46 protein-coding genes, 3 pseudogenes and 1 riboswitch (1 of these 50 running past the window's edge) are annotated in these 57,671 nt (G+C 70.3%); of the genes and pseudogenes, 24 read left to right on the forward strand and 25 right to left on the reverse strand.

The features are described from left to right. The first annotated feature begins 14 nt into the window (after positions 1-14). On the forward strand, positions 15-1,763 hold the full coding sequence (locus tag ACJ512_RS05510) for a GMC oxidoreductase (RefSeq protein ID WP_407686608.1): 1,749 nt from the start codon (positions 15-17) through the stop codon (positions 1,761-1,763). 23 nt (positions 1,764-1,786) lie between these two features. Here the strand turns inward: ACJ512_RS05510 and ACJ512_RS05515 are convergent, their stop codons facing one another. The 3 genes from ACJ512_RS05515 to ACJ512_RS05525 form a co-directional block, all read right to left on the reverse strand. Further along, on the reverse strand, positions 1,787-2,698 hold the full coding sequence (locus ACJ512_RS05515; RefSeq protein WP_407686609.1) for a TauD/TfdA dioxygenase family protein: 912 nt from the start codon (positions 2,696-2,698) through the stop codon (positions 1,787-1,789). A gap of 103 nt (positions 2,699-2,801) precedes the next feature. Continuing rightward, positions 2,802-5,168: a glycoside hydrolase family 65 protein gene (locus ACJ512_RS05520; RefSeq protein WP_407686610.1), complete on the reverse strand. Its 2,367-nt coding sequence runs from the start codon at positions 5,166-5,168 to the stop codon at positions 2,802-2,804. Next, complete coding sequence (locus ACJ512_RS05525) at positions 5,165-5,914, reverse strand: beta-phosphoglucomutase family hydrolase (protein ID WP_407686611.1); 750 nt, start codon at positions 5,912-5,914, stop codon at positions 5,165-5,167. The genes ACJ512_RS05520 and ACJ512_RS05525 overlap by 4 nt, the downstream gene beginning before the upstream one ends. A 154-nt stretch (positions 5,915-6,068) precedes the next feature. On the opposite strand from ACJ512_RS05525, the gene guaA reads away from it, so the two are divergent. Continuing rightward, positions 6,069-7,646 carry a glutamine-hydrolyzing GMP synthase gene (guaA, locus tag ACJ512_RS05530; protein WP_407686612.1) on the forward strand — a complete coding sequence of 526 codons (1,578 nt, stop codon included), beginning with the start codon at positions 6,069-6,071 and terminating at the stop codon, positions 7,644-7,646. Here the strand turns inward: guaA and ACJ512_RS05535 are convergent, their stop codons facing one another. Beyond that, positions 7,647-8,855 carry a cytochrome P450 gene (locus ACJ512_RS05535; RefSeq protein ID WP_407686613.1) on the reverse strand — a complete coding sequence of 403 codons (1,209 nt, stop codon included), beginning with the start codon at positions 8,853-8,855 and terminating at the stop codon, positions 7,647-7,649. A 130-nt stretch (positions 8,856-8,985) separates the two neighbouring features. Between ACJ512_RS05535 and ACJ512_RS05540 the strand changes: the two genes are divergently transcribed. The 4 genes from ACJ512_RS05540 (at position 8,986) to ACJ512_RS05555 (ending at position 12,961) form a co-directional block, all read left to right on the forward strand. Then, positions 8,986-9,582 carry a TetR family transcriptional regulator gene (locus ACJ512_RS05540; protein WP_461479988.1) on the forward strand — a complete coding sequence of 199 codons (597 nt, stop codon included), beginning with the start codon at positions 8,986-8,988 and terminating at the stop codon, positions 9,580-9,582. A gap of 15 nt (positions 9,583-9,597) precedes the next feature. Beyond that, a complete protein-coding gene (locus ACJ512_RS05545; protein WP_407686615.1) occupies positions 9,598-10,530 on the forward strand; it encodes an LLM class flavin-dependent oxidoreductase in 933 nt (310 codons plus the stop codon). Between the two features lie 171 nt (positions 10,531-10,701). Then, positions 10,702-11,373, forward strand: a complete 672-nt coding sequence (locus tag ACJ512_RS05550) for a hypothetical protein (RefSeq protein WP_407686616.1) — start codon at positions 10,702-10,704, stop codon at positions 11,371-11,373. A 37-nt stretch (positions 11,374-11,410) separates the two neighbouring features. Next, positions 11,411-12,961 (forward strand): DNA polymerase Y family protein, encoded by a 1,551-nt coding sequence (locus ACJ512_RS05555; protein ID WP_407686636.1) that lies wholly within the window; start codon positions 11,411-11,413, stop codon positions 12,959-12,961. Positions 12,962-12,964: 3 nt separating this feature from the next. Here ACJ512_RS05555 and ACJ512_RS05560 read toward each other — a convergent pair whose 3' ends face one another. From ACJ512_RS05560 to ACJ512_RS05585, 6 genes are all read right to left on the reverse strand, one after another. Further along, positions 12,965-14,143, reverse strand: a complete 1,179-nt coding sequence (locus ACJ512_RS05560) for an alpha-hydroxy-acid oxidizing protein (RefSeq protein ID WP_407686617.1) — start codon at positions 14,141-14,143, stop codon at positions 12,965-12,967. Between the two features lie 91 nt (positions 14,144-14,234). Beyond that, entirely contained in the window at positions 14,235-14,693 is a 459-nt protein-coding gene (locus ACJ512_RS05565) for a hypothetical protein (protein ID WP_407686618.1), read from the reverse strand. A 6-nt stretch (positions 14,694-14,699) separates the two neighbouring features. Continuing rightward, complete coding sequence (locus ACJ512_RS05570; protein ID WP_407686619.1) at positions 14,700-15,713, reverse strand: nucleoside hydrolase; 1,014 nt, start codon at positions 15,711-15,713, stop codon at positions 14,700-14,702. Positions 15,714-15,735: 22 nt separating this feature from the next. Continuing rightward, entirely contained in the window at positions 15,736-16,479 is a 744-nt protein-coding gene (locus tag ACJ512_RS05575; RefSeq protein WP_407686620.1) for a 2OG-Fe dioxygenase family protein, read from the reverse strand. Positions 16,480-16,523: 44 nt separating this feature from the next. After that, positions 16,524-18,536, reverse strand: coding sequence for an SDR family oxidoreductase (locus ACJ512_RS05580; protein ID WP_407686621.1), 2,013 nt, complete (start codon positions 18,534-18,536; stop codon positions 16,524-16,526). 51 nt (positions 18,537-18,587) lie between these two features. Further along, entirely contained in the window at positions 18,588-19,292 is a 705-nt protein-coding gene (locus tag ACJ512_RS05585; protein WP_407686622.1) for a histidine phosphatase family protein, read from the reverse strand. Positions 19,293-19,395: 103 nt separating this feature from the next. On the opposite strand from ACJ512_RS05585, the gene ACJ512_RS05590 reads away from it, so the two are divergent. Further along, positions 19,396-20,265: a MaoC/PaaZ C-terminal domain-containing protein gene (locus ACJ512_RS05590; RefSeq protein ID WP_407686623.1), complete on the forward strand. Its 870-nt coding sequence runs from the start codon at positions 19,396-19,398 to the stop codon at positions 20,263-20,265. Between the two features lie 84 nt (positions 20,266-20,349). Here the strand turns inward: ACJ512_RS05590 and otsB are convergent, their stop codons facing one another. Then, positions 20,350-21,582, reverse strand: coding sequence for a trehalose-phosphatase (gene otsB / locus ACJ512_RS05595; protein WP_407686624.1), 1,233 nt, complete (start codon positions 21,580-21,582; stop codon positions 20,350-20,352). Further along, positions 21,539-22,915: a wax ester/triacylglycerol synthase domain-containing protein gene (locus tag ACJ512_RS05600; RefSeq protein WP_407686625.1), complete on the reverse strand. Its 1,377-nt coding sequence runs from the start codon at positions 22,913-22,915 to the stop codon at positions 21,539-21,541. The genes otsB and ACJ512_RS05600 overlap by 44 nt, the downstream gene beginning before the upstream one ends. Before the next feature lie 162 nt (positions 22,916-23,077). Here ACJ512_RS05600 and ACJ512_RS05605 point away from each other — a divergent pair, with 162 nt between their 5' ends. Both ACJ512_RS05605 and ACJ512_RS05610 read left to right on the forward strand, forming a co-directional pair. Beyond that, on the forward strand, positions 23,078-26,359 hold the full coding sequence (locus tag ACJ512_RS05605) for an error-prone DNA polymerase (protein WP_407686626.1): 3,282 nt from the start codon (positions 23,078-23,080) through the stop codon (positions 26,357-26,359). A 123-nt stretch (positions 26,360-26,482) separates the two neighbouring features. Further along, a complete protein-coding gene (locus ACJ512_RS05610; RefSeq protein WP_407686627.1) occupies positions 26,483-27,130 on the forward strand; it encodes a nitroreductase family protein in 648 nt (215 codons plus the stop codon). Positions 27,131-27,189: 59 nt separating this feature from the next. On the opposite strand, the gene ACJ512_RS05615 is transcribed toward ACJ512_RS05610, so the two are convergent. Beyond that, positions 27,190-27,654: a tRNA (cytidine(34)-2'-O)-methyltransferase gene (locus tag ACJ512_RS05615; protein ID WP_407686628.1), complete on the reverse strand. Its 465-nt coding sequence runs from the start codon at positions 27,652-27,654 to the stop codon at positions 27,190-27,192. A 1,150-nt stretch (positions 27,655-28,804) separates the two neighbouring features. Between ACJ512_RS05615 and ACJ512_RS05620 the strand changes: the two genes are divergently transcribed. The 6 genes and pseudogenes from ACJ512_RS05620 to ACJ512_RS05645 form a co-directional block, all read left to right on the forward strand. Next, positions 28,805-29,119, forward strand: coding sequence for a hypothetical protein (locus ACJ512_RS05620; RefSeq protein WP_407686629.1), 315 nt, complete (start codon positions 28,805-28,807; stop codon positions 29,117-29,119). Between the two features lie 761 nt (positions 29,120-29,880). After that, positions 29,881-32,616 carry an ATP-binding protein gene (locus tag ACJ512_RS05625; protein WP_407686630.1) on the forward strand — a complete coding sequence of 912 codons (2,736 nt, stop codon included), beginning with the start codon at positions 29,881-29,883 and terminating at the stop codon, positions 32,614-32,616. Then, positions 32,613-33,011 carry a serine protease inhibitor gene (locus tag ACJ512_RS05630; protein ID WP_407686631.1) on the forward strand — a complete coding sequence of 133 codons (399 nt, stop codon included), beginning with the start codon at positions 32,613-32,615 and terminating at the stop codon, positions 33,009-33,011. Before ACJ512_RS05625 ends, ACJ512_RS05630 begins: the two co-directional genes overlap by 4 nt. Positions 33,012-33,017: 6 nt before the next feature. Then, complete coding sequence (locus tag ACJ512_RS05635) at positions 33,018-33,389, forward strand: DUF742 domain-containing protein (protein ID WP_407686632.1); 372 nt, start codon at positions 33,018-33,020, stop codon at positions 33,387-33,389. Then, on the forward strand, positions 33,370-33,957 hold the full coding sequence (locus tag ACJ512_RS05640; protein WP_369740282.1) for a GTP-binding protein: 588 nt from the start codon (positions 33,370-33,372) through the stop codon (positions 33,955-33,957). The genes ACJ512_RS05635 and ACJ512_RS05640 overlap by 20 nt, the downstream gene beginning before the upstream one ends. Next, a pseudogene (locus tag ACJ512_RS05645) lies at positions 33,954-34,312 on the forward strand (pentapeptide repeat-containing protein); the annotation flags it as partial. The gene ACJ512_RS05640 and the pseudogene ACJ512_RS05645, both read left to right, overlap by 4 nt. 65 nt (positions 34,313-34,377) lie before the next feature. Here the strand turns inward: ACJ512_RS05645 and ACJ512_RS05650 are convergent. From ACJ512_RS05650 to ACJ512_RS05660, 3 genes are all read right to left on the reverse strand, one after another. Continuing rightward, a complete protein-coding gene (locus tag ACJ512_RS05650) occupies positions 34,378-36,837 on the reverse strand; it encodes an ATP-binding cassette domain-containing protein (RefSeq protein ID WP_407686633.1) in 2,460 nt (819 codons plus the stop codon). A gap of 37 nt (positions 36,838-36,874) precedes the next feature. Continuing rightward, positions 36,875-39,547 (reverse strand): ATP-binding cassette domain-containing protein, encoded by a 2,673-nt coding sequence (locus ACJ512_RS05655; protein WP_461479989.1) that lies wholly within the window; start codon positions 39,545-39,547, stop codon positions 36,875-36,877. An 84-nt stretch (positions 39,548-39,631) separates the two neighbouring features. After that, positions 39,632-40,840: an NADH:flavin oxidoreductase gene (locus tag ACJ512_RS05660; RefSeq protein ID WP_407689620.1), complete on the reverse strand. Its 1,209-nt coding sequence runs from the start codon at positions 40,838-40,840 to the stop codon at positions 39,632-39,634. Between the two features lie 39 nt (positions 40,841-40,879). Between ACJ512_RS05660 and ACJ512_RS05665 the strand changes: the two genes are divergently transcribed. Further along, positions 40,880-41,725, forward strand: coding sequence for a bifunctional methylenetetrahydrofolate dehydrogenase/methenyltetrahydrofolate cyclohydrolase (locus ACJ512_RS05665; RefSeq protein WP_407689621.1), 846 nt, complete (start codon positions 40,880-40,882; stop codon positions 41,723-41,725). Beyond that, on the forward strand, positions 41,722-42,003 hold the full coding sequence (locus ACJ512_RS05670) for a DUF3017 domain-containing protein (RefSeq protein ID WP_407689622.1): 282 nt from the start codon (positions 41,722-41,724) through the stop codon (positions 42,001-42,003). The genes ACJ512_RS05665 and ACJ512_RS05670 overlap by 4 nt, the downstream gene beginning before the upstream one ends. Here ACJ512_RS05670 and ACJ512_RS05675 read toward each other — a convergent pair. Next, a complete protein-coding gene (locus ACJ512_RS05675; protein ID WP_407689623.1) occupies positions 42,000-42,440 on the reverse strand; it encodes a DUF732 domain-containing protein in 441 nt (146 codons plus the stop codon). The genes ACJ512_RS05670 and ACJ512_RS05675 overlap by 4 nt on opposite strands. Before the next feature lie 292 nt (positions 42,441-42,732). On the opposite strand from ACJ512_RS05675, the gene ACJ512_RS05680 reads away from it, so the two are divergent. Both ACJ512_RS05680 and ACJ512_RS05685 read left to right on the forward strand, forming a co-directional pair. Then, the gene (locus ACJ512_RS05680; protein ID WP_407689624.1) at positions 42,733-44,166 is read left to right on the forward strand and encodes an FAD-dependent oxidoreductase; all 1,434 of its coding nucleotides are present in this window, start codon (positions 42,733-42,735) and stop codon (positions 44,164-44,166) included. Between the two features lie 80 nt (positions 44,167-44,246). Beyond that, positions 44,247-45,533, forward strand: coding sequence for an HNH endonuclease signature motif containing protein (locus tag ACJ512_RS05685; protein WP_461479990.1), 1,287 nt, complete (start codon positions 44,247-44,249; stop codon positions 45,531-45,533). Positions 45,534-45,624: 91 nt separating this feature from the next. Here ACJ512_RS05685 and ACJ512_RS05690 read toward each other — a convergent pair whose 3' ends face one another. Next, positions 45,625-47,064, reverse strand: a complete 1,440-nt coding sequence (locus ACJ512_RS05690) for an ISNCY family transposase (RefSeq protein WP_407685852.1) — start codon at positions 47,062-47,064, stop codon at positions 45,625-45,627. Between the two features lie 204 nt (positions 47,065-47,268). On the opposite strand from ACJ512_RS05690, the gene ACJ512_RS05695 reads away from it, so the two are divergent. The 3 genes from ACJ512_RS05695 (at position 47,269) to ACJ512_RS05705 (ending at position 50,738) form a co-directional block, all read left to right on the forward strand. Then, positions 47,269-48,663 (forward strand): recombinase family protein, encoded by a 1,395-nt coding sequence (locus tag ACJ512_RS05695; RefSeq protein ID WP_407685856.1) that lies wholly within the window; start codon positions 47,269-47,271, stop codon positions 48,661-48,663. A 37-nt stretch (positions 48,664-48,700) separates the two neighbouring features. Next, the gene (locus ACJ512_RS05700; RefSeq protein ID WP_407685851.1) at positions 48,701-49,672 is read left to right on the forward strand and encodes a homing endonuclease associated repeat-containing protein; all 972 of its coding nucleotides are present in this window, start codon (positions 48,701-48,703) and stop codon (positions 49,670-49,672) included. Positions 49,673-49,913: 241 nt separating this feature from the next. Next, on the forward strand, positions 49,914-50,738 hold the full coding sequence (locus ACJ512_RS05705) for a hypothetical protein (RefSeq protein WP_407685850.1): 825 nt from the start codon (positions 49,914-49,916) through the stop codon (positions 50,736-50,738). Here ACJ512_RS05705 and ACJ512_RS05710 read toward each other — a convergent pair. From ACJ512_RS05710 to ACJ512_RS05725, 4 genes and pseudogenes are all read right to left on the reverse strand, one after another. Continuing rightward, positions 50,704-50,943, reverse strand: a complete 240-nt coding sequence (locus ACJ512_RS05710; protein ID WP_407685849.1) for a hypothetical protein — start codon at positions 50,941-50,943, stop codon at positions 50,704-50,706. The genes ACJ512_RS05705 and ACJ512_RS05710 overlap by 35 nt on opposite strands. A 38-nt stretch (positions 50,944-50,981) precedes the next feature. Continuing rightward, positions 50,982-51,416: a LexA family transcriptional regulator gene (locus ACJ512_RS05715; RefSeq protein WP_407685848.1), complete on the reverse strand. Its 435-nt coding sequence runs from the start codon at positions 51,414-51,416 to the stop codon at positions 50,982-50,984. Between the two features lie 63 nt (positions 51,417-51,479). Further along, positions 51,480-52,103: pseudogene (locus ACJ512_RS05720) on the reverse strand (phage terminase large subunit family protein); the annotation flags it as partial. Beyond that, positions 52,070-52,414 carry a hypothetical protein gene (locus ACJ512_RS05725; RefSeq protein WP_407685857.1) on the reverse strand — a complete coding sequence of 115 codons (345 nt, stop codon included), beginning with the start codon at positions 52,412-52,414 and terminating at the stop codon, positions 52,070-52,072. The gene ACJ512_RS05725 and the pseudogene ACJ512_RS05720, both read right to left, overlap by 34 nt. Positions 52,415-52,762: 348 nt before the next feature. Between ACJ512_RS05725 and ACJ512_RS05730 the strand changes: the two are divergent. Continuing rightward, positions 52,763-52,870, forward strand: a pseudogene (locus tag ACJ512_RS05730) (HNH endonuclease signature motif containing protein); the annotation flags it as partial. 8 nt (positions 52,871-52,878) lie between these two features. Here the strand turns inward: ACJ512_RS05730 and ACJ512_RS05735 are convergent. The 3 genes from ACJ512_RS05735 to ACJ512_RS05745 are packed head-to-tail and all read right to left on the reverse strand — an operon-like array spanning position 52,879 to position 56,159. Then, complete coding sequence (locus ACJ512_RS05735; RefSeq protein WP_407685847.1) at positions 52,879-53,613, reverse strand: class I SAM-dependent methyltransferase; 735 nt, start codon at positions 53,611-53,613, stop codon at positions 52,879-52,881. Next, positions 53,610-54,761: a homoserine O-acetyltransferase MetX gene (gene metX / locus ACJ512_RS05740; protein WP_407685846.1), complete on the reverse strand. Its 1,152-nt coding sequence runs from the start codon at positions 54,759-54,761 to the stop codon at positions 53,610-53,612. The genes ACJ512_RS05735 and metX overlap by 4 nt, the downstream gene beginning before the upstream one ends. A 12-nt stretch (positions 54,762-54,773) precedes the next feature. Then, on the reverse strand, positions 54,774-56,159 hold the full coding sequence (locus ACJ512_RS05745; RefSeq protein WP_407685845.1) for a bifunctional o-acetylhomoserine/o-acetylserine sulfhydrylase: 1,386 nt from the start codon (positions 56,157-56,159) through the stop codon (positions 54,774-54,776). Between the two features lie 193 nt (positions 56,160-56,352). Then, positions 56,353-56,470: riboswitch (SAM riboswitch) on the reverse strand. Positions 56,471-56,635: 165 nt separating this feature from the next. On the opposite strand from ACJ512_RS05745, the gene ACJ512_RS05750 reads away from it, so the two are divergent. Then, positions 56,636-57,671, forward strand: the 5' portion of a protein-coding gene (locus tag ACJ512_RS05750) for an NADP-dependent isocitrate dehydrogenase (RefSeq protein ID WP_407685844.1). It continues 203 nt past the right edge of the window; the window shows 1,036 of its 1,239 coding nt (coding positions 1-1,036); the start codon lies at positions 56,636-56,638; its stop codon lies off the right edge, out of view.

The raw sequence follows: 57,671 nt of genomic DNA on the forward strand, positions 1-57,671 counted from the left end.
GCAATACTGGTGCGATGAAGCCGGATTACGACGTCCTGATCATCGGCTCGGGTTTCGGCGGCAGCGTCAGCGCGCTGCGGCTGACCGAAAAGGGCTACCGGGTGGGGGTGTTGGAGGCCGGGCGCCGCTTCACCGACGAGGAGTTCGCCGAAACGTCCTGGAATCTGCGCAAGTTCCTGTGGGCGCCGAGGCTGGGCTGCTACGGCATTCAGCGCATCCACCCACTGCGCAACGTGCTGATCCTGGCCGGTGCCGGGGTGGGCGGCGGCTCGCTGAACTACGCCAACACCCTCTACGTGCCGCCGGAGCCGTTCTTCGCCGACCGGCAGTGGTCGCACATCACCGACTGGCGCGACGAGCTGATGCCGCACTACGACCAGGCGCAGCGGATGCTGGGCGTGGTGCAAAACCCCACCTTCACCGACGCCGACCGGGTGCTCAAAGAGGTGGCCGACGACATGGGCTGCGGCGACACGTTCGTGTCCACCCCGGTCGGGGTTTTCTTCGGTCCCGACGGCACCAAGGCGCCCGGAAAGACCGTCCCGGACCCGTATTTCGGTGGTGCCGGCCCGGAGCGCACCGGCTGCCTGGAGTGCGGCTCGTGCATGACCGGTTGCCGCTTCGGCGCCAAGAACACGCTGGTGAAGAACTACCTCGGCCTCGCGGAATCCGCCGGCGCGCGGGTGCATCCGATGACGACGGTCAAGGGCTTCGAGCAGCGTCCCGACGGCCTGTGGGAGGTCCGCACCGTGCGCACCGGCAGCTGGCTGCGCCGGGACAGGCGCACCTTCACCGCCTCGTACCTGATCCTGGCCGCCGGGACGTGGGGCACCCAGCATCTGCTGTTCAAGATGCGGGACAAGGGCAGGCTGCCCCGCCTGTCCGAGCGGCTCGGCGTGCTCACCCGGACCAACTCCGAGTCGATCGTCGGCGCCGGCAAGCTCGAGGTCGACCCCGCCCTCGACCTGACCCACGGGGTGGCGATCACGTCGTCGATCCACCCGACGCCGGACACCCACGTCGAGCCCTGCCGCTACGGCAAGGGCTCCAACGCCATGGGGTTGCTGCAGACCCTGATGACCGACGGCGCCGGACCCGGCGGCACCGACGTGCCGCGCTGGCGGCAGCTGCTGGACCAGGCCGTCGAGGACCCGCGTCGCATGCTGCGCATGCTCAACGTCCACCAGTGGAGCGAGCGCACGCTGATCGCCCTGGTGATGCAGCACCTGGACAACTCGATCACCACCTACACCAAGCGCGGCAAGCTGGGCATCCGCTGGTACACCAGCAAGCAGGGCCACGGCGATCCCAACCCCACCTGGAACCCGGTCGGCAACGAGGTGACGCGCCGCATCGCCGCCAAGGTCGACGGCGTGGCCGGCGGCACCTGGGGTGAGCTGTTCAACATCCCGCTGACCGCGCACTTCCTGGGCGGTGCCGCGATCAGCGACAGTCCCGCACAGGGCGTCATCGACCCCTACCACCGGGTGCACGGCTACCCGACGCTGTATGTGGTCGACGGCGCAGCGATCTCGGCGAACCTGGGCGTCAACCCGTCGCTGTCCATCACCGCACAAGCCGAGCGGGCCGCCTCGCTGTGGCCGAACAAGGGGGAGAGCGACCAGCGCCCGCTGCAGGGCGACACCTACCGCCGGCTGGACCCGATCCCGCCCCAGCACCCGGTGGTGCCGGCCGAGGCGCCCGGCGCGCTGCGCTGGGACCGCCCCGGCCATGTGGAACCCGGCTCGGTCAGCGCCGGCTGAGGCCGGTCAGCCCGGAATCGCCCCTAGCTCGCGATCGCCTCGAGCGGCGCTCCGGTGAGGACCCGGCTGCGTTCCCCGTGCACGTTGACGGGGACGTCGCCCATCAGGGTGACCCGGTGCATCAGTCGCGGCTGGTTGTCGTAGTCGTCGATCGCCCGGTGCTGGGTGGCCCGGTTGTCCCAGATCGCGACGTCGCCCGCCTCCCAGTTCCAGCGAATCGTGTTCTCGGGCACGGTGATTCGCCGCTGGATCAGGTCGAACAGCGCGGCGGACTCGTGGCTGTCCAGCCCCACGAAGCCGCGCACGAAGTCCCCTGCCAGCAGCGTGCGCTCCCCGGTTTCCGGGTGCACGCGCACCACGGGGTGCTCGGTCTGGAACTCCCGCTTCTCGAACGCCTGCCGGAACGCCCGCTGCGCGTCGGTCATCGCCTTCTGGGCCGCCTGGGCCTCGGCGGTGACGTAGTCGTAGCGGTTGGTGTGCAGCGCCCACAGGTTTTCCACGAGGCACTTGAGCGGCTCGGGCAGCCGCTCGTAGGCGGCCGCGGTGGAGGCCCACAGCGTCGAGCCGCCGTAGGTGGGCAGGGTGACCGCCCGCAGGATCGAGGCCGCGGGGTAGTTGGCGGCGAAGGTGACGTCGGTGTGCCAGCGGTTGGCCTTGCCGTACTCGGAGTTGATCGGGGTGATGACCGGTGCATCCGTGGCGGCCAGCACCGACGCGGCGGGGTGGCCGATCGGCGTGCCCAGCAGGCCCGCGAACGCGAGCTGCTGCGCGTCGTCGAGGTGGTGCTGGCCCCGGAAGAAGATCACCTTGTGGGCCAGCAGGGCGCGGTGGATCTCATCGACCGCGCCGTGATCGAGGTCGCCGCCGAGGCGCACCCCGTCGACCCGCGCTCCGATGCGGCTGCCCAGTTTCGTGACGGTTACCTGGTCTGTCATTGCTGTCGTCCTTGGCCGAAGTCGAATGTAGTCAGGTGACTACATTCATGAAGCTTAGTGTAGCTACCGAATGGGGGTTCGGCAACCGCCCGCCGGAAGGTGCTTACTTGCTGCGTGACAGCGCGCGCCGGTGCATGGGCTCGCGGCCCGGCGGTTGCGGCGGCGGGGGCAGCAGGGGTTTACGGGTCCGCACCGCGATCGTCTTGGGCGCGTCGGTGCTCAGGGTGACCTCCTCGCCGGCGTGCCGGATCGTCAGCTCACCGCCGGGGCCGTCGTGGACCGTGTAGGTGACCTCGGCGTGGTTGACGTCGACGGTCAGCCGGAAGTCGCGCCAGCGCAGCCGGAACCGCAGCCGGGTGATGCCGTCGGGCAGCTGCGGGTCCAGCGACACGATCCCCTCGTCGTCGCGCAGGCCGCCGAAGCCCACCACCAGCGCCGTCCAGGCGCCGGCCAGCGAGGCCATGTGCAACCCGTCGCGCGTGTTGTGGTGCAGGTCGCGCAGGTCGATCAGCGCGGCCTCGTAGGCGTAGTCGTGGGCGAGTTCCATGTGCCCCACCTCGGCGCACATCACCGCCTGGGTGCACGCCGACAGCGACGAGTCGCGCACCGTGCGCCGCTCGTAGTAGTCGACGTTGCGGGCCTTCTGTTCGGGGGTGAACGCGTGGCTGCGGAACTGCATGGCCAGCACCAGGTCGGCCTGCTTGATGACCTGGGCCGGGTAGAGCCGCACGTAGGGGTCGTGCATGAGCAGCGGGTAGGTCGCGTTGGCCTCGAAGTCCCACTCGGCGAACGTGGTGAACCCCTCGCACTGCGGGTGCACGCCCAGCTCCTCGTCGTAGGGGATGTTGATCGCGTCGGCGGCGTCGCGCCAGGCGGCCGTCTCCTCGGTCGTCACCCCCAGCGCGTCGGCGGCATCGGGGTGGCGGTTGCAGGCCTCGGCGGCGGTGACCAGGTTGTGCGCCGCCATCAGGTTGGTGAACACGTTGTCGCGGACGATCGCGGTGTACTCGTCGGGGCCGGTCACCCCGTCGAGGTGCCAGACGCCGTGCCGGTCGTGGTGGCCCAGGGAGAGCCACAGCCGGGCGGTCTCGACGAGGACCTTCAGGCCGCACTCCTTTTCCAGCGAGTCGTCGCCGGTCACGATGCGGTAGCGCTCGAAGGCCATGGCGATGTCGGCGTTGATGTGCCAGGCCGCCGTGCCGGCCGGCCAGTACCCCGAACACTCCTGGCCGCGGATGGTCCGCCAGGGAAAGCTCGCGCCTTCCAGGCCCAGCTCGCTGGCCCGCTCCTGGGCGTAGTGCAGTGTCGACGCCCGCCAGCGCAGCGCGTCGGCGACGGTGTGCGGGGCGGTGTAGGTGAGCACCGGCAGCACGTAACTCTCGGTGTCCCAGAAGGCGTGGCCGTCATAGCCCGTCCCGGTGAGCCCCTTGGCCGGGAGCGCGCGCCGTTCGGCGCGGGCGCTGGTCTGCAGCAGGTGGAACAGGCCGAACCGGACCGCCTGCTGGGCCTCGGGGTCGCCCTCGACCTCGACGTCGGCGTTCTCCCAGAACTCGTCGAGGTAGGCCCGTTGCGAATCCAGCAGCCCCTGCCACCCGGCGTAGCGGGCGCTGTGCAACGCGGCGGCGACCTGGTCGCGCAGCGCCGGCCGCGACCGCATGCTCGACCACCCGTAGGCGAGGTACTTGACGATCCGCAGCTTCTGGCCCGGGCGCAGCCCGCAGATCACGGTGGTCCGGGCCAGGTCGGGGCGTGCGTCGGTGCTGATCTCGACCCGCCCGGGCACGTCGACCACGTGATCCATCCCGGCGGCCATCATCAGGGCGCTGGCGCGGGTCCGGTGCATGAGAAGCGCACCGCACTCGGTGTTCTCGTGCTCGACGGCCTCGAGCGGCTTGTCCAGGATCGCCGAGACCCGCGGGTCGCCCGAGGTCTCCGGCTGGTCCTCGTTGGTCACCAGCTCCGACTGGACCGTCACGCGGACGAACTCCTCGACGGCCTCGACGGTGTACTCGATGGCCGCGACGCCGCGCTGGGCCAGCGACACCAGCCGGGTGGACACCAGCCTGATCTGCTTGCCCGCCGGGGAGCGCCAGTGCGCGGTTCGGCACAGCGTCCCGGCGCGCAGGTCGAGGGTCCGCTCGTGGGAGATCAGGTTGCCGTAGCGGACGTCGAACGGCTCGTCCTCGACCAGCAGCCGGAAGATCTTGCCGTTGGTGACGTCGACGATCGTCTGGCCGGCCTCCGGGTATCCGTAGCCCGCCTCGGCATAGGGCAGGGGCCGGATCTCGAAGAAGGAGTTGAGATAGGTGCCCGGCAGGCCGTAGGGCTCGCCCTCGTCGAGGTTGCCGCGCAGCCCGATGTGCCCGTTGGCCAGCGTCAGCAACGACTCCGACTGGGCCAGCAGGTTCAGGTCGAGCTTGGTTTCGCGGACCTGCCACGGCTCGACCGGGAACGATTCGTCGGTGATCATGCGCGCAGCAGATCGCCGAGATCGGTGACCACGACGTCGGCGCCGCTGCTGCGCAGCTCGTCGGCCTGGCCCACCCGGTCGACGCCCACCACGCAGCCGAAGTTGCCGGCCCGGCCGGCCGCCACGCCCGACAGCGCGTCCTCGAACACCGCCGCCGCGTCGGGCGCCACGTCGAGCAGTTGCGCCGCGCGCAGGAACGAGTCCGGGGCCGGCTTGCCGGCGAGGTGCTCCTCGCGCAGCGTGACGCCGTCGACCCGCTTCTGGACGAACCGGTCCAGGCCGGCGATCTGCAGGACGTCGTGGGCGTTGGCGCTGGCGGACACCACGGCGATGCCCAGCCCCGCCGCGGAGACGGCCTCCAGATAGCGCCGCGACCCCTCGAACACCTTGACGCCGTCGTCGTGCAGGACCTTCTGGAACATCGCGTTCTTGCGGTTGCCCAGGCCGTACACCGTGTCGGCGTCGTCGGGATCGTCGGGATTGCCGTCGGGCAGTTCGATCTGGCGGCTGTCGAGGAACGAGCGGATCCCGTCCTCGCGCTTCTTGCCGTCCACGTAGCGCCGGTAGTCGGCGTCGGGGTCGAAGGGGACGAACTTCTCGCCCGTGCGCTCGGCCCGTTGCGACAGGAAGGCGTCGAACATGGTCTTCCAGGCCTTGGTGTGGACGCTGGCGGTGTCGGTGAGCACACCGTCCAGGTCGAACAGGCAGGCGTGGACCTTCTCTGGCAGGCCGAGCCCTGGGCTCACGGCGGACCTCTCTCTCCTGGTGTCGGGGACCGGTGACTAGATAGGCCATACCCACTCCACCATGCCGCGCTGCGCGCCGCCAACGCTCATCCCCCGCCCGGCCCGGCACGGTGGCGGACCGGTCGCGGAAGCGGCGCCCTCTAAACTTTGCGGCGTGACGAAAGCTGGTGATCTCGAAGCGGCGGCGCCGCGGCCGGTGCTGGTGGTCGACTTCGGTGCGCAGTACGCGCAGCTGATCGCCCGGCGGGTCCGCGAGGCGCGGGTGTTCTCCGAGGTCGTCCCGCACACCGCCGCGATCGAGGAGATCAAGGCCCGTCAGCCGCTGGCGCTCGTGCTGTCCGGCGGACCGGCCAGCGTCTACAGCGAAGGCGCGCCGCAGATCGACCCCGCGCTGTTCGACCTGGGAATCCCGGTGTTCGGCATCTGCTACGGGTTCCAGGCGATGGCGCAGGCCCTCGGGGGGACCGTCGCCCACACCGGCACCAGCGAGTACGGCCGCACCGAGCTGAAAGTGACCGGCGGGGAACTGCATTCGGGCCTGCCCGCGACCCAGCCGGTGTGGATGAGCCACGGCGACGCGGTCACGGCCGCGCCGGACGGGTTCGAGGTGGTGGCCAGCAGCCCGGGCGCCCCGGTGGCCGCCTTCGAGAACATCGAGCGGCGCCTGGCCGGCGTGCAGTACCACCCGGAGGTGATGCACAGCCCGCACGGGCAGCGGGTGCTCAGCCGGTTTTTGCACGACTTCGCCGGGGTGGGCGCGGACTGGACGCCCGCCAACATCGCCAGTGCGCTGGTCGAGCAGGTGCGCGCGCAGATCGGTGAGGGCCGGGCGATCTGCGGGCTGTCGGGCGGCGTCGATTCCGCGGTGGCCGCCGCGCTCGTGCAGCGCGCCATCGGCGACCGGTTGACCTGTGTGTTCGTCGACCACGGGCTGCTGCGCGCCGGCGAGCGCGCCCAGGTGCAGCGCGATTTCGTGGCCGCCACCGGTGCCAACCTGGTCACGGTCGACGCGGCGGACACGTTCCTGACCGCGCTGGCCGGTGTGCACAATCCCGAGGGCAAACGCAAGATCATCGGCCGCCAGTTCATCCGGGCGTTCGAGGGCGCGGTGCGGGACATCGTGGGCGACAGCGGTTCTGACGTCGAGTTCCTGGTGCAGGGCACGCTGTATCCGGACGTGGTGGAATCCGGCGGGGGCAGCGGCACCGCGAACATCAAGAGCCACCACAACGTCGGCGGCCTGCCCGACGACCTGAAGTTCACGCTCGTCGAGCCGCTGCGGCTGCTGTTCAAGGACGAGGTCCGTGCGGTCGGGCGGGAACTCGGCCTGCCAGAGGAAATTGTTGCGCGCCAACCCTTTCCGGGGCCCGGGCTGGGCATCCGGATCGTCGGCGAGGTCACCGCGCAGCGGCTGGACACGCTGCGGCGCGCCGACTCGATCGCGCGCGAGGAGCTGACCGCGGCAGGCCTGGACAACCAGATCTGGCAGTGCCCGGTGGTGCTGTTGGGCGACGTCCGCTCGGTCGGGGTGCAGGGCGACAACCGCACCTACGGGCACCCGATCGTGCTGCGGCCGGTGTCCAGCGAGGACGCGATGACCGCCGACTGGACGCGGGTGCCCTACGAGGTGCTGGAGCGCATCTCGACCCGCATCACCAACGAGGTGGCCGAGGTCAACCGCGTGGTGCTCGACATCACCAGCAAACCGCCCGGCACCATCGAGTGGGAGTAGTCAGGGCACCAGGGCCGGCATCCGGTCCCAGCCGCGCACGGCCGCCGTCGAGACGAGCGTGGCGTCGCTGAGGTCGAGCTCCCACTCGGGGAAGCGCCGCAGTATCTCGTCGAGCGCGATGCGGCCCTCCAGCCGGGCCAGCGCCGACCCCAGGCAGTAATGCGCCCCGACCCCGAACCCCAGGTGGGCCCGGGGCTCGCGGTGAATGTCGAACACGTCGCCGTCGGGCGGGAACTGGCGATGGTCGCGGTTGGCCGCCCCGGTCAGCAGCAGCATCGCGGCGCCCGCGGGCACCGTCTGCCCGTAATACTCGACGTCGCGGGTGACGTAGCGCCCGACGTTCTGCGCCGGCGGCTCGTAGCGCAGCAGCTCCTCGATCGCCTGCGGCACCAGCGAGCGGTCGTCGGCCAGCCGGCGCCGCTGGTCGGGATGGTCGGCCAGCACCTTGCCCGCCCACCCGATCAGCCGCGTCGTGGTCTCGTTGCCCGCGGTCGCCACGACGTTGAGGTACATGAGCAGTTCGTCGCGGGTGAGCCTGCGACGCACCCCGTGCTCGTCGGTGAACTCGACCGTGAGCAGGTCGGTCATGATGTCGTCGGACGGGTGCTCGGCGCGCCAGTCGAGGTATTCGGCGAAGATCTGTCCGGCGTCGAGGCCGTCGGTGGCCATCCGCATCGGCTTGCCGGCGTCGGTCTTCATCGTCGCGTTGCCGTGGTCGCGGATGGCCTCCTGGTCGGCTTCGGGGATGCCGAGCAGCATGCCGATGACCTTCATCGGCATCTGGGCGCCGAGGTCGGCGACGAAGTCGAACCGGCCCGTCCCGACCAGCGGGTCGAGGCACTGCGCGCAGAAGCCGCGGACCTTGTCTTCCAGTTCGGCGATCTTGCGCGGGGTGAACATCCGGGCCACCAGCTTGCGGTGGATGTCGTGGATGGGCGGGTCCTCGAACACCAGCGTGCCCGGGGGGATCTCGATTCCCGATTTGATCAGCTCGAGTATCACGCCGCGCGCCGAGGAGAACGTGGCGTGGTCCACCAGCGCCTTGTTGACGTCGTCGAAGCGGGTCAGCGCGTAGAAGTCGTACCGCTCGTTGTAGTACAGCGGCGCCTCCTCGCGCAGGCGCCGCAGCGCGGGATAGGGATCGCTGTTCAACTGCTGGTCGTAGGGGTCGTAGTAGACGTCCACGGGGTCGGCAACCGGAGAGCTCACACTGACAACTGTCAGTGGTGGGCGTGCGAATGTCAATGCCGGATCCGGCTGTCGACCAAGGAGTTCGATGCCAAGTGCTATTGACGAGTGTCAATACGTGGATTAGTAATGGAGGGTGGCGGAAGTCGGGGTGCGCAGGCCGAGCGGCTCGGATCGGCAGCGGCGCCAGACCCGCCAGCGGATCTTCCGGGCGGCCATCGCCGAGTTCAAGCGCACCGGCATGGCCGACGCGGACATCGGCGCCATCGTCGCCGCCGCGGGCGTGGCGCGCGGCACCTTCTACTTCCACTTCCCCAGCAAGGAGCATGTGCTGCTCGAGCTCGAGCGGCGCGAGGAGAAGCGCATCGCGGGCGAGCTGACCCGGTTCGCCGCGGGCTCGCCCCCGCTGCCCGACATACTGGGCGAGGTGGTCCGGGTGGTCGTCGCCGCCGAGCGGAGGTTGGGCACCGTACTGTTCAAAGACGTTCTCGCCGTGCATTTCTCGCCGATGCGGCCGGCCGAAGACGAGTGGACCGACCACGAGATCATCGTCGTGCTCGTCGGGCAGATCGAGGCGGCCCGGGCATCCGGCGCCGTCGACGCGTCGGTCGATGCCACACTGTCGGCGATGTACTTCCTGCTGGGTCTGTACGCGCTGCTGACCACCACGCAGCGCTCGACCGCGCTGCGCACGTTCATGCTCGACAACTTCGTCGCGCAGGTGTGGCGCGGCATGGAGGCCCGGTGATGGAAGAGTGAACCCATGACCGCACTCGACATCGGTGTCTATCTGCCGCAGATGGGCTTCACGTATTCCGACGTGCTGCACCGCGCGCTGCGCTGCGAGGAACTCGGCATCGGCTCGGTGTGGCTGTACGACCACATGTACGGGCCCGGCGCGCCGACCATCCCGTCGCTGGAGGCCTGGACGCTGGCGACTGCGCTGCTGGCCCGCACCGAACGGCTCCGCGTCGGACACATGGTGCTGTGCAACCAGTTCCGCCACCCCGCGGTGCTGGCCAAGATGGCGACCACGCTCGACCAGATCTCGGGCGGCCGGCTCGAACTGGGCCTGGGCAGCGGTTCCATCGCCGACGAACATCAGCGACTGGGCCTGCCGTGGGGCACCTTCCGCGAGCGTTCCGCGCGGTTCGGCGAGGCGCTCGAGATCCTCACGCAGGCGTTCGCCGGGGAGCGGGTCGACTTCGCGGGCAGGTACTACACCGTCGACGACATGCCGATCGTCCCCGGGGCGGTGCAGCGGCCGCGCCCGCCGATCGTCGTCGGCGGAGTGGGGGAGAGGTTCACGCTGCCGCTGGTCGCCCGGTACGCCGACGTGTGGAACGTTCCCACCTATGCGCTGGGCGAGCTGGAGCGCAAGCGCGACGTGCTGCGCGCCTGCTGCGCCGACATCGGCCGCGACCCGGACGGCATCGTCTTGTCGGTCGAGGCCGTCATGGCGCTCGCGCCCGACGACGACGCGTTGCCCGGGGTGCGTGCGGTGGCCGAAAAGCGTTTCGGTGCTCCGGCTTTCGGCCTGCACGAGGGCGGCCTGATCGGCACCGCGCCGCAGATCGTGCACCGCATCCAGGAGCTGGAGGCGCTGGGCTTCGGACAGATCGTGCTGTTCACCCACGATCGCGGCAGCGACCCGACGCTGGAACTGCTGGCGTCGCGGGTGATCGGCGCGCTCTGACCGGGCCGGCCGCCGAGACGTCGTCAAAACGCTGCTCAAAAGCACCATCAGCCACATCGGCACCGAGCGCATAAAGCCGCCTCTCACGTTGCTTGACGGTTGGCTTGACGGCGTTCAAGGGCGGGTGTTTACTCGCGATGTCGAACATACTTTCGAATATAGGGAACGGGTATGACAGCGGCTTTCGCCTCCGATCGGCTCCGGGAAAACCGCGCCGAACAGCTCGAATCGCTTCGCCGGCGGATGGCCGTGTTGTCCGGGAAGGCGTCCGCGAGAACCGGCGCCGACGACCCGCTGCCGGAATCGGAAGCCCGGCTGGCGCTCCCGCAGTGGCTGGCGGATGCGCTGCCGACGTCGCTGCCGCGGGGGACGGTGGCGGTGCTGTCGGGGGCGCGGTCGTTGCTGCTGGGCGTGGTGGCCGCGGTCACGGCGGCCGGGGGCAACGTGGCGATCGTCGGCCAGCCCGACATCGGGCTGCTGGCCGCCGTGGAGATGGGCGCGGACCTGAGCCGGATCGCGGTGATACCCGACCCGGGGACCGATCCGGTGGAGGTGGCAGCCGTGCTCGTCGACGGCATGGACCTGGTGGTGCTCGGCCTGGGCGGCCGACGGGTGCCGCAGACGCGGGCGCGGGCGGTGGTGGCGCGCGCCCGCAACAGGGGGTGCACCCTGCTGGTCACCGACGGCGAGTGGCAGGGGGCGCCGACCCGGCTGGCGGCCCGGGTCTGCGGTTACGAGCTGACGGCCGGGGGCCGGCCCGGATTCGGGCGCATCGGCAGGGTGCGGCTGCAGGTCGGCGGGGTCTGTGCGGGCCGGACGGTCGGCCGGGCGCGGACGGGGTGAACCGGTGAGTTCTTCCCGGGTGCTGGCGATCTGGTGCATGGACTGGCCCGCGGTCGCGGCGGCGGTGGCGGCGGACCTGTCCGCGACGGCCCCGGTCGCGGTCACCCTGGCCAACCGGGTGATCGCCTGCTCGGCGGCCGCCCGCGCAGCGGGGGTGCGGCGGGGGCTGCGCCGCCGGGAGGCGGCGGCCCGCTGCCCGCAGCTGCACGTGGCGACCGCCGACGCCGACCGCGACGCCCGTCTCTTCGAGGCGGTGATCGCGGCGGTGGACGATCTGGTGCCCCGCGCCGAGGTGCTGCGCCCCGGGCTGCTGGTGCTGCCGGTGCGCGGGGCCGCCCGCTACTTCGGGTCCGAGCAACGGGCCGCCGAACGGCTGATCGACGCGGTGGCCGTGTCCGGCGCCGAGTGTCAGGTCGGGGTCGCCGACCAGCTGTCCACCGCGGTCTTCGCCGCGCGTGCGGGCCGGATCGTCCAACCCGGCGGCGACGCAAAATTCCTGTCGGCGCTGTCGATCCGTCAGCTGGCCACCGAGCCGAGCCTGGCCGGGCCGGGCCGGGAGGAGTTGGCGGACCTGTTGTGGCGGATGGGGATTCGCACCATCGGACAGTTCGCCGCGCTGCCCCGCCCCGACGTGGCCTCCCGGTTCGGCGCCGACGGCGTCACCGCGCACCGGTTCGCCCGGGGCGAGCCCGAGCGGGGGCCGTCCGGGCGGGAGCCGCCGCCGGAGCTCGAGGCCGTGCTGGACTGCGATCCGCCGATCGACCGGGTCGATGCAGCGGCGTTCGCCGGGCGTTCGCTGGCCGGCACGCTGCACCGGGCGCTGATGGCCGCCGGGGTGGGGTGCACCCGGCTGGCCATCCATGCCGTCACCGAGGTCGGCGAGGAGCGCAGCCGGGTCTGGCGGTGCGCCGAGCCGTTGACCGAGGACGCCACCGCCGACCGGGTGCGCTGGCAGCTGGACGGGTGGCTGAGCGCCCGGAATGCCCGGGCCCGCCCGACGGCACCGGTGACGCTGCTGCGGCTGCGAGCCGTGGAGGTGGTATCCGCCGAGGCGCTGCAATTGCCGTTGTGGGGTGGCCTGGGCGAGGAGGACCGGCTGCGGGCCCGCCGGGCACTGGTGCGGGTGCAGGGCCTGCTGGGTCCGGAGGCGGTGCGGGTGCCGGTGCTGTCGGGCGGGCGCGGGCCGGCCGAACGCATCACGTTGATCCCGCTGGGCGACGAACCGGCACCGCGGGCCGACCCCGGCCTGCCGTGGCCCGGCCGGCTGCCCGAGCCGTCGCCGTCGGTGCTGCTCGACGAACCGGTGGAACTGCTGGACAGCCAAGGGAATCCGGTGCGGGTGACCGGCCGGGGGCTGTTCTCCACCGATCCGGCGCGGATGACCGGCGGTGGCGTCCACGGCGCCGACGAGCGGCTGTGCTGGTGGGCCGGCCCGTGGCCGGTCGACGAGCGGTGGTGGGACCCGGACCGGGGCCCCGCGGGGGCGGGGAACCGCACCGCGCGCGCGCAGGTGCTGCTGGAAAACGAGCGGGCGCTGCTGCTGTGCTATCGCCGCCGGCGCTGGTACCTCGAGGGGAGCTACGAATGACAGCTACGAATAACGTTGTGCGTCAACGTAGTCGACGCGGCGCAACGCCTCGGGGGTCAGGTCCTTCAGGGAGGGATAGCCGTCGACGGCCATGATCAGATCCGCCTCGGCCACCAGGGAGCGCAGCACGTGCACCACCCCGTCGACACCGCCGAGCGCCAGGGCGTAGGCGTAGGGGCGGCCGATCCCCACCGCGGCCGCCCCCATCGCGACGGCCTTGATGATGTCGTCGCCGCCGCGGATCCCGGAGTCGAACAGCACCGGCAGCCCGTCTGCGGCCTCCACCACCTCCGGCAGGACGTCCAACGTGGGCAGCCCACCGTTGGCCTGGCGGCCACCGTGATTGGAACAGTAAATGCCGTCGACGCCAATGTCTTTGGCGCGGCGCGCGTCGTCGGGGTGGCAGATGCCCTTGACCATCAGCGGCAGCTTGGTCTCCGAGCGCAGCCACTCCAGGTCGTCCCACCGGAACGGGCCACCGAAGATCGGCAACTTGCGCACCGCAGCCTCGTTGGCGTCCTCGCCGGGCTTCAGGCCGGCGCGGAACACCGGGTCGCTGGTGTAGTTGGCCAGACACCCGCTGGGCACCTGCGGGTAGTTCCCGCCGGCCAGGTCGCGCGGGCGCCACCCGGTGACCCAGGTGTCCAGGGTGACGGCGATGCCCTTGAAGCCGCACGCCTCGGCGCGGTGCACCAGGCTGGCCGCCATCTCCCGGTCCGGCGGGGTGTACAGCTGGAAGAACGCGGGCGTGTCACCGAGCGCGGCGGCCACGTCCTCCATCGGGTCCGCCGTGAGCGTCCCCACGAAGAACGGGATGCCGGTGCGGACCGAGGCCCGCGCACACGCCAAATCGCCGTGGCCGTCCTGGGCGCACACCCCGATCACCCCGATCGGCGCCATGAACACCGGGGCCGGGAACCTCACCCCGAACAACTCGATCGACATGTCGCGCTCGGCGGGGGCGATGCCCATGCGCGGATACAGGCCCCAGCGCTTGAACGCCTCGCAGTTGATGCGCTGGGTGTGCTCGTCTCCGGCGCCCCCGGCCACATAGCCCCGCACCTTCGGCGTCATCGCGACTTTCGCTTGCGCCTCCAGCTCGTCGAACCTGATCGGGTACTGCGGCTGATGACCGTGCAGCGACTGGTTGTACAACTCGGTCTGGTAATCGGCAAAGGCCATGTTGATGGCAGTACCCTACGGCCGATTCCCCAAACTGCGGTTTGCCGGAACGCTACACACCACACCGGCGGACGCGGCTTCGCGGCCGGGGCTACCCCTGTTCGGCGCGGACCCGCCGCGCCTGCGCCATCAGCCCCCGGCCGCCCGGCAGAGCCCCGATGACGTTGCGGGCCAACCGGTCCCGGAGGCCGCTGGTCGAGGTCTTGGCCTCGCCGGTGTGCAGGTGCCGCAGACCCAGCCCCGCCCACGCGGCGGCGACGACGCCGTCGGTCACGCCCGCCCGGGCCCGCCGCCGGTCGACGCCGGCCAGGCCGAACGCCGTCATCGAGTGCACGGTGTCGACCCAGACGCCGGCCGCCAGCACCTCGGGGGTGGGGTTGATGCCCGACAACAGCGCCTGGGTGAGATGACGCGCCCCCAGGATGCGGGCGACGACGAGCGACGGGCGGTCGACGTGCACGCCGTGCACCCGGGTGAGTACGACACCGGGAGCCGCCAGCAGCGCGACGCCCCATCCCGCGCGAACGATCTCGATGCGGCGAACCTTCATGGTTGCTCAGGCTAGCCGACGCGCGAACGTCCCCACCCGGTCGATGAACCGGTCGAAGAACGCCGCCGGGTCGACCTCAACGCCGATGAGCGCATTGGGTTCTCGTCGCCCCGACCAGTCGGTCACCGTCATGCCGCGGGTGTGTGCGCCCGTGAGCTCGACGTCCACCGTCGCCGGGCGCACGGTGACGAGCCCGGGTTCCAGCGCCGCCGCGGCGGCCAGCGGGTCGTGCAGATGGGCCTCGAACCCGTGCCCGTTGTCGTGGTAGGCCTCCAGGTAGAACCGCATCGCGTCCTCGATCACCCGGATCAACGGGTTGGACGCCGTCGAGCGGGTGCCGCGTTCGTCGCTCGCGCTCACCGGCGTGGTCGTCGACCCCGCGGCGGCCGCGAGCCTGGCGAGGTGGTCGGGCGTCATCGCGACGGTGCGGGTCAGGTCCAGCCCGCACAGGACCGGCGGCTGTGCCCGCCCGGCGCTGAACGCCGCGAGCACCTCGGCGGCGGCCTCGGGGTCCACGCTCATGTTCCATTCCGCCACCGGCGTGACGTTGCCGCGGTGGTCGTAGGAACCGCCCATGATCACCAGCCGGCGCAGCAGCGTCGGCAGCGCGGGCTCGGCGCGCAGCGCCAGCGCCAGGTTCGTCAACGGGCCGGTCGCCACGCCGATCAGCTCACCGGGGAAGGCGCGGGCCGCGCGCACCCAGGCCGTCGCGGAGTCGTGGCCGGTGAGCTCGAGGCTGCTCGGCGGCAGGTCGGCGTACCCCAGCCCGCGGGGGCCGTGCACCTGCGAGGGCAGGCGCAGCGGTCCGGTCAGGGTGTCGCCGGGTCCCTTGGAGACCGGCACCCCGCTGATCCGGCACAGCTCGAGCAGGCCCAGGTTGTTCTCGCAAACCTGTTCCACTCCAACGTTTCCGCCGGTCGAGGCGATGCCGACCAGGTTGGCGCCGGGGCTGCCCAGCAGGTACAGCAACGCCAGCGCGTCGTCGACACCGGTGTCGACGTCGACGAATACCGGGGTCACCGCCGCAAGACTACCGGGGCGCTCACGGCCACCGGGAGGCCAAGGTGACCACCAGGACGTCGCGCTGCGCCGGCGCGCGCGGATCCAGCGGCCGGATCGGTGACACGCCGTGCAGGGTGCGCCGGTCGTCGCCCAGCAGTAACTCACCGGGCTCGGTCAGCGTCGCCGTCAGCAGGGGGCGGCCGGCGTCGTCGCACACGGTGCTCTCCCCGCCGACGGCGTTGCGCCGCCCGACGAAAAGCGCGCTGACCAGGGTCACCCCGTCGCGGTGGATGCCCTCCGGCGTGGGCAGGCCGTCACCGCCGGCGGCGGAGCGGACCCGGAAGGGGTGCACCTTGACGTTCCATTCGGCCACGTCGTCCAACACGGTCGCGACCCGGCCCAGCAGCTTGATCAGCCGGTGCAGCAGCGGATCCCGGGCGAACGCGTCGGTCAGCGGCGCGAAGTCCCGGTCCTGGCCGACGTAGAGCGGATTCGAGTCGTCGGGCTGGGCGAACGTGCGGTCCGGCATCCGGTGCACCGACCCGTCGTGCAGCAGGAACTGGCCGTAGCGGCGCAGCCGCCGCACGCCCAGGGCCTCGGCGTAGGGGTCCGGCGCCAGGTCCTCCCAGTGCCGGCCGAACCTCGCCCACACCTGGGGACCGGCCCGCAGGTTGCGGGTCACATCGCCGCAGGGCATCACGAACGCGCCGGAGGTGGTGAGCGATCGCACGGCGGCGGCCACCGGGTCGGCGTCGGTCCGCTCGTCGCACACAATCGGAGCCATGGGGCCGGAATACCGCAATCGCCTGCGGCTAAACGGAAACCGGCCTACCAGTGCACCCCGGGCACCAAACGCACCAGACGCTTGACCGGCCGGGGGGTGCGCAGGCCCCGGGTGACGGCGCGAGCGGGGCGCCGGGGCCGGCGTTCGGGCGGCCGGGCCGGGGCCGGGGCGGTGGGCAGCCCGCGCGCCGCCGCCGAATCGGGGTAGCCCAGGTACAGCTGGTGCAGGATGCGCCGCGAGAGCCGCGGCGCGAAGTAGTGGCCGGCCTCGGCGAGCGTGCCCAGCGGGGGATCGATGCGCGCCGGCTTGTCGACGAGACCGCGCACCACCATCGCGGCCGCGCGCTCGGGGCTGATCGCCGGCACCGGGTTGAGCCGGTGCGACGGCGCGATCATGGGCGTGGCGACCAGCGGCATGTGGATGTTGGTGAACGTGACGTGGTCCGACAGCGTCTCGGAGGCGACGACGTCGGCGAACGCGTCCAGCGCCGCCTTCGTCGGCAGATACGAGCTGTACTTGGGGTTGCGGGCCTGCACGCCGGCGCTGGAGACGTTGACGACGTGGCCGAACCGGCGTTCGCGCCAGTGCGGCAGCAGCGCCAGCACCATGCGCACCGCGCCGAAGTAGTTGACCGCCATCACCCGCTCGTAGTCGTGCAGCCGGTCGGTCGAGTTGACCACCGAGCGGCGGATCGAGCGGCCGGCGTTGTTCACCAGGTAGTCGACGTGGTCGAAGCGGCCCAGGATGTCTTTGACGGTGTGCTCCACCGACGCGGAATCGGTGACGTCGCAGGGGAAGGCGTGGGCGTCGCCGCCCTCGGCGCGGATCTGGGCGACCAGCTCGTCGAGCGCGTCGCCGTTGCGGGCCAGCGCGAACACCGTCGCACCGCGCCGCGCGACGGCGACGGCCGACGCCCGCCCGATGCCGCTGGATGCCCCGGTGATGATGACGTGGCGGCCGTGCAGCGGTCCTCTCGGGTCGTCGCGGCGGGCGCGGTCGGGATCGAGGTGTTCGGCCCAGTACCGCCACAGCTGCGGCGCGTAGGAGGCGAACTCGGGCACTTCGATGTCGGGGCTTCCGGTGCCCCGCAAGGCTTCCCGGGTCCGCTCGCTGACGAAGGTGGGCTTGAGGTCGACCACGTCGAAGATCTCGGCCGGAATCCCGAGCTGGGTGGCCGCCATGTCGCGCAACACCCGGGCGCGTCCGCGCACCCTCAGCAGCGGCGCGGCCACCGAGCCGGGCAGCGACCCGCGCGCCGGCGGCAGCCCCGCCGCCTTCGCCACGCCCCGGTAGATGCCTTGCAGGCCAATGGTTTTCGGAGCGGTCAAATGGAACGTCTGCCCATCGCGACCTTCGGCGTGCAGGAGCGTGACCAGCGCGTCGGCGACGTAGTCGACCGGGACGACGTTGGTGCGCCCGGTGTCGGGCAGCAGCATGGGGGTCAGCTTGGGCAATACAGCCAGCTTGGCCAGCACGCCGAAGAAGTAGTAGGGCCCGTCGACTTTGTCCATCTCGCCGGTGCGCGAGTCGCCCACCACCACCGCCGGGCGGTAGATGCGGTGGCGCAGCCCGGGCGCCGAGCGCACCAGCGACTCGGCCTCGAACTTGGTCCGGTGGTAGGCGGTCGGCAGCCGCTGGCCCACGTCGAAGTCGTCCTCGGTGTACTCGCCGCGGAAGTCGCCCGCCACGGCGATCGACGACACGTGGTGCAGGGTGGCGTCCAGCCGCAGCGCCAGCTCGATCACCGCGCGGGTGCCCTCGACGTTGGTGGCGCGTTGCGCGGCGTCGTCGGCGGTGATGTCGTAGACGGCCGCGCAGTGCACGACGTGGTCGATCTCGCCGAGATCGTCGAGGGTCTGCTCGGTCAGCGCCAGGTCGGGCAGCTCGCCGACCAGCGGCCGGGCCCGTTCACCCCACTCGGCGGCCAGGCGTTCGAAGCGGCCGAGCGACCCGCGGCGGACCAGCACCCAGACCTGGGCGTCGGGCCGGGTGTCGAGGAGGCGATCCACGACGCGGCGACCGATGAACCCGGTACCGCCGGTAACGACATACCGCATGCAGCCATCGTGCGGGTCGGCGCCGCACACGTCAACCGGTGCGGGCGTGAATCAGTTGGCGAAGCTGCGGATGCCGTCCCAGTCGACCAGCGTCCAGCCCGTGACCGGGTTGCCGGTGAGCACCACGCGGCCGGTGTTGGGCAGGGGATGGTTGGTCAGCAGGCTGTCCTTGCCGTTCTTGGCGTTCATCAGCGTCCACACCATGATCGCCGTCCCCTGGCTGAAGACGACGGGCTTGGCGTGGCCGTCGTCGTAGACCTTGCGGACGGCGGCGGTGAACCGGGAGTTGAAATCGGTGCCGCTGGTCGCCCCGGGGACGCTGTCCTGCCGGTCGCCGTTGAGCCAGTCCGCCGGGGCCAGCAGGTACGTGGAGGCGGCCATGGTCTCGGGTTTGCCGTTGTACCAGCCGGCGTTGATCGGCCGCAGCCCGTCGAGGACCTCGACGTGCTTGCCCATCTCACCGGCCAGCGGCCCGGCGGTCTGCTGGGCGTCGGCCATGTCGGAGGCGTAGACGGCGTCGAAGTCGTGATGGGCGTGCGCCACCTGCTGGGCCTGGCCCTTGCCGTCGGCGCTCAGGCCGGGGCCCGGGATCGAGGTGTCGATGACGCCGTCGGCGTCGGCCTGGGACTGGGCGTTGCGGATGAACGTCAGCGTGATGCTGCGGGCCTGCGGTGATCCACCGCCGCAGGCGCCGACGACGACCGCCGCGGCCAGCACCGAGACTGCCTTGAGTGCGTTCCCCATGCGCGTGGACATGGCGATAGCCTGCCCTGCCGACGGCCCCGGTGGGAAGGGTTTGCGATGGTTGGTACGAAATAGGTGCGCAAAGCTTCGATTCCGGCGAGAAGGAGACTTCCTCATGGCGATTGACCCCAGTGCCGTCGGCGCGGTGAGCGAACCGATGGAGTTCGCATGGACCGACCGGGACACGATGCTGTATGCGCTCGGCGTCGGCGCCGGCCTCGACGACCTGTCGTTCACCACCGAGAACAGCCACGACATCGCCCAGCAGGTGCTGCCCACCTACGCGGTCATCTGCTCACCGGCCTTCGCGGCGGCGGGCAAGATCGGAACGTTCAACCACGCCCTGCTGCTGCACGGGTCGCAGGGCATTCGCCTGCACGCGCCCCTGCCGCCCGCGGGCAAGCTGTCGGTGGTCTCCGAGGTCGCCGACATCCAGGACAAGGGCGAGGGCAAGAACGCCATCATCGTGCTGCGCGGCCGAGGCACGGACCCCGCGTCGGGCGAGCTGATCGCCGAGACGCTGACCACGCTGGTCATCCGCCAGTCGGGCGGGTTCGGCGGGCAGCCCGGTCAGCGGCCGGTCGCCCCGGAGATCCCCGGCCGCGAGCCCGACGCGCGCATCGCGCTGCCCACCCGCGAGGACCAGGCGCTGATCTACCGGCTCTCCGGGGACCGCAACCCGCTGCACAGCGACCCGTGGTTCGCCAAGGAGCTGGCCGGGTTCCCCAAGCCGATCCTGCACGGCCTGTGCAGCTACGGGGTGGCCGGTCGCGCGCTGGTCGCCGAGCTCGGCAAGGGCGTGGCCGCCAACATCACCGCGATCGACGCGCGGTTCACCTCGCCGGTGTTCCCGGGCGAGACGCTGACCACGCTGATCTGGCGCACCGAACCGGGCAAGGCGGTGTTCCGCACCGAGGTGTCGGCGCCGGACGGTTCCGACGTCCGGGTGGCGCTGGACGACGGCGCGGTGGAGTACGCGGCTTAGGGCGCCGTCCCACCGGCGCCGGTGCTGCCTGGACCGAGCGTCGGCCGACGGTGCGGCTCGCTGTGCGCGGGGAACCTCCGCGGGTCAGTTCACGCGATCGTCGGTCAACCGGCGCGCCAGTCGCTCGGTGAACTCGCTCACCTGGGCGGGGTTGTCCAGCCCGAACAGCGCGGCGGTGGCGCGATCGCCGTCCTCGTCATGTCGCACGAGGATGGGCACGCCGCCGTCGCGCACCGCGTCGAACGCATCCTCGTCGGTGATGTCGTCGCCGAGGTAGATCGGCGTCAACGCGTCCGGACCGGCCCGGTGCAGGTGTTCGAGCACCCAGCGCAGCGTCTTGCCCTTGTCCCAGTCGATGTCCGGGCGCAACTCGATGACCTCGCGGCCGGTGGTCACCCGCAGCGCGCTGTGCCGGCCGGCCGCGCGGACCGCCGCGGTCACCTCGCCGACGCGGTCACGCGCGGCGTTGCGGTAGTGCACGGCGACGCCGAACCTCTTGTGCTCCACCACGACTCCGGGAATCGACCCGAGCCGCTCGCGCAGCTCGCCGGCCGCGCGCTCCAGCACGGGGATGGCCGCGGCCGCGGCGTCGTTCTGGTGGTGTGTCCCGTCCGGTGCGGTGAGTTCGAACCCGTGGCTACCGGCATACCAGATTCCGGGCACGCCGAGCCGTCGCGTCACGTCGGCCAGGTCGCGTCCGGACAGCACGGCGACCGGGCACTGCGCGGCCAACTTCTGCAGCGCCGCCGTCGCACCCGCGACGGGCCGGGCCGCGTCCGGGTCGTCGACGATGTCCGACAGTGTGCCGTCGAAGTCGTAGAAGACCGCCGGGTTCGACGGCGGGTCCAGGGCCTGCGCCGCGTCGGGAAGCTGCGACATCCGGCGGTCCCCGGTGCGCACCGTGACCTCACCCACCTCGGCCACCACCGCGTCGGCGCCGGCCTCGTCCAGCGCGTCGCGGCGCCCCGCCCGGTCTTCGCCCCCGACCACGCCGACCACCAACGCGAAACCGCCCTCGCGCGCGGTCGTGACCCCGGCGACGTCGCTCGCGACGACGACGCAGCGGCCCGGCCGCACCCGCAGGCGCTCGGCCGCCGCGGCCGGGTCGTCGGCGCGGGCGGCGAACAGGTCCGCCGGTGCGTCGCGGCGGTCGTCGGCGGCGAAGACGGCGATGCCGAGTCCGACGTCGCGCAACCGGCGCACCACGGTCACCGCGGATTCCAGCGCATTGCCCCCGGCGTCGGTCACCGCGTCGAGGTCGAACAGCACGGCGTCATGGCGGCGTGGGTCGATGACGACAGGCTCCGGCTTGCGCACCACCCCACCTTCTCACGGTGGCCGGTGTTAGCGGGGCCGGGCCGGTGCGGCGCTTGCGCGGGCGACCGTCGGCGAACAGCAACACCGAGTCCTGGCTGAGCGCCACCAGTCGCGCCATGCCGAGTTCGATCCCGGCGGCGAGCCGCTTGACGTCGGGGGCGGCGTGGTAGTCGGCGGTGATGCCGAAGACGAGCTCGTCGCCGTAGCCGAGTACCGCGACACCGGTGCTCAGCCGCGCGGCGGTCGGGGGGATCGGCAGCAGGCGCTCCATCGTCTGGCCCATCAGCCGCAACTGGCGCCGCGGACCGGGGAGGCTGGTCGCCAGCGTCACCAGATCGCCCTGCGGGAGCCGGTCCATGAGTTGGAAGAGATTGCCCCGCAACATTGTTGGCAGGCGTTTCAGTGCCGATTCGACGATGCCGGCACCGGGCTGCCCGGCCTTCCGCCGGTTGTGCACGGTGCGCAGGCGCCGCACCGGGTCGTCGTGGTCGACCGGCAGGTAGGGCGGCACGGCCGCCCGGATCGGCGCCGGCACCACGGTGGTCAGCGAGTCGGCCCGCGGCTGTTGGCCGCGCTGCAGCAGTACCGTGCGGAAGCCCTCGGTGATGGCCGCGAGCGCGACGTCGTCGGCGGTCACCCCGAACTTGCGGCAGACCCGGTCGACGTCGGCGATCGGCACCCGCACCGTGCGGTACCGGCGCATGGTGGATGCGTCGGCCGGCGGTGTCCGCAGCGCGGGCAAGACCGCGCCCACCAGGGTGTCCGCGACGGTCCCGGCGACGGACGAAGCCCGCCACAGCGCGTGCGGCCACCCGCTCCGGGCCGGCTGCGGTGGTGAAACTGGCGTTGCCCCAACTGGTTTGGGGAACCCCGCCGGGTCGGTGTCGTCGCAGAGCCGGGTCAGGATGCGGGCTGGGGAGTCGTCCGCGGCCAGGCAGTGGTGAACCTTCATCAGGATCGCCCACTTCTTGCCCCGCAAACCCTCGATGACCCAGCACTCCCAGGGCGGCCGGTCCGGGTCGAGGGGACGTTCGAGGGCGAAGGCGACGGCGGCCGACAGTTCGGCGTCGCCGCCCGGGCGGCAGATCGCCACGCGGCGTAGGTGGTGGGCGAGGTCGAATCGCGGATGGTCGACCCACTCGGGGCCGTGGGGTCCGATCCGCAGTACCTGGGTGCAGTGCGGCAGCGATTGAACACGTTGCACCAGAAGACTTTCCAGTTGCGCACGGTCGGGGACGCCGGCGACGACGGCGACCGCGCCGAGCGCCAGGCCGGCATGCCGGTCCGCGGAAGCCCGCAGGAACGACGTGTCCGGTGCCTTCAGCTGCGCCATGCTCGGTTCCCGCCGTCCATTTTTCTCGCCCTGTACCAGTATCGGGTCCGGGCGTCGCCGCACGATAGGCCCGCGGCGTTAAGAACGTGTTGTGCAGTTGAAGAAGTGATTAACAACCCACCTGCCCAGTTTTTCGAACATACTTTCGATACACTGATGCGCGTGGGCTGGGGTAACGGGCCGCCGAGCTGGGCGGAGATGGAGCGGGTGCTCGACAGCAAACCGCGCCACGGCGGTGCGCCGTCGCAGCCCGATCAGGAGGGCCCCCTGTCGCGCCATCGCGCGGCCTACCGCCCGCCCGATGGCGGCCGGCGGGCCCGCTCGCCGGTCCCGTACGCAGAGCTGCACGCGCATTCGGCGTTCAGTTTTCTCGACGGCGCCGGCACGCCCGAGGAACTGGTCGAGGAGGCGGCCCGGCTGGGCCTGCGCGCCTTGGCGCTCACCGACCACGACGGTTTGTACGGGGCGGTGCGGTTCGCCGAAGCCGCCGCCGAACTCGACATGCGCACCGTGTTCGGGGCCGAGCTGTCTTTGGGGCCGGGGGCTCGCACCGAGGCCCCGGACCCGCCCGGCCCGCACCTGCTGGTGCTGGCCCGCGGCCCGGAAGGCTACCGGCGGCTGTCACGGCAGCTGGCCGCCGCGCACCTGGCCGGCGGGGAGAAGGGCAAGCCCCGCTACGACTACGACGCGCTGACGCGGGCCGCCGGCGGGCACTGGCACATCCTGACCGGATGCCGAAAAAGCCATGTGCGCCAAGCCCTTTCCTCGGGCGGCCCGGATGCCGCCGAGCGGGCGCTGGCCGACCTGGTGGACCGGTTCGGGGCGGACCGGGTGAGCGTCGAGCTGACCCATCACGGCCACCCGCTCGACGACGAACGCAACGCCGCGCTGGCTGGGCTGGCACCGCGCTTCGGCGTGGGGGTCGTCGCCACCACCGGGGCGCATTTCGCCCAGCCGTCGCGCGGCCGGCTGGCCATGGCGATGGGGGCGATCCGGGCCCGGCAGTCCCTGGACTCGGCGGCGGGCTGGCTGGCCCCGCTGGGCGGTGCGCACCTGCGCTCCGGCGAGGAGATGGCCCGGCTGTTCGCGTGGCATCCCGGCGCGGTGACCGCCGCCGCCGAGCTCGGCGAGCGGTGCGCGTTCGGGCTGGCGCTGATCGCCCCGCAGCTGCCGCCGTTCGAGGTTCCCGACGGGCACACCGAGGACAGCTGGCTGCGGCACCTGACGATGACGGGTGCACGTGACCGTTACGGCCTCCCCGAGGCCGCTCCCCGCGCGTACGCCCAGATCGAACACGAGCTGAAAGTCATTGCCCAGCTGACGTTCCCGGGCTACTTCCTGGTGGTGCACGACATCGCCCGGTTCTGCCGTGCCAACAACATCCTGTGCCAGGGCCGGGGCTCGGCGGCCAATTCCGCGGTCTGTTATGCGCTGGGCGTCACCGCGGTGGACCCGGTGGCCAACGAGTTGTTGTTCGAGCGCTTCCTGTCGCCGGCGCGCGACGGGCCGCCCGACATCGACATGGACATCGAGTCGGATGAGCGCGAGAAGGTCATCCAGTACGTCTACGACCGCTACGGCCGCGACTACGCCGCCCAGGTCGCCAACGTGATCACCTACCGCGGCCGGATCGCGGTGCGCGACATGGCCCGCGCGCTGGGCTTCTCCCAGGGCCAGCAGGACGCGTGGAGCAAGCAGATCGGCCACTGGAACGGGCTCGCGGACTCACCCGACACCGAGGGCATCCCGCCGCAGGTGATCGACCTGGCGCAACAGATCCGCAACCTGCCGCGACACCTGGGCATCCACTCCGGCGGAATGGTGATCTGCGACCGCCCGATCGCCGACGTGTGCCCGGTGGAGTGGGCACGCATGGCGGGGCGAAGCGTCCTGCAGTGGGACAAGGACGACTGCGCGGCAATCGGTTTGGTGAAGTTCGACCTGCTCGGGCTGGGCATGCTGAGCGCGTTGCACTACGCCATCGACCTGGTGGCCGAGCACAAGGGCATCGAGGTGGACCTGGCCCGGCTGGACCTGTCGGAACCGGCGGTGTACGAGATGCTGGCGCGCGCCGATTCGGTCGGCGTGTTCCAGGTGGAGTCGCGCGCGCAGATGGCCACGCTGCCGCGGCTGAAGCCGCGGATCTTCTACGACCTGGTGGTGGAGGTCGCGCTGATCCGTCCCGGCCCCATCCAGGGCGGGTCGGTGCACCCCTACATCCGGCGGCGCAATGGCGCCGATCCGGTCACCTACGACCACCCGTCGATGGAGCGGGCGTTGCGAAAGACGCTGGGGGTGCCGCTTTTTCAGGAGCAGCTGATGCAGCTCGCGGTCGACTGCGCCGGCTTTTCGGCCGCCGAGGCCGACCAGTTGCGCCGTGCGATGGGCTCCAAGCGCTCGACCGAGCGCATGCGGCGGCTGCGCGACCGCTTCTACGACGGCATGCGCGCGCTGCACGGCGCCTCGGACGAGGTGATCGACCGGATCTACGAAAAGCTGGAGGCCTTCGCCAATTTCGGCTTTCCGGAGAGCCATGCGCTGTCCTTCGCGTCGCTGGTGTTCTACTCGTCGTGGTTCAAGCTGCACCACCCGGCGGCGTTCTGCGCGGCGCTGCTGCGCGCCCAGCCGATGGGTTTCTACTCGCCGCAGTCGCTGGTGGCCGACGCGCGCCGGCACGGCGTGACCGTGCACGGCCCGTGCGTCAACGCCAGCCTGGCGCACGCCACTTTGGAGAACGCCGGCACCGAGGTCCGCCTTGGGTTGGGCGCCGTCCGGCACGTCGGCGACGACCTCGCCGAGCGGCTGGTGGGGGAGCGAAAAGCCAACGGCCCGTTCGCCTCCCTGCTGGACCTGACGACCCGGCTGCCGCTGAGCGTGCCGCAGACCGAGGCGCTGGCGACGGCCGGGGCTTTTGCCTGCTTCGGTATGTCGCGGCGCGAGGGCCTGTGGGCAGCCGGGGCCGCGGCCACCCAGCGGCCGGACCGGTTGCCCGGGGTGGGGTCGAGCTCGCACGTCCCGGCGCTGCCGGGGATGAGCGAGCTGGAGCTGGCCGCGGCCGACGTGTGGGCGACCGGCGTCTCCTGCGACAGCTACCCGACGCAGTTCCTGCGGGAAGACCTGGACGCGCTGGGCGTGCTGCCGGCCGCAAAGCTGCTGGACGTGCCCGACGGCGACCGGGTGCTGATCGCCGGCGCGGTGACCCACCGGCAGCGCCCCGGCACCGCCCAGGGGGTGACATTTCTCAACCTCGAGGACGAGACCGGGATGGTCAACGTGCTGTGCACGCCGGGGGTGTGGGCGCGGCACCGCAAGCTGGCCAACACCGCGCCGGCGCTGCTGGTGCGCGGGCAGGTGCAAAACGCCAGCGGCGCGGTCACCGTCGTCGCCGAGCGGCTGGGCCGCATCACCCTGGCCGTCGGCTCGAGGTCCCGCGACTTCCGCTAGACCCCGCGGCCTCACCTCCGCGAGGGTGCGCAGAATGCCGCCGAACCCCGGCGTGTCGCGTACAGGCGCGCACGCTCGGCGGGGCTCGGCGGGGGTCGGGGCCCCGACGGTAGTCTCCGCACCATGACCTTGAACCTGTCCGTCGACGAACTCCTCACGACCACCCGCTCGGTCCGCAAACGCCTCGACTTCGACAAGCCGGTGTCCCACGAGGTGCTGATGGAATGCCTCGAACTGGCGCTGCAGGCGCCCACCGGCTCCAACGCGCAGGGCTGGCAGTGGCTGTTCGTCGAGGACGCCGACAAGAAGAAGGCGATCGCCGACATCTACCTCGCCAACGCCCGCGACTACCTCAGCCTGCCCGCCGCCGAATACCCCGAGGGCGACACCCGCGGCGAGCGGATGGGCAAGGTCAGGGATTCGGCGATGTACCTCGCCGAGCACATGCACGAGGCGCCGGTGCTGCTGATCCCCTGCCTGGAGGGCAAGGTGGACAAGGCGCCGCTCGGCCTGAGCGCGTCGTTCTGGGCGTCGCTGTTCCCCGCCGCGTGGAGCTTCTGCCTGGCGCTGCGCTCGCGGGGCCTGGGCACCTGCTGGACGACGCTGCACCTGATCAACGACGGCGACAAGCGCGCCGCCGAGGTGCTCGGCATCCCGCACGAGAAGTACAGCCAGGGCGGACTGTTCCCGATCGCCTACACCAAGGGCACCGACTTCCGGCCGGCCAAGCGGCTGCCGGCCGACCAGGTCACCCACTGGGACACCTGGTAACTCAGGGTCTGATTGCCCGGCTCCTCCCCGGCCCGTGCACGGGCCGTATCGTCGCCGGGCTACCCGCCCCCGAGGTAGCCGTGCTGGCGCCACGCCTCGTACGCGGCGACGGCCGCGGCGTTGGACAGGTTCAGGGAGCGCCGGCCCGCCAGCATGGGGATGCGCACCTGCGCGGTGATGTGCGAGTCGGCCAGGGTCTGCGCGTCCAGCCCGGTGGGTTCGGGGCCGAACATCAGGACGTCCCCGGCCCGGTATCCGACGTCGGCGAACGAGGTGGGCGCCTGCGCGGTGAACGCGAACACCCGGACCGGCATCAGCGCGTCCCACGCGGCCGGCAGCGACGCGTGCACGGTGACCGACGCCAGGTCGTGGTAGTCCAGGCCGGCGCGCCGCAGTTGCGGTTCGGACAGGTCGAAGCCCAGCGGCTCGACCAGATGCAGCTCGCACCCGGTGGCGGCCGCCGTGCGGATGGCGTTGCCCGTGTTCGGCGGGATGCGCGGGGAAACGAACATCAACTTGAACACAGCTTGCTACCTCCCGGTATGCGAGTCCTTGGCAGGTTACGTCTATCGGGTGGTGCGGCGAGCACGGTACGACTCTCGTCTCGTGCCCGGAGTCGATGGACCTCAGCTCGTGGCTGGCCGAGGGGGAGCGTGCGGCCATCGGCGAACGACAACGGTCGTCGCGGTCCAAGCTCAGGCAATCCCCCCGATGGCCCGGGGGTAAGCCGCCATACGGTCACCGGGCCGTCCAGCACGAGGGCTGTCCGAGGCCCGCCCCCTTGCCGGCGTGGGCTTCTGCTACGGGTGTGAGGCTCCGTTCATCACGACCGGGGCGGCATGAAATATGAACGGCACCAATACGTTTAGCGGAACTACCGGTGTCGCAGCCAAAGAGCACACGATGATCCCAGCCGAGGACCCTGGAGGAGTGATAGAGCACGAGCCCCCGGAAGAGGTCGAGGATCTTCAAGGCCGGGAAAGTGCTTGGTTTCCGGGAGACTCCCGAGAGGCTGAACTACGCGAAACCGCAACCGCGATCGACGAGCTGACCGGAGCTGCTGGCGTGCCCGGCCGGCCACGGCCAGGGAACGGCCAGGGAACGGCCTACGTAAGCAGCTGGACGCGGTGGACGCTCGATTGGCCGAGCTAGATCTACAGGAGAGGCGAGAGCGTCCGCGTGGATCCGGGAACACCATTTCCGTTGGCATCACGGGGGTCTCGGGGGAATGCTCCGGGTCTAACTTCGGAGCATTCCACAGCAGCATCTATCTCCCATACGAGCTTCGCGAGAACCTCGGCGGTTCCTGGCGATGGCGTAGCCGATTATCGCTTTACGACGTGCACGCCGCCCGTACGGATCGTCCTGTCGCCGTGTGTCATTGGTGTGCCGGGCAGCAGATCTGCTCGGCCGCCACATCACCGGGCCCGGGCACGCGTGGCATGTGCGGCACCGATGCCGCCCAAGCCGCGCTCGGCCAGCGCGCTCGGCCAGCGCGCCCGGCGGGCGTAACGGAACCGCGAGAATCCGCTGCTGTTTCCGTATTCGAAGCCGGAGTCTGTAGTGCGCGCGATCGACAAGGAGCTTGTATGCTTAGCCCTCTGATAACGCTTCGCATTGGGTTCCTATCTCCATGACGGACCGCCACGGAGCACCACCAGGAGGACCGGTCGGATGGAAACACAGCAGTCGATCAATCCAACTAACTTCGAGATGCGTACGGGTCTCCTGAAATCTGTTGGCAAGACCCGCCATCGGATCGTCATTGCTGCTGGCGTGTTGGCTTTCGCGGGGCTGATGACGACCGGCATGGGCATCAGCAACGCCGATCCCGAACAGGTGGGGGGCGACTATCCGAGTGAGGGGGACTGTCAGGAAGCCGGCCCGGGTGCCATGGCCGCAACGCCCGGGGACTGGACCAAGTTCTGGTGTATTCCGGATCCTACGGGGCGTACCGGTACCGTATGGCGCTTGGTTCTGGGGAACTGAAGTGAAAACGACCCACCGGCTGGGCCCGCACGGCCCGGTGAGCTGACCGCGCCTTCGGGGGCGGTACACCGGCAAAGCGCCGCTGTCATCTCCGCGCTCGCGGCGCAACCGTCTCCTGGTGGCGCGGGTGTTGACGACCCTAAAACCCGTACCCGGTGGGGCAGCCGCTTTGCCGCCCCGAGGGCCCGGCAGCACCCGAGACTTCGCGTATGACGAAATGCATCACCGCGAACTTGTCCCGCCGTCGAACCACGATCCCCGGCCGCTGCGATTAGAGGGACGCAACTGCGCGCTGAGGCGGATGTGGGGACCCGAACAGCTCAGCAGTTTTCCGCAGGCAACGATGGTGGCGGCCTGTGCGACGGTGTACCGGACCTTTCGCCCGCGGAGGGCAACGACCGAGCCGAAGATTTACTCGCCGGTTGAGCGATTGAGGCAATAGCCATGCATAGTCCGATGTTCGGGGAAACGAACAGCGGTCGGAACATGGGGTGATCACGGCAAAGCCGCGTGCCCGGACACGCGCCGCGGGTTTGCCGCTGCGGCCCGCCGCAGTGCGGGGCCGGCCCCCGGGGCTGTGTCTGCTCAGTAACGATTCTGGTGACCTGGGCCGTGGGCTGTCATACTCGTCGGATTGCCACGTGCATACCGCTCGCGCCCTCTGCGCGCGGCGGGTGGAATAAAGCAGGAAGTTTCATGAGCCTCTGGTTTGTATTGGCGCCGAACGCGAGCGCAGCGGCCGGTCACGCGGCCGCACCCGCGTGACCATGTTCACCCGCCCGGCCCACCTGGCCGCGGCGGCGCCGTCCGGGCCGGCCCTGGCCCCCGCCCCCGGCGGGCATCACGCGAAACGCCCGCCGGCCTGGTCGCTGGGCAACTGGCCGGTCCGCTGGAAGGTCCTGGCGATCGTGCTGGTGCCGCTGATGTTGGCGACCGTCTTCGGCGTGCTGCGCGTCCACGGTGCGATGGCCAACTCCGGTGAGCTCAAGCTGGCCGCCGCCCGCGCCGACGTGCTGCCGGCGGTCACCAAATACATGTCGGCCATGGACGTCGCGCTGCTGGCCGGTTCCACCGGCCGCGACGTCGAAGGCGCCAAGAAGAACTACGAGGCCCGCAAGTACGAACTGCAGCAGCGGCTGGCGGACACCGACGTCACCCCCGACGTCCGGTCGGGGGTCGACACGCTGCTCAACGCCGGTGAGGCGCTGCTGGACAAGGTGGCAGACAACAGCATCGGTCTGCGGGAGCGGATCACGACCTACGCCCCGATCCTGTTGACGGCCGAGGACGTCATCAATGCCTCGGTGCGCGTCGACGACCAGCGGATCCGCTCCGAGACCCAGGGCCTGAGCCGAGCGGTCGGGGCCCGCGGGCAGATGACGATGCAGAAGATCCTGGTCACCCGGGGAGCGGACCTGCCCGAGCCGGCGCTGCGGACGGCGATGATAACCCTGGCCGGCACCGAACCGTCGACGCTGTTCGGGATGAGCCAGGTGCTCGGTGTCGGCTCGCCCGACGCCAAGGCGCTGCAGCAGCAGATGGTGACCCGGATGACGATCATGTCGGATCCGGCCAGCGTGCTCGTCGACAACCCGGACCTGCTGCGCTCGATCCAGACCACCGACGACGTCGCCGGCCAGATCATCGAGGGCACGACGGCCGCGATCACCAAGTCGGTGCGCGCCCAGGCCGCCGACCGGCACGACGCCGCGGTCCTGGACGCCGTCCTGGTGGCGGCCGCGATCGTGATCGCGCTGATCGTCGTCCTGCTGGAGGCGCGCGCGCTCGTCGTGCCGCTGCGGGCGCTGCGCGACGGCGCGCTCAAAGTCGCCCACACCGACCTCGAGGAGGAGGTGGCCCTGGTCAAGGCGGGTGGCGCCGAACCGGTCCCGCAGCCGCTGCCGGTGTACACCACCGAGGAGATCGGTCAGGTCGCGCACGCGGTCGACGAGCTGCACACCCGGGCGCTGCTGCTCGCCGGCGACGAGGCGCGGCTGCGGTTGCTGGTCAACGACATGTTCGAGACCATGTCGCGGCGCAGCCGTTCCCTGGTCGACCAGCAGCTGTCGCTGATCGACCGGCTGGAGCGCAACGAGCGGGATCCCGAACGCCTGGACAGCCTGTTCCGGCTGGACCACCTGGCGGCCCGGCTGCGCCGCAACAGCGCCAACCTGCTGGTGCTTGCCGGTGCGCAGCTCGGCCGCGACCAGCGCGAACCGGTGCCGCTGTCGACGGTGGTCAACGCCGCGGTGTCCGAGGTGGAGGACTACCGGCGGGTCGAGATCCTCGGGTTGCCCGACTGCGCGCTGGGCGGTGCGGTGGCCGGCGGGGTCATCCACCTGTTCGCCGAGCTGATCGACAACGCGCTGAGCTACTCTCCGCCGGCGACGCCGGTCCGGGTCTCCGGCACGCCCGGCGGCGACGGCGGCGTGCTACTGCGGATCGCCGACGCGGGCCTGGGCATGAGCGACGCCGACCGGCGCATCGCCAACACGAGGCTGCAGGAGGGCGGCGACGTCACTCCCGACCCCACTCCCGACAATGCCCGGCACATGGGGCTGTTCGTGGTGGGCCGGATCGCCGCCCGGCACGGGATCCGGGTCGGGCTGCGGGGCCCGGCGGGCCAGGAGGTCGGATCCGGCACGACGGCCGAGATCTACCTGCCGCCGACCGTGCTCGACGGTGTGGCGCCGGCCGCGGTGGAGGCGGCCGGGTCGTGGGCGCCGCCGTTGTTCGCACCGGGCGCCGAACCCCCCGGCCCGCAGGCGGAGCCCGAGCCCGAGCCGGCGCCCCGCAACGGGTCCGGCCCCACGGTGACGCTGTTGCCGCGCCGCGACCCGGGCTCGAGCGGCATCACCGACGTCCCCGCCCCGCCGGCGCCGGAACTGCCCAGGCGCGGCCGCCGCGAGCTGGCCACGCCGTGGTGGGAGGGCGGCGCGCAGGCCGAGCCGGACGCCCCGAAAGCCCCCGAAACCCCGAAAGTCCCCGAAGCCCCCGAGGCCCCGGCCGTGTCGGACACCTCGGCGTTCTTCGCGGCCCGCCCCCGGGAGCCGCGTGACCGTCCGACACCACCGGTCGCCAAGCCCGCGCCCCAGGCCGGCCCGGCCGACGACGACGTGATCTACCGGCGGATGCTCTCGGAGATGCTGGGCGACCCGCACGACCTGGTCAACAGCCCGGACCTGGACTGGCAGTCGGTGTGGGACCGCGGCTGGTCGCTGGCCGCCGAGGCCGAGGACAAGCCGGTCGAGGCGCGCACCGCAGAGCACGGGTTGCCGGTCCGCACGCCCGGGGCCCGGCTGGTGCCCGGCGCGGCGGACGACGCCGCCCATCGCGATGCCCACCAGGACGCCGACGACGAGCGGCCCGGCAACGGCGCGGCGCACCCGGCGCGCGACCCCGAGGCGGTTCGCGCGTCGTTCAGCAGCCACTTCGGCGGGGTGCGCACGGGGCGGACGCACGCCCGCGAAACGAGCAACGGAACGGATCAACCATGACGTCGGGGGGTAGTTCGCTGGACTGGCTGGTGACGAAGTTCGCCCGCGACGTCCCCGGGGTGGCGCATGCGCTGCTGGTATCCGTCGACGGGCTGCCCATCGCCGCCAGCGAGCACCTGCCGCGGGAGCGCGCCGACCAGTTGGCGGCGGTGGCCTCGGGGCTGGCCAGCCTCGCGACCGGGGCCGCGCAGCTGTTCGAGGGCGGGCAGGTGCTGCAGTCGGTGGTCGAGATGCAGAACGGCTATCTGCTGCTGATGCGGGTCGGCGACGGCTCCCATCTGGCCACGCTGGCCGCGACGTCCTGCGACATCGGCCAGATCGGCTACGAGATGGCCATCCTGGTCGAGCGCGTCGGCAGCGTCGTGCAGTCCACCCGCCGGTCCAGCGTGTCGTGATCCGCGATGGAACCCGAGCCCTGGCCGTCCCCGCCTAAGGCGAGCCTGGTCCGGCCCTACACGCTGACGGCCGGGCGCACCGACACCGACGTCGACCTCCCGCTGGAAGCGCCGATACAGACGCTGCAGGCCGGCGTCGCCCCCCAGTGGCCACCCGAGGATCCGAAAGGCAAGATCATCCAGTTGTGCATCGCCAACCCGTCGGTCGCCGAAATCGCGGCCCGGCTCGATCTGCCGGTCGGTGTCGCGCGCGTCCTGGTCGGCGATCTGGTCCTGTCCGGCTACCTTCAGGTGCACGAGACGTTGACCGAACGTTCGACCCGCGATGAGCGCCACGAGCTCATAGGAAGGACCCTGCGTGGCTTACGAGCACTCTGACGCCCGCCCGGACGGCGGAGCGCACGCCTCGACGAAGATCGTCGTCGCGGGCGGGTTCGGCGCCGGTAAGACGACGTTCGTCGGCGCGGTGTCCGAGATCATGCCGCTGCGCACCGAGGCGATGCTCACCGACGCCTCTGCCGGCGTGGACGCGCTCGAGGCCACCCCGGACAAGCGGACCACCACCGTCGCGATGGACTTCGGCCGCATCACCCTCGACGAGGACCTGGTGCTCTACCTGTTCGGCACCCCGGGGCAGCGGCGGTTCTGGTTCATGTGGGACGACCTGGTGCGCGGCGCGATCGGGGCGATCGTGCTCGTCGACGTGCGGCGCCTGCAGGACAGCTTCGCCGCGGTCGACTTCTTCGAGCACCGCAAACTGCCGTTCCTGGTCGCGGTCAACGAGTTCGAGGGCGCACCCCGCTACCCCGCCGGCGAAGTGCGCGAGGCGCTGGCCCTGCCCCCACACATCCCGGTGATCACCGTCGACGCCCGCGACCGCCGCTCGGCCACCGACGCGCTGATCGCCGTCAGCGAGTACGCGCTGGAAAGCCTGGCCGCGAGCTGAGCGCGCCGCAGCCCTGGGCCGACCGCCACTTCGAGGGCCGGGACTTCCGCGACGAGGACCTCAGCCGGCTGCGCACCGAACGGGTCGTGTTCACCGGCTGCGACTTCAGCGGCGCGAACCTGGGCGAGTCGGGCACCGCGGGTCGGCGTTTCGCAACTGCACGTTCCGGCGGACCGTGCTGCGGCACGCGACGTTCGCCCGGTGCAGCATGCTCGGCTCGGTCTTCGAGCAGTGCCGGATGCGCGGTCGCGTTCGACGAGGTGGACTTCACGTTCGCGGTGCTCGGCGGCTTTGAACCCAAGGGGACCTGCGCGGCCTCGACCTGAGCGGCTGCCGGCTGCGGGAGACCAGCCTGGCGTTCGCGCTGGCGCACGGGCTGCGGCTGGACGCCGCCCCGACCTGGTTAGTCCGAACTTCGGGCTAGTGCCGGAGCCGGATGCGCCACCGCACGATCGCCGCGTAGATCACCGTCAGTGCGCCCAGCATCGCCATGTCGAACAGCCAGGCGCCCGGGGTGTGCCGCCAGTGGCTGTCATGGGGCACCAGCGTCCCGGGCACCAGCGCGTCCACATTCACCGTCGACGCCGACGCCGCGTAGCCCCACCGCGCGGGCACCGCCCACGACACCTGGTCCAGCACGATCCGGCCGGTGACCGGGATCAAACCACCGGCCAGCACGAGCTGCAGCATCAGCGAGACCACCAGCAGCGGCATGATCTGCTCGTTGGAGCGCACCAGCGACGACAGCACCAGCCCGAGGATCGCCGAGGCCACGCACGTCGCGGCGACGGTGACGAACAGCTCGAAGCTCGGATCCCCGAGCAACACCGCCCCCTGGGTGGGCGCCCCCTTGCCGGCGATGACGATGCCCGTCGCGATCGCCGCCTGCACGACCGCGAAGACGCAGAACACGACCATCTTGGCGCCCAGGTAGGCCCCCGTCGACAGGCCGACCGCCTGTTCCCGCCTGAAGATGGGGCGCTCGCCGATCAGGTCGCGGATGGTCAGCGCGGTGCCCATGAAGACGGCCGCGATCGACAGCAGCGTCAGGATCTGCGCCGACTCGTCGGGTGTGTCGCTGGTCGGCGCGGCCGCGCCGAACCCGGTGTCGCCCGGCACCGTCAGCGACAGCCCGCCCATGACGAACGGCAGCAGCGCCAGGAACAGGAAGTAGGCGCGGTCGGCGATGACCAGCCGGACCTGGCGGCGGGTGACCGTGGAGAGCTGGCGGCGCACGCTGGTGTGCGCGGGGGCGCCCAGGTCTGCCGGCGCGGCCGGGGCCGGTGGGGGCTGCTTCTGCGCGTCCTTCTGGGCCAGGAAGCGCCGGTTGGCCTCCTCGGGGTCGGCGCCCACCTTGGCGAAGATGTGGGCCCAGTTGTTGGTGCCCATGACGTCGCCGATCCCGCCGGGCGGGCCCAGGAAGGCGGTCCTGCCGCCGGGCGCCAGCAGCAGCACCTGGTCGCAGACGTCGAGGTAGGTCAGCGAGTGGGTGACCACCAGCACCACCCGGCCGGCGTCGGCCAGCTGGCGCAGCATCGTCATCACCTGCAGGTCCAGCGCCGGGTCCAGCCCCGACGTCGGCTCGTCGAGGATCAGCAGCGACGGCCCGGTGAGCAGCTCGAGCGCCACCGAGGCGCGTTTGCGCTGCCCGCCCGACAGCTTGTCGACGCGGGTGTCGGCGTGCTGGGTCATCCCGAGCTCTTCGAGCACCTGCGCGACCACCTGCTCCCGGTCGGCCTTGCTGGTGTCGGGCGGCAGCCGCAGCTCGGCCGCGTAGCCCAGGGCCTGGTTGACCGTCAGCTGGCGGTGCACGACGTCGTCCTGCGGGACCATCCCGATCCTGGTGCGCAGCGACGCGTACTCGGTGTGGATGTCGTGGCCCTCGAAGGTGACCGAACCCGAAGTGGGCGTGGCATAGCCGGCGATCAGCCGCGACAGGGTGGTCTTGCCGGCACCGGACCCGCCGATGATGGCGGTCAGCGTGCCCGGCCGGGCGGTCATCGAGACCCCCTCGAGCAGGTTCTTGCCCTCGACACGGAAGTTGATGTCCCGCACCTCCAGGCCGCCGGTGCTCGTGGCCGCCTCCTGGCGGCGCACGAGGACGCCGTCGCTGAACACCAGGTCGACGTTGCCGATCGTGACCACGTCGCCCTCGGCGAGCACGGCGGAGCCGACCCTGATCCCGTTGACGAAGGTCCCGTTGATGCTGTTGGCATCACGTATCTCGGTGCCGAGCGGCGTCGGCGCCAGGAACGCGTGGTGGCGTGAGGCCAGCACGTCGTGGATGACGATGTCGTTGTCCAGCGACCGCCCGATCCAGGCGGGGCTGCCCGCCGGGGGACGGGCACCGTCGTCGGTCCCCAGTGAGCGGACGCGGGTGGTCGGGAACTCGGCCACCTCCCCGGTGACGCCGATCTGGGTCGGGGGGTCGGGGTCGGGCGGCGGGGGGACCGGGATGGCGGTGGTGCGCTGCGGGTCGTGGGGCGGGTGCCGGCGCCAGCTGCGGGTCGGGGGGTCGGGAACGGCGATGGGGATCGACTCCGTCGGCGGCGCGAGGCCGACGGCGCCGTCGTGGTGTCCGACCTGAAACGTGAGCCGCGGCCCGTCGGGCTTGCCGATGTTGACGGCCTGCCCGTCGTGGATCTCGGCCGTCGGCACCCGCTGGCCGTTGACGAACATCCCGTTCAGCGAGTTGTTGTCGACGGCCGTCCACCTGCCCTCGGCGAAGCGCAGCAACAGGTGCGCGCGGGCGATCAGCGGGTGCGCCACGCGCAAGTCGGCGCGCACGTCGTTCCCCACGACCACGTCGCGGCCCGGGGCGAAGCTGCTCTGCGCTTTGTCGGTCCGAACCGTGAGCACGGGCTGCGCGGGTCGAGTCATCAGTCCAGATTAATGACGGCCGCGCCGGTGCCGGGTTTCAGCGCTTCAGGCGGATGTGCCACCGGATGAAGCCCGCGTAGGCCACCGACAACGCCGCCAGCATGAACATGTCGAACACCAGAATGTGCTTGGAGTGCTGCCAGATCGGGTCGTTGGTCGGGATCTGCTTGACCTTGACCAGCGCCGGGAAGTCGATCGACGACGCGCCCGCGGCGTAGCCCCAGCGGGCCGGGGTCACCCACGCGAGCTGCTCGAGCCCGAAACGCCCGTACACCGGGATCATGCCGCCGGAGAGCACCAGTTGGGACATGATCGACACCACCAGCATCGGCATGATCTGCTCGTTGGACTGCGCCAGCGCCGACAACAGCAGCCCGAGCATCGCCGACGCGACACAGGTGCCGGCGACGGTGACGAACAGCGAGAAGGTGGAGTTGCCCAGGAACAGGGCCGGCTCGGTGGGGGCGCCCTTGCCGATCCGCACGATCAACGTGGCCACCGCGGCCTGGCCGGTCGCGAACACGGAGAAGACGGCGATCTTGGCCAGCAGGTAGGCGTTGGTGGACAGGCCCACCGCCTGTTCCCGCTTGAAGATCGGGCGCTCGCCGATCAGGTCGCGGATGGTCAGCGCCGTGCCCATGAAGACGGCGCCGATGTTGAGCAGCACCATGATGTACTGCGGCTGCGTGGGCGCGGCGCCGAGCGGATTGGCCGGCCCGAGGCCGGGGTTGGACCCCTTCACCGTCAGCGACAAGCCGCCGATCAGGAACGGCAGCACCGCCAGGAAGATCGTGTACCCCCGGTCGGATACAACCAGCCGCACCTGTCGGCGGGCGATCGTGGACAGCTGCCGCCACAGATCCGTCTTGGGTGGCTCGCCCAGGTCCGCCGGGCTCTGCGGCGACGGTGGTCGCTGCGTATGGTCGTCGCGCTCCTTGAAGCGGCGGTTGGCTTCGTCGGGGTCGGCGCCCACGTTGGCGAAGATGTCGGCCCAGTTGCGGGTCCCCATCGCGGCCTCGACCTGGTCGGGCGGGCCGCAGAACGCGGTCTTGCCGCCGGGTGCGACCAGCAGGATCTGGTCGCAGACCTCCAGGTAGGACACCGAGTGTGTGACCACCAGCACCACGCGGCCCGCGTCCGCGAGTTGGCGCAACATGAGCATGACCTGACGGTCCAGCGCCGGGTCCAGGCCCGAGGTGGGCTCGTCGAGCAGCAGCAGCGACGGCTGCGTGAGGAGCTCGAGGGCCACCGAGGCCCGCTTGCGCTGGCCGCCCGAGAGCTTGTCGACGCGGGTGTCGGCGTGCTTGGTCATGTCGAGTTCTTCAAGCACCTGCGCGACAATCTGCGCCCGCTCCTCTTTGCTGGTGTCGGGCGGCAGGCGCAGTTCGGCGGCGTAGTTGAGGGCCTGGTTGACGGTCAGCTGGCGGTGCACGACGTCGTCCTGCGGGACCATCCCGATTCGGCTACGCATGTTCGCGTATTCCTTGTGGATGTCGTGCCCCTCGAAGCACACCGTGCCCGAGCTGGGGCTGGTGTACCCGACGATCAGCCGCGACAGCGTGGTCTTGCCCGCGCCGGAACCACCGATGATGGCCGTCAGCGTCCCGGGACGGGCCGTCAGCGAGATGTGGTCGATCAGTTGTTTGCCGTGCTCGACGCTGAAGCAGACCGAGTTCACCTCCAGGCCACCGGTGCGCGTCGCGGCCTCGGTGCGCCGCACCAGGGTGTCGCGGGTGAACACCAGGTCGACGTTGCCGATGGTGACCACGTCGCCTTCGGTCAGCACCGCCGACCCGACGCGGACGCCGTTGACGAACGTCCCGTTGACGCTGTGCGCGTCGCGGATCTCGGTGCCCAGCGGGGTCTGGATCATGAACGCGTGGTGGCGGGAGGCCAGGACGTCCTGGATGACGATCTCGTTGTCGGTGGCGCGGCCGATCGTGATCGCGCCGGCCGGCTTCTGCAGCGACCCGGACCGCGACGGCATCAACGCCTGCATCATCTTCGTCGCGAGGTTCGCCACCTCGGGTTCTTTGGCGGCGCTGGGCGCCGACATCTGGGTCGGCGGCGAGGACTGCGAGGACGCCCGCGGCCCCGGCGCGGGGATGTGCGGGTGCGGTTGGTAGTTGCCCGGCGGTGGCGGCGGGCTCGCCGGCGGTGGCGGCGGATGCGGTCGCGGTCCGGCCGCGACCGGAGGGCGCATGGGTTGGCCGTGCGGTGGTGGCGGGCCCGGATGCGGTCGCGGCGGGGGTCCCGGCGGCCGGACGGGCGGCGGCCCGGACGGGCCCGGGGGAGCGGGCGGGGCGCCGGGCGACGCGGACCAGCCCCCGCCCAAGGACTGGGTCGCGCTGGCCGGCAGCCGCATCGACTCGTTTTCGGGGGGGCGTCCGGCCATGCCCTGGTGCCGGCCGACCTCGAACCTCAGCTGCGGCCCGTCGGGGTTTCCGATGTTGACGCACTGGCCGTCGTGGATGTCGACGACGGGAACGCGCCGGCCGTTGACGAAGGTGCCGTTGAGCGAACCGTTGTCGATCGCCAGCCACCGGCCCTGGTCGTAGCGGAGCAGCAGGTGGGCCCGCGAGATGAGCGGATGGGTGATCCGCATGTCGGCCCGCAGGTCGCGCCCGACCACCACGTCGTGGCCCGCCGCGAAGGTGCCTTCACCTCCGTCGTAGCGGACGGTCAGGACTGGCGGGGCTGGTGCACTCATCGAACCAACTTTATCTGGTGCAACGAAGGTCCTCGTCGGGCCCGAGCCCCCGCCTTCCCGCACGCACCCCGGCGGCGCGGATCGTCAGCGGGCTGAATCGGGAGCGCCGGTGACCACGCAGTACGTCCGACTGTAGATGGTGGCCATACACTGATTGCAGTGTGTGCAGGCCGAATGCACGCTGTGCCGGTCACCGTCGGCGGCGATCCGGTTGATCAGATCGGGCTCGGCGAGCAGGGCCCGGCCCATCGCGACGAACTGGAACCCCTCGGCCATCGCCAGATCCATCGTCTCCCGGTTGGTGATGCCGCCGAGCAGGATCAGCGGCATCGTCAGCTCGGCCCGGAACAGCTTGGCGTGGCGCAACAGGTAGGCCTCGCGATAGGGGTACTCGCGCAGGAACTTCTTGCCCGTCATGCGCATGCCCCAGCTCAGCGGCGGCTTGAAGGCGGCGGCGAACTGCTTGAGCGGTGCGTCGCCGTGGAACAGGTACATGGGGTTGACCAGCGAGCTGCCCGCGGTCAGCTCGATCGCGTCCAGCCCGCCGTCGTCCTGCAGCCATTTGGCGGTGGTCAGCGCCTCCTCGGTGCTGATGCCGCCGCGGACGCCGTCGGTCATGTTGAGCTTGGCGGTGACCGCGATCCGGCCCGCCCCGCGCATGTCGACCGCGCGCCGCACGGCCATCACCAGCCCGCGGGCCACCTTGGCCCGGTTCTCCAGCGATCCGCCGAACTCGTCGTCGCGGCGGTTGATCAGCGGAGACAGGAAGGCGCTCGCCAGATAGTTGTGGCCCAGGTGGATCTCGACCGCGTCGAAGCCGGCGTCGATGGCCAGCAGCGCGGCGTTGGCGTGCGCGGCGGTCACGTCGTCGATGTCGTCGCGGGTCGCCTTCCTGGCGAACCGCATCCCGATGGGATTGAAGAACCGCACCGGCGCCAGCGCGGTGGCCTTGTTGGACTTGGCGTTGGCGACGGGGCCGGCGTGGCCGATCTGCGCGCTCACCGCCGCCCCCTCGGCGTGCACCGCGTCGGTGAGCCGGCGCAGCCCGGGCACCGCCTCCGGGCGCATCCAGAGTCCGTTGCCCTCGGTGCGGCCGCCGGGGGAGACCGCGCAGTAGGCGACGGTCGTCATGCCGACCCCGCCCGCGGCGGGCAGGCGGTGGTATTCGATCAGGTCGTCGGACACCAACCCGTTGGGCGTGCGCGCTTCGAACGTGGCGGACTTGATGGTGCGGTTACGCAGCGTCACCGGACCCAGCTTGGCCGAGGCGAACACGTCGGGAGGGGTAGACATGCGAGGAGCCTAAACCCGTCGCGTGCCAGACTGTGAGGCGTGGGCGCAATCACACTGGACGGCAAGGTCACCCGCGACGAGATCTTCGTCGACCTGAAGCAGCGGGTGGCCGCGTTGACCGCGGCGGGTCGCACCCCGGGGCTGGGCACCATCCTGGTCGGTGACGACCCGGGGTCGCAGGCCTACGTGCGCGGCAAGCACTCCGACTGCGCCAAGGTCGGCATCACCTCGATCCGCCGCGATCTGCCCGCCGACACCAGCACCGCCACGCTGCACGCCACCATCGACGAGCTCAACGCCAACCCCGAATGCACCGGTTACATCGTGCAGTTGCCGCTGCCCCGGCATCTGGACGAGAACGCGGCGCTGGAGCGCATCGACCCGGCCAAGGACGCCGACGGGCTGCACCCCACGAACCTGGGCCGCCTGGTGCTCAGCACCCCTGCGCCGCTGCCGTGCACCGCGCGGGGCATCGTGCACCTGTTGCGGCGCTACGGGGTCGAGATCGCCGGGGCGCACGTCGTCGTCATCGGTCGCGGTGTGACGGTCGGCCGGCCGTTGGGGCTGTTGCTGACGCGCCGTTCCGAGAACGCCACGGTGACGTTGTGCCACACCGGAACTCGCGACCTGTTCGCCTTTACCAAGCAGGCCGACATCATCGTGGCCGCCGCCGGTGTCCCGCACATGCTGACCGCCGACATGGTGCGTCCCGGCGCCGCGGTGGTCGACGTGGGGGTCAGCCGCACCGCGGACGGCCTGGTGGGCGACGTGCATCCGGATGTCTGGGAGGTGGCCGGCCACGTGTCGCCCAACCCGGGCGGAGTCGGCCCCCTGACGCGCGCGTTTCTGCTGACCAACGTCGTCGAGCTGGCCGAGCGGCAATGAACGGCCGGGCCGTGCTGCGGGCCCAGTGGCCGATACTGCTGGTGGGGGTGATCTTCGCCACGGCTTTCGCGTTGGCGGGGGCCGACTTCTGGCGGCGCGGTTCGTTGCTGATCGGCATCGGCGTCGGCGTGGCCGCGATGCTGCGGTTGGCGCTGCCCGACGACCGGGCCGGCCTCTTGGTGGTGCGCAGCAAGGGCGTCGACTTCGTGACCACCGCGACAGTCGGGGCCGCGATGGTCTACATCGCCTGGACCATCGACCCGCTGGGTACCGGTTAGGCTCCCGGCAGCGCGGGCAGGCCCGGCATGCCCGGGACCTGCGGCAAGCCGCCGGTCAGGTTGCCGTTGGCGATCGACGCGATCTCCTCGGGGCAGTACGTCTGGATCGCGATGGTGGTGAACAGCTGCGCCATCTGCGGGGACATGCCCCCGCCCCGGACCCGCGCCGCCGCCGCGGCGAAGTTCCCGCCCGGCTCCGCGAGCATCGGGCAGATGGACTGGCCCACGCCGATCGCGTTTCCGGGCTCACCGAAGTTGATCCCGGCGTGGTTCAGCGCGTCGATGAAGCCGTCGTCGGTCGTCCAGTCGGCCTCGGCGGGTGCCGCGAGGGCCGCCGCCGCGGTGACGACGGCGGCCGCACCGGCCAGCAGCCGAATGCTCAGGGGCTGATGACGGAACATCCAGATCCAATCGTGAGTGCGTGCCATTGGTTTCAAGACAGCTTCCCCGTCTGTCGTGAGTGCTCCTCCGGCACTCGGATCACCCCGAAAACTTTGGCCTATGCCGGTCACATCGAGGATACGGTGGGATAAAGCTTCGCACACTATGCCGTTTCGCGCGCGCCCCCCGCCCGCGGCATCGGTTAGCGGGCTACGATCCGCGGGCTCGTGGGCGGCGGGCGGCGGACACATCGACGCCACACTGTGATCCGACACGCGCCGCGGCGCGGAGTTTTCCCGCTGCAGATGTTCCAGAATCCGGCCCATGACGACGAATCGAAGCCGTCCGTTGGACCATGCGATCTCGCGCCAGGCGTTCCTACGCGGTGCCGTCGGGATGTTGGCGACGGGGGCGGCGTTCGGCACCGCGCGGGCGGCTGCGGACCCGGCCGGCGGGTGGGGCGGCCTGGCGGCCTCCATCGGCGGCAAGGTGCTGCTGCCGGGCAACGGTGCTCAATTCGCGACAGCCAAGCAGGTTTTCAATTCGTTCTACAGCAATTCGAACCCGGCCGCGGTGGTTGCGGTGTCGTCGCAGGCGGACGTGCAGCGGGCGGCCGCCTTCGCGACGGCCAACAGGCTCCAGATCGCCCCGCGGGCCGGCGGGCATTCCTATATCGGTGCCTCGACCGCCGGCAATGCGATGGTGCTCGACCTGCGGGGCCTTCCCGGCGGGGCGCAGCTGAACGGCGGCAACGTGACGGTGACCCCGGCGACCAATCTGGCCGCCTTGCAGCAGGCTTGCGCCGGCGCCGGCCGGGCGGTCCCGGTCGGCACCTGTCCGACGGTCGGCATCGGGGGGTCCGCGCTCGGCGGCGGCATCGGTGCGGACACGCGGCGCGCCGGCCTCACGTGCGACACCCTGCAGTCGGCCACGGTCGTGCTGCCGAGCGGCGACGTGGTCACCGCCTCGGCGAGCGACCACCCCGATCTGTTCTGGGCGCTGCGCGGGGGCGGCGGCGGCAACTTCGGCGTGACGACGGCGATGACGTTCGCGACGTTCGCCGCCGACTCCACCGACGTGGTGCGACTCGACTTTCCGTCGTCGTCGGCGGTGCAGGTGCTGTCCGGCTGGCAGTCCTGGCTGGCTGCCGCCGACCGGAACACCTGGGGCCGTGTCGATCTCGCCATCGGGTCGTCGCAGACGAACTGCCAGATCCTGGCCACCTGCCCCGCGGGCACCGCGGCCTCGGTGGCGAACGCGATCAAGTCCGCGGTCGGCGTGCAACCCAGTGGCGCGCAGAACACGACGATGACACACCTGGACCTGGCGACGTATCTCGCCGGCGGCAGCTCGGCGTCGTCGCCCCGCGGGTTCGTCGCCGGATCGGACGTGATCTCGACGGTGAACGCCGCCGCGGCACATGCGATTGCCACCGCCATCGGCCAGTGGCCCGCGGCGGCCGGGAAGGCCTCCGTGCTCATCGACCCCCTGGGGGGCGCGGCCGGCGACCTGGCGCCGGGCGATACGGCCTTCCCGTGGCGCAAGCAGTCCGCGGTGCTGCAGTGGTACGCCGAACCCGGCGCCAACCAGGTGCCGGCCGCGACGAAATGGCTGGCCGCCGCACACCAAGCGGTGCAACCGTATTCGGTCGGCGGCTACGTCAACTACCTGGAGGCCAACACCCCGGCGTCGCGCTACTTCGGTTCCAACCTGTCGCAGCTGTCCACCGTGCGGCAGAAGTACGACCCGAATCGGGTCATGTTGTCGGGGTTGACCTTCTGACACCAAAAAACTTGCGTCACTTTGGTTTCTGTGGTCACATTCCGGGGTTTCTTGTCGGTGGGTGCGCATAGTTTCGGGGTGTGAGTGTTGATCGGGAGGAGTTGGGTGCGGCGTTCGACGCGCTCGACGCCGACCTGGACACGCTGCTGGGGTTCGACTGCGATGCGTTGACCACCCCGGAGTTACTGGCCTGGCTGGGCCGGGTGGAAAAGGTGCGCCGGCGCCTGCCCGCCCTCGAGCATGCGGTGATCAACACCCTGGCCCACCAAGCCACCCCGGAGGAGTTGGGCGGCAAACTCTCCCACGCCATCGCCGAGGCCACCCTGATCTCGCGCGCTGCAGCCAACCGGCGGGTGCGCGAAGCCGCCGATCTGGGCCCCCGCCACGGGCTGACGGGGGAACCCCTACCCCCGGTGCTGGCCGAGACCGCTTTGCGTCAGCGCCAGGGCACGCTCGGTTGCGAACACGTCACCGTGATCCGCCACTTCTGCCACCAGCTGCCCGGCTGGGTCGACCAACCCACCCGCGACCGCGCCGAAGCCGACCTGGCCCGCCACGGCACCCACATCCGCCCCGAACAACTCGGCACACTGGCCGAGCGACTCGACAACGCCCTCAACCCCGACGGCAACTACACCGACGCCGACCGGGCACGCCGGCGTGGGCTGATCCTGGGCGCCCAGGGCCCCGACAAAATGTCGCACCTGAGCGGCTGGATCACCCCCGAACTGCGCGCCACCCTCGAAGCGGCGTGGGCCAAACTCGCCGCGCCGGGCATGTGCAACAACCTCGACGAGCAGCCCCGCGTGGACGGCACCCCCACCCAGGACGCCATCGACAAAGATGCCCGCGGCCCCGCCCAACGCCAACACGACGGCCTGCTCGCCGCGCTGCGCGCGATGCTGGCCTCCGGGGAGTTGGGTAAGCACAACGGGCTGCCCGCCGCCATCATCGCCACCACCACCCTGGCCGAACTCGAAGCCGCCGCCGGACAAGCTCTCACCGGCGGGGGCACCATCTTGCCGATGAGCGATGTCATCCGCCTGGCCCGCCACTCCCATCATTACCTGGCGATCTTCGACAAGGGCAAGGCCCTGGCCCTCTACCACACGAAGCGGTTGGCCTCACCCGCGCAGCGAATCGTGTTGTACGCCAAGGACCGCGGCTGCAGCGCCCCGGGCTGCACCGTGGGCGGCTACTACTGCGAAGTCCACCACGTCATCCCCTACGCGAAATCCGGCACCACCGGCATCGACGACCTCACCTTCGGCTGCGGCGGCCACCACCCCATCACCGAAAAAGGCTGGACCACCCGCAAAAACAGCAACGGCGACACCGATAAGAAACACTGCCGACAAACGCTATAGTTACTTCGACCTGAAAAACCCCCGCGTGTGGTGAGCGGGTGTGCGGGCTGTGCCCAATTTGGCGTATGTATGTTTGCTTCGGCGGTGTCGATTACGCGGCGAGGGCGCTGATCTTGACCAGGTTGTGGGTCAGGATTCCATGTCCGGCCCAGATCCGGGCGCCCTCGGTGTTGTCGATGCGGGTTCGATCCCAGCCGTAGCCGCGTTTGAGGGTGCTGATACGGCCTTCACAGCCAGTGCGCCACTTGATGGTTCGCCGAAACGCGGGTCGGTGTTCTTCTTCGCGCCGGGCTTGGGAGGGTTTGCCCTTGCGGGGTATCACGACGGTGCGCACACCGAGGTCGTGCAGGGCGTCTTCGACGCGTTTCTCGCCGTAGCCGCGGTCTGCGGTGACGGTGCGTGGTGTGCGCCCGGTGCGGGTGGTGACCCGCGCGATCGCCGGTGCCAACTGGGGGGCGTCGGGCGGGTTGCCCATGTCGACGGTGTGGTCGAGCACGACGCCGTCGTCGTTGTCGGTGACCTGGGCCTTGTAGCCGAACTCGACCGGTCGCCCGAGGCGGCCCTTGGCGATCGGGCGGGCATCGTCGTCGTGCAGGCTGACCCGCCGGGTGGCGCCCTCGGGGGTCTGTCCGGAAACCCGTTGGCTGGTCTGCGCGGCGATCTGCCGGGTCGCGGCCAGCAGTTTCTGCAGGTCGTTGACCGCGCGCACGAGCCGGCCCCGCCGCCGGCCGGCCACTGCGTCGCGCCCACCTTGAGCACGCAGCGCGGCGGCTTTGGCTTCGGCTCGGCGCACCGCCCGCTTGGCGTTGACCAGCAGTCGCTCGGCGTCCCGCACGGCGGTCTGCGCCAACCCGGCCAGCTCACCGGTGCTCCTGAGCACCGCGGCGGTGGCCTCGTCGCGGCCCAGTGCGGTGCGAGAGCGCAGCTTGGCCGCGACCGCGTGAGCGCGCTTACCCGCCGCGCGGGAGCGATCCCGCACCCGGGTGCGTACCGCACCGCCGGCGGCCTGGATCCGCTTGCTGGTTGTTGCGATCCGCCGTATCGCCTTGGCTAAAAGCCCCGAGTCGGTGGGATAAGCCACGTTCGCCGGAACCACCGTCGTGTCGGCCCGTACTCGGTTGGTGCGCAGCACCTTCGCCTCGGCCGCCTTGGCCAACAGGGCTTCGTTGAGCCCGTCCACCGCCGCCGACCCGCAGCGTGTGGTCAGCTTCATCAGCGTCGTCGGATGCGGGACCGCCACCTCCAGCGGGATCCGGCAGAACATCCGCCACGTGATCGAGTCCGAGACCTCCCGGCACAGGCTTTCGTAGCCCAGCCGATAGCGAAACTTCAAGAACATCAACCGCAGATAGGTCTCCATCGGCGTCGACGGCCGACCGATCCGCAGGTCGAAGTACGGCATAAACGGTGTGAAGAACGTCGGATCGTCCAACAGCGCATCCACCCGCGCCAACTCCTCGGGAAGTCGCCGCACCTCCTCCGGCAGTAACGACTCCCACAACGACGGCTGATCACCTACAGTACGAAACACGATGGCCTCAATCCCTTCCGCAATAAGGGCTTTGAGGCCATCTTTCCAGCTCAGCACCGCCAACCCGCGGATCAACCCACCGACTTTTTCAGGTCGAAGTAGTTAGCGCGTGACCGCAACCGCCGCCGCCGCTCCGACCTCCGCAACGCCGCCAGCAGCAAAGCGAAACGCCCACGGGTCCAAGAGGATTCACGCCGGGCTGCGATCTACGCCCGCGTCAGCATGGACCGCAACGGCGAGGCCAGCAGCGTCAGCCAGCAGGAGGACGCCGCCCGCGACCTGATCGACCAGCGCTGCTGTACGCTGGTCGGGGTCTACGTCGACAACTCGATCACCGGCACCGGCAAGAAACACCGCCCCGAGTTCTACGCGATGCTGGCCGCCGTTCAGCGCGGCGAGATCGACGCCATCGTGGCCCGGCACATGGACCGCATCGCCCGCAACGCCCGCGAGCGGCTGCTGCTGGTCGAGGCGTGCCGCGAGCACGGCGTCATCATCGCCCTGGTGCAGGGTTCTGACATGGACCCGACGACGGCCTCCGGGCGCATGATCATCGACGTGCTCGGCAGCGTCGCCGAGATGGAGGTCGCCATCAAGTCCGAGCGCCACGTCGCCGCGCTGCAGCGGCATGCCCTGGCCGGAAAGGTGCCGCACGGCCCCCGACCGCTGGGCTACTCCACCATCGGCAAGATCGTGCGCTCCGAGGCCAAGATCGTCACCGACATCTTCACGCGGTTCTACGCCGGGGAGTCACTGCGCTCGCTGGTGCGGCTGCTCGACGACACGAAGGTGCCCACCCGCAGCGGCAGGCCGTGGAACACCCGCACGGTGCGCGACATCCTGACCAACCCCCGCTACGCCGGATGGGCGGTGTATCGCGGCGAGATCGCAACCGACAACGACGGCAACCGGGTTCGGGGGCAGTGGAAGCAGCTGGTCTCCGAGGAGGTGTTCGACGTCATCGCGGCCCGGCTCGCTGACCCGGCCCGCAAGAGCAACCGCGTCGGCACCGACCGCCGCTACCTCGGGTCGGGCCTGTACCTGTGCGCCGCCCGACTGGACTCCGGCGAAGAGTGCGACCGGCCGGTGCAGACCGTCAACGGCGGCAAGTACTTCTGCGCGGGCCACCTCACCCGCGAACACCGCCATGTCGATGCGTTCGTGCTCGACGTGATTGCCGAGCGGTTGGCGGCCAAGGACTTCGAGAAGCTGCTCGCCCCCGACGAGGCCCACACCAAGCCGATCACCGACAAGGCGAAGACGCTGCGGGCGCGGCTGGTCAAGATCGACAACGAGTACGACGACGGCATCATCGACGGCCCCCGCTGGCGCTCGGCCAAACAGAAGGTGCAGGCCGAGCTGACCACGCTCGACGCGCAGCTCGCCACCCTCCGTGGCGGCGCGGCGCTGGGGGCGGTGGTGGCGGCACCCGACCCGACCCAGGCGTTCCGCGAGGCGTCCCTGATGGCGCAACGGGTGGTCATCGACGCGCTATGCACCGTGCGGCTGCGGCGACAACCCAGGGGCCGGTTGAAGCGGAACCGGGAGGGCCGCGAGGTTATCGACCCGGCCACCGTCGATATCACCTGGAAGCGGTGATGGAAGCGGAATCGTCTGCCGAGGTCACTACGATCCTGTGGATGATCTCTCCCGCCCGCTCATGATCGGAGAGCCCGCCGTGACTTCAGTGCCTGACCCGTCTCAGATCGTCCCTCGATTTGAGCTTGACCGGCTGATCTCATATGACCACGACAGTCTGGTCGCTGAGCTTCGTCGGGTCGCGGATTTGTGCAGCGGCGAACGGCTCAGTCGGAATACCTTCGACCGATATTCCCGTGTCAGTTCCAGCACCCTCGTTCGCCGATTCGGCGGATGGAAAGAAGCCCTTGACGTCATTGGTCGTGGCGAACTGTACGGCGGCAAGCTCGTCAGCGCCAAGATGCGGCAGCAAGTCGGTAAGAGCCTCACGGAGGAGGACATCATCTGTGAGTTGAAGCGCCTCGCCGCCGAGAACAGCACCACCGTAGTCAGGTTCAAAGATCTCAAGCGGTCGCCGCTACTGTCCCCACGGGTAGTCGTCAGCCGCTTTGGCACATGGAAGGCTGCCGTCGAGGCGGCGGGGCTCACATTGTCGAACATGGGTCGCCGGTGGTCGGACGCCGACTATTTCGAGAACCTACTCGCAGTCTGGACCCACTACGGTCGCCCGCCTCGGTACAGGGAGATGGACCGAGCCCCATCACGCATCACAAGCGGGGCGTACGAGCGCAAGTTCGGTACCTGGGGCCGGGCCAAAGTGGCATTCGTTGAGCGGGTCAACACCGACATCGCCATTGACCAGAAGACAGAAGCAAGCACGAAGTCGGGGCCGATCCGAGCGGTGCCCCGGCAGGAGGACCAGCGGCAAATCTCGATTGGTCTGCGCTACCAAGTCCTGCGGCGAGACAGGTTTCGTTGCGTGCTGTGCGGACGCTCACCAGCAACAGACCTCGGTTGCCAGCTACATGTCGACCACACGATCGCGTTCTCCCGAGGCGGCAAGACCCGGATCGACAACTTGCGTACGCTCTGCGCCGACTGCAACGTCGGCAAAGGTGACCGGGACTGAGTTATCCACAAGAGATCCGCTGGGTTTGTCGGTACCGCGACTTACCATCAGGAGCGGCAGCTTCATACGAACTGCCGCCAGAGACGCCGAGGCCCCGCCGGAGCGGACTCCGACAGGGCTCGAACGTGTATTGGCGAATACCACCGACAGCCTAGAGGGTGAACGACCCCGCGTAGTAGGGATCGGTCACATTCGGGGTCGATCCGGTCTGGTCGCGGCGATGCACCCAGGAGGTCGAACCTTGCCCGATGAACCGCCGCTACGCCGCTCCGTCCTTGACTTCTGCAAGCACTACGGGCTCAACCGGAACCAGTACTTCACCGCCCGATCCAAGGCCAAGGTCAGGGCCAAGGACTGGGGCACGCTGCTATCGGCCAACGACGAGAAGGCCCTGCTGCGGTATATAAGCGCGGCGAAGCAGAACGATCAGATGATGCGGCGGATCCGGGAGCAGCCGACGGTGACTAAGCAGTTCGTGCATCCGCCCAAGTCGCCCATCGACTACGAAGCGGAGATCAGCCGAATTTCGGACAAACTTGCGAAGTGGCGAAAGGTGCTGGTCGAGTTTGCAAAGGGCCACGTCGCCGATCCCAACGGGCGATGCAAACGCTGCCATGAGGAAGCCCCCTGCCAAACTAAGCGGACGATGAACCGGCTCGACAACGAGCTGGTCGAGCACGTTGCGGTCGCCGACTCCGGTGACGCAGCAGATCAGCCCGTACCCGAGGTGGCGCCTGAGCGGACACTCAGACAGCTGCGCGATGCCTGCAATCGCTGTATGCGGGCGCTGACTGATTTGACGATCGACCACATGCTCGAAGACAGGAGGGGCCGTTGCACTCAGTGCCGTGTCTCGGCGCCGTGTGACATCAAGAAGGCAGTAACGCGAATCAACCGGGGCATTGCCCACCAGATCGAGAAGTTCGCGTCGATGGACGACGAAGAACTCGAAGTGGCTCTTGGGGACGCCGACGGGTGGACTACTACCAGGACGAGGACGATTGGGAAGCGATGTGACGGTCAGCTAGGTGCTACGGGCCGACGAATCGGCGCGCAGCGGCTGTAGGGCCGTGGACTGCGGCGATCCCGTCGTCACCCGGCAGGGTCTGGTCGAAGTACTCGGCAACGGCGGGTAGCAGCTCGCGCAGCACCAACTCCGGGTCGACGCCGATTCTCGCGGCAACGGCCTCGTAGCCAGCCCCGCCATAATTCTCATCGCATATCTGGACCGCCGCCCGGAGACCGGCGGCGAGTTCGTCGGGTGTGATCATGCCCGCCAGTATGCGTCGAGGCACCGACAAGACGGGTTCTAGCCCGAGATGATGTTGCCGCCCGCTCCGCCAAGCGCACCGATGGCTACCTGGGACAGCGCGCCGGTCAGCCAGAGCCCGATCTTCTCAGCGCGGCTTCGCTCCTCGTCGGGGCGCGTGTTGTCAGCGGCAACGGCCTCGAACGCGGCGATCAGCCGATCCAATTGCCCCTCGGGGGTGGGCCATTGTCCGGCGATCCGCAGCGCTGCGCTCGTAGGAGCGCCGACAATGATGAATTGCTTCTGGGCGCTACCCAGAGGTTCCTCGAAGTACGGTTCGGTGTACAGGGCGCGGAGCGCACGCTCGACGGTGTCCTGATCGAAGCCGACTCTCCTGGCAACCTCGGTCACGCGGGGACCGCGGCCGGTCTCCTCGAACAGCTCTACGACAGCCTTCAGTACGGGCAGGTCGCGATTTGTCCACGTGTCAGTCATGGGTGCGAGTATGCCCCTGCGCACCGACAAAGGCGGGTATGTCAGGCCCCGGTTCAGCGGGGGTCACCCGATCCGCTGCCGCAGCCAGCCCTCCATGGAAGTGACCGCCGCGCGGCCGGTCAGCGAGCGGCCCAACGACCCCTGCGGCACACCGAAGGTCATTGACTGACCGGCGGCGTGGACGAGCACGTCATGCGCCACGACGAGGGCGGCCAGGCTGTCGGGCTGGTGCTGCCCGGCCTGCCACGTCACCGCCGCCGCCTCGAAGTCGGGCAGGTACCCGGCGAGCCTGACGGTGCCCGTTTCGAGGCCCTGCAGCAGGGCCGAGCTGCGCGCAACGCTGTCGCCGCCGCCCCGGCCCGAGCCCTTCGGCGGCCAGGCGGTCACCCGGATCGGGCGGTCGATCTTGTAGCGGCTCAAGGCTTCCTTGACGACGCGGGTGTACGTCTCGCGGGCGGCGAACGCCTCGACGGCGATCTCCGACGCGCCCACGTCGACCGCCAGCTCGACCGCCGCCCGCGCCCAGGCGTCCGAGGTCATCGGGGCCGACTGGTCGGCGATGACGGCGACGACGCCCTCGGCGGTCATGCTGGCGGCGACGATCCCGCAGCTATCGCCGCTGCCGCTGTCGGACGGGTCGACCCCGACCACGGTCAGTACGGGCCGCTGGGGTGCTGCGGGCAACCGCGAAGCACGGCCTTGATGCGTTCGGCCTGCTCGGCGGTCAGCGGCGGGGCCTCGTCGACCAGCCGCTTGATTGCGGCCCGGTACGGGTCGAGCAGGTGCCCGTGGTCGAGGAGCCAGGCGACGGCCTCGTCCCGGTCGTAGACGTACCGCCGCTGGTCGAGTTGGTAGGCGGGCAGGCCCTCGCCCACCAACTCCTGGATGCGCGACTGCGGGATGCCTGTTTCGAGGCTGAGCTGCCCCGAGGTAAGGAATGGCGCGGGCCGCAAGTTCGGCAGGGTCTTCGGTTTCTTCGCCGTGGTTGTGCTGGGCATGGTGCGGAACTCCGATGTGATCGGTCGGTTCCGCACACTCCCCCGAGCCGGGTTGCCCTGCGCCACCCTCGGGATTCGCGTGCGTGGACATCTACCGATGCCCGGCTGAAGCTGCGCGTACCGCCCGCCGCGCCCATCGGGGGCCGACGTTGTGGTGCCTCCCGGCTCCTGCGGGGCCTGCTCAACGCCGGGGGTCGGGGTTAACTATAGCCCAAGGGCGAGCAGCGGGCTAAATGAAAACCGTTGCGCCGCAGACAAACCCGCTATAGTCGGGCAAGTTATCCGCCCTCTGGGTCACCCGCACGCGACGGCTATAGGCCGCAGATAGTTTGTCGGCGACGGCGCGGCGAATGGATCCCACCCTCACACCTCGAGCGCGGCCAACCCCGCACCAACACCTACTGGCACCCCGAAAAACTCCTGCGCACAGACGAAGACGACGAGGACGAAAGCTGATCGCGCCGTCAGGCCGCCAGCGTCGCCCGGATGCACACGGTGACGTAGGGCAGCGCCAGTCCCGTCGAATTCGCCAGGGCCGGATGGGTGGCCAGCAGCTCGCGCACCCCTTCGAGTGTTCTGGTGCGGACCTCGGCCGGTGAGGTGATGCAGTAGCTGCGTGACGCCACCAGATCGATCAGCGCTTGCGGCGTAAGGTAATTCGTCCACTCCACGCGGTGGCGCTCCAGGTCGGTGAACGGTGCGGGCAGCGTCACGTCGAGCCGGCCGCCGTCGTCGTCGCTGCCGATGATCTCGCCGAGCTCGTGCACCCAGCCGAGCCGCTCGTCGCGGGTGTTCCACACCAGGCCCAGCCGCCCGCCGGGGCGCAGCACGCGGGCCACCTCCGGAAGCGCTCGCGCCGGATCCACCCAATGCCAGGCCTGGGCGACCAGCACGGCGTCAACACTGTTGTCGGGCAACGGAATCTCTTCCGCGGTGCCCAGCAGGGCCCGGGTCTGCGGCAGCGTGTCGCGCAGCACCTCGAGCATGTCGGGGATCGGATCGACGGCCACCACGTCCAGGCCGCGCTCGACCAGCCTGGTGGTCAGCTTGCCCGTGCCCGCGCCCAGATCGAGCACCTGGTGCGCGCCGGCCGGCAGCAGCCAGTCGATCGCCTCCGGTGGGTAGGACGGGCGGCCACGCTCGTAGGCGGCGGCCGCCGAGCCGAACGACAGGGAACGTTCCTGTCTCGGCCGGGTCACCGCCGACACGCGCCTTCGGCCCGTCCTGATTGGGAAGCCAGGACGAGGGTCTTGCGGATCAACTCGCCGACCGCCTCGGACTCCACCAGGAAGCCGTCGTGCCCGCATCTGGAGTCGACCACGTGCAGGCCGGAGCAGCCCGGCAGCAGGTCGGCCAGCTCCTCCTGCAGGCGCAGCGGGTAGAGCCGGTCGGAGGTGATGCCGCCGACCACGGCCGGAACCGGGCACCTGCGCAGGGCCTGGCGCACGCCGCCGCGGCCACGACCGACGTCGTGGCTGTTCAGCGCCTCGGTCAAGATCACGTAGCTGCCGGCGTCGAAGCGGGACAACAGCTTGTTGCCCTGATGCTCGAGGTAACTCTGCACCGCGTAGCGGCCACCGTGCGCCGGATCCTCGTCGCCCTGACGGTCGTTGGCGAACCGGGTGTCGAGTTCCACCTCGCCGCGGTAGGTCAGGTGCGCGAAGCGGCGGGCGATCGTCAGCCCGTCCTCCGGCTTGCGTCCGCTGTCGTGGTAGTCGCCGCCCTGCCAGTTGGGGTCGGCCTTGATGGCCGCGATCTGAGTGGTCTGGGTGCCGATCTGGTCGGCGGTGGCGCGCGCGCCGACCGCCAGCAGCAGCCCGGCCCGGACCCGGTCGGGGTGACCGACCATCCACTCCAAAGCCCTTGCGCCGCCCATGGATCCACCGACGACCGCGGCGACCTCGTTGATGCCCAGCGCGGCCAGCGCGGAGATGTCGGCCTCCACCTGGTCGCGCACGGTGATCAGCGGAAACCTCGAGCCCCAGGGCTTGCCGTTCCGGGCCCGCGAGCTGGGCCCGGTGGAGCCGCGGCAACCGCCCAGCACGTTGGTGGCCACCGCGCACCAGCGGTTGGTGTCGATCGGTGCGCCCGGCCCGATCACGCCGTCCCACCAGCCGGGCGTGGGATGCCCGGGTCCCGCCGGCCCGCTGACGTGGGAGTCGCCGGTGAGCGCGTGCAGCACCACCACCACGTTGTCGCGCGTGGGCGACAGCTCGCCCCAGCGCTGGACGGCGATGCAGACGTCGTCGATCACCGCACCGCCTTCGGTGGTCAGCGCGCCGATGTGGACGAAGCCGATCTCGCCCTCGGTGGGCAGCGTCTGGGTGGGGAACTCCGAGATCGTCATGTCAGATCCGCCTCAGAAGGCCGCCACCGCGTGCGGGTCGCCAGTGGACTGATCCGATCGCCCCGGCCCACCGAATTTTCGGGCCGCGGCGAAACCGAGCTCGAGGTCGTCCAGGATGTCGTCGATGCCCTCGATGCCGACGGCCAGCCGCACCAGCCCAGGGCTGACGCCGGTGGAAAGCTGCTCCGCCGGGCTCAGCTGGGCATGGGTGGTCGACGCCGGGTGGATCACCAGCGAGCGCACGTCGCCGATGTTGGCGACGTGGCTGTGCAGCTTGAGCGCGTTGACGAACGCCTTGCCGGCCTCGATCCCGCCGGCCAGCTCGAACGAGAGGACGGCCCCGGTGCCCTTGGGCGCCAGCTTCTTTGCGCGCTCGTGCCACGGCGAGTCGGGCAGGCCCGCGTAGTTGACCGACAGCACGCCGTCGTGGCCGGCCAGGAACTCGGCGACGCGCTGCGCGTTGGCGACGTGGCGCTCCATGCGCAGGCTCAGCGTCTCGATGCCCTGGGCGACCAGGAACGCGTTGAACGGCGAGGCGGCCGACCCGAGGTCGCGCAGCAGCTGCACGCGCGCCTTGAGCGCGAACGCCGGCGGCCCCAGCTCGGCGTACACCACGCCGTGGTAGCTCGGGTCGGGCGTGGTGAATCCGGGGAAGCGGCCCTGCGTCCAGTCGAACGTGCCGCCGTCGACGATGACGCCGGCGATCGCGGCGCCGTGCCCGCCCAGGTACTTGGTGGCCGAGTGCACCACGATGTCGGCGCCGTGCGTGAACGGCTGGATCAGGTAGGGCGTGGCGACGGTGTTGTCGACGATCAGCGGCACCCCGTTGGCGTGGGCGACCCCGGCGACGCCGGGGATGTCCAGCACGTCGATCTTGGGGTTGGAGATGGTCTCGCCGAAGAACGCCTTCGTGTTCGGCTTGGCCGCGGCCTGCCAGGAGTCCAGGTCGTCGGGGTCCGCGACGAAGGTGACCTCGATGCCGAGCTTGGCCAGCGAGTAGTGCAGCAGGTTGTACGTGCCGCCGTAGAGCCGCGGACTGGCGACGATGTGATCTCCGGCACACGCGACGTTCAATATGGCGAATGTCTCAGCGGCCTGTCCCGAGCTCAGGAACAGCGCCGCCACCCCGCCTTCCAGCGCGGCGATGCGCTGCTCGACGACGTCGGTGGTCGGGTTGCCCAGCCGGGTGTAGATGTTGCCCGGCACCTCGAGGCCGAACAGCGCGGCGGCATGCGCGGTGTCGTCGAAGGTGTAGGACGTGGTCTGGTAGATCGGCAGGGCGCGGGCGTGGGTGGTCGGGTCCGGGTGCTGGCCGGCGTGGATCTGCTTGGTGTCGAAGGACCACTGCGCGGTCGGATCGGTTTCGTCGTTGGCAGACGTACTGTTTTCGGTGCCCACGGATGTTCGCTTTCTGCTGGCATGGACGATTCGGGTATCGGGGGCAGCCGCGCGGAACGTCACCACCGGTGACGTCAACCGGCGCGGCGGCCGGTTAACAACGACACACGAGTCGACACATAAGCCGATCCGAGAGAGCCGGGTAGATGATGCACATCACGTTTTCCCCTCCAGTCAGGGGCCCGTTATGGCGGACCCGCGCTTGCCGCGCAGCCTGTGGCTACTAGACCTGGTCTTTCACCCGGGGCACCCCACCGCGGTTGGAGGGTTGCCGGCCAGCAAGCCGGGGCTTAGCGCTGGCGCTCATGACCGAGATGAAGCTTATCGCATAACACCGAGTCCGTGCCAACTCTCGGCCAAGACTTGCGGGGCCGTGGCCGTTCACCGGCCCTGGGGCCGTCGACGACCTTTAGTAGTCTGGCCTGACGAGCGACCGCTCGCCCAAGCTTCCCAGTTGCTGGAGGATGTGGACACAGATGTCCAAGGACGCCAAGATCAAGGTCAAAGGCCCGGTAGTAGAACTCGATGGCGACGAGATGACCCGCGTTATCTGGAAGCTCATCAAGGACATGCTGATCCTGCCGCACCTAGACATCAACCTGGAGTACTACGACCTGGGCATCGAGCACCGGGACCGCACCGACGACCAGGTCACCATCGACGCCGCCTACGCGATCAAGAAGCACGGGGTGGGTGTCAAGTGCGCGACCATCACCCCCGACGAGGCCCGCGTCCAGGAATTCAACCTCAAGAAGATGTGGCTCTCGCCGAACGGGACCATCCGGAACATCCTGGGCGGCACCATCTTCCGTGAGCCGATCGTGATCTCGAACGTGCCCCGGCTGGTTCCGGGCTGGACCAAGCCGATCGTGATCGGCCGCCACGCGTTCGGGGACCAGTACCGGGCGACCAACTTCAAGGTCGACAAGCCCGGCACCGTGACGCTGACGTTCACCCCGTCCGACGGCAGCGAGCCGATGGTGCACGAGGTGGTGACCATCCCTGAGGACGGCGGTGTCGTGATGGGGATGTACAACTTCAGGCAGTCCATCCAGGACTTCGCGCGCGCCTCGTTCGCCTACGGCCTGAACGCCAAGTGGCCGGTGTACCTGTCCACCAAGAACACCATCCTCAAGGCCTACGACGGCATGTTCAAAGACGAGTTCCAGCACATCTACGAAACCGAGTTCAAGGACAAGTTCGAGGCCGAGGGGCTCACCTACGAGCACCGGCTCATCGACGACATGGTCGCGGCGTGCCTCAAGTGGGAGGGCGGCTACGTCTGGGCCTGCAAGAACTACGACGGCGACGTGCAGTCCGACACCGTCGCGCAGGGCTACGGGTCGCTGGGGCTGATGACCTCGGTGCTGATGACCGCCGACGGCAAGACGGTGGAGGCCGAAGCGGCCCACGGCACCGTGACCCGGCACTTCCGCCAGTACCAGGCCGGAAAGCCGACCTCCACGAACCCGATCGCGTCGATCTTCGCCTGGACGCGCGGGCTGCAGCACC

This window comes from Mycobacterium cajalii, assembly GCF_045809005.2.
In the GTDB taxonomy this organism is placed as follows: Bacteria; Actinomycetota; Actinomycetes; order Mycobacteriales; family Mycobacteriaceae; genus Mycobacterium.

Bases quoted from the DNA above. Each gene is read 5' to 3' on its own strand.
- ACJ512_RS05510 (WP_407686608.1), top strand. From the start codon at position 15: ATGAAGCCGGATTACGACGTCCTGATCATCGGCTCGGGTTTCGGCGGC.
- ACJ512_RS05515 (WP_407686609.1), bottom strand. From the start codon at position 2,698: ATGACAGACCAGGTAACCGTCACGAAACTGGGCAGCCGCATCGGAGCG.
- ACJ512_RS05520 (WP_407686610.1), bottom strand. From the start codon at position 5,168: ATGATCACCGACGAATCGTTCCCGGTCGAGCCGTGGCAGGTCCGCGAA.
- ACJ512_RS05545 (WP_407686615.1), top strand. From the start codon at position 9,598: ATGACCGCACTCGACATCGGTGTCTATCTGCCGCAGATGGGCTTCACG.
- ACJ512_RS05550 (WP_407686616.1), top strand. From the start codon at position 10,702: ATGACAGCGGCTTTCGCCTCCGATCGGCTCCGGGAAAACCGCGCCGAA.
- ACJ512_RS05555 (WP_407686636.1), top strand. From the start codon at position 11,411: ATGGACTGGCCCGCGGTCGCGGCGGCGGTGGCGGCGGACCTGTCCGCG.
- ACJ512_RS05560 (WP_407686617.1), bottom strand. From the start codon at position 14,143: ATGGCCTTTGCCGATTACCAGACCGAGTTGTACAACCAGTCGCTGCAC.
- ACJ512_RS05565 (WP_407686618.1), bottom strand. From the start codon at position 14,693: ATGAAGGTTCGCCGCATCGAGATCGTTCGCGCGGGATGGGGCGTCGCG.
- ACJ512_RS05575 (WP_407686620.1), bottom strand. From the start codon at position 16,479: ATGGCTCCGATTGTGTGCGACGAGCGGACCGACGCCGACCCGGTGGCC.
- ACJ512_RS05580 (WP_407686621.1), bottom strand. From the start codon at position 18,536: ATGCGGTATGTCGTTACCGGCGGTACCGGGTTCATCGGTCGCCGCGTC.
- ACJ512_RS05585 (WP_407686622.1), bottom strand. From the start codon at position 19,292: ATGTCCACGCGCATGGGGAACGCACTCAAGGCAGTCTCGGTGCTGGCC.
- ACJ512_RS05590 (WP_407686623.1), top strand. From the start codon at position 19,396: ATGGCGATTGACCCCAGTGCCGTCGGCGCGGTGAGCGAACCGATGGAG.
- ACJ512_RS05600 (WP_407686625.1), bottom strand. From the start codon at position 22,915: ATGGCGCAGCTGAAGGCACCGGACACGTCGTTCCTGCGGGCTTCCGCG.
- ACJ512_RS05610 (WP_407686627.1), top strand. From the start codon at position 26,483: ATGACCTTGAACCTGTCCGTCGACGAACTCCTCACGACCACCCGCTCG.
- ACJ512_RS05620 (WP_407686629.1), top strand. From the start codon at position 28,805: ATGGAAACACAGCAGTCGATCAATCCAACTAACTTCGAGATGCGTACG.
- ACJ512_RS05630 (WP_407686631.1), top strand. From the start codon at position 32,613: ATGACGTCGGGGGGTAGTTCGCTGGACTGGCTGGTGACGAAGTTCGCC.
- ACJ512_RS05635 (WP_407686632.1), top strand. From the start codon at position 33,018: ATGGAACCCGAGCCCTGGCCGTCCCCGCCTAAGGCGAGCCTGGTCCGG.
- ACJ512_RS05650 (WP_407686633.1), bottom strand. From the start codon at position 36,837: ATGACTCGACCCGCGCAGCCCGTGCTCACGGTTCGGACCGACAAAGCG.
- ACJ512_RS05655 (WP_461479989.1), bottom strand. From the start codon at position 39,547: ATGAGTGCACCAGCCCCGCCAGTCCTGACCGTCCGCTACGACGGAGGT.
- ACJ512_RS05660 (WP_407689620.1), bottom strand. From the start codon at position 40,840: ATGTCTACCCCTCCCGACGTGTTCGCCTCGGCCAAGCTGGGTCCGGTG.
- ACJ512_RS05670 (WP_407689622.1), top strand. From the start codon at position 41,722: ATGAACGGCCGGGCCGTGCTGCGGGCCCAGTGGCCGATACTGCTGGTG.
- ACJ512_RS05710 (WP_407685849.1), bottom strand. From the start codon at position 50,943: ATGATCACACCCGACGAACTCGCCGCCGGTCTCCGGGCGGCGGTCCAG.
- ACJ512_RS05715 (WP_407685848.1), bottom strand. From the start codon at position 51,416: ATGACTGACACGTGGACAAATCGCGACCTGCCCGTACTGAAGGCTGTC.
- ACJ512_RS05725 (WP_407685857.1), bottom strand. From the start codon at position 52,414: ATGCCCAGCACAACCACGGCGAAGAAACCGAAGACCCTGCCGAACTTG.
- metX (WP_407685846.1), bottom strand. From the start codon at position 54,761: ATGACGATCTCGGAGTTCCCCACCCAGACGCTGCCCACCGAGGGCGAG.